This window comes from Streptomyces exfoliatus (genome assembly GCF_000725545.1).
GTDB lineage: Bacteria > Actinomycetota > Actinomycetes > Streptomycetales > Streptomycetaceae > Streptomyces > Streptomyces exfoliatus.
Genome location: NZ_JNZP01000013.1, coordinates 1 through 57,671 on the forward strand (window position 1 = coordinate 1; position 57,671 = coordinate 57,671).

Genomic DNA, 57,671 nt, shown 5'->3' on the forward strand with positions numbered 1-57,671 from the left:
GAAGGGGCGCGGCCGGGGGAACAGGGCCGAGCGCGCGGAGCCTCCCGAGGAACGAGGGAGGCGAGCACGGTCGGCCCTGTGAGCCCGGCTTGAGCGCCCGGGAGGCGAACCGAGCCCAAAAAAGGGGGAGCGCTCACAGCAGGCTCGCGCGCCGGGTGAGAGCAAGGTTCCGTTCCCGTCACCTCGCGGCACCGGGCTGAAACGAGGCCTCCCTAGCGTCTGTGGCAGGTGGACCGGGGCTGTGGACGCCCCAGGACCCGACACCCGCGGAGGTACGACATGGGCGGCGGCCGGTGGATCGAACAGTGGGAGCCGGAGGACGAGACCTTCTGGCGCGAGAAGGGAGAGCGGATCGCCCGGAGGAATCTGCTCTTCTCCGTGCTCTCCGAGCACATCGGCTTCTCGATCTGGAGCCTGTGGTCGGTCATGGTGCTCTTCATGGGGCCCCAGTACGGGGTCGACCCGGCCGGGAAGTTCTTCCTGATCGCGACCGCGACCTTCGTCGGCGCGCTGATCCGGATCCCGTACACCTTCTCCGTCGCCCGCTTCGGCGGCCGTAACTGGACGGTCTTCAGCGCCCTGCTGCTCCTGCTGCCCACCGGCCTCGCCTTCGCGGTCATGGAGCCCGGCACTTCCTATACGACCTTCGTGGTGGTGGCCGCGCTCACCGGTGTCGGCGGTGGCAACTTCGCCTCCTCGATGACCAACATCAACGCCTTCTTCCCGCTGCGGAAGAAGGGCTGGGCGCTCGGCCTGAACGCGGGCGGCGGCAACATCGGCGTCCCCGTCGTCCAGCTCGTCGGCCTTCTCGTCATCGGCACCGCCGGAGCCATGCACCCGAGGATCGTGCTCGGCGTCTACCTCCCCCTGATCGTGGTCGCCGCCGTGTGCTCCCTGTTCTTCATGGACAACCTCGCCCCCGTCAAGAACGACACCGGGGCCGCGAAGGAGGCCGTGCGGGCCCGCCACACCTGGATCATGGCCTTCCTGTACATCGGCTGCTTCGGCTCGTTCATCGGCTACAGCTTCGCCTTCGGCCTCGTGCTCCAGACCCAGTTCGGACGCACCCCGCTCCAGGCCGCGTCCCTCACCTTCATCGGACCGCTGCTCGGCTCGCTGATCCGGCCCATCGGCGGCTCCCTCGCCGACCGGCACGGCGGCGCCCGCATCACCCTGTGGACCTTCGTCGCGATGGCCGCGGCGACGGGCGTGGTGATCTACGCCTCCGTCGTCGAGTCGCTCGCCGTCTTCCTCGTCGGATTCATCGCCCTGTTCGCCCTCAGCGGCCTCGGCAACGGCTCCACGTTCAAGATGATCCCGGCGATCTTCCTCGCCCAGGGGCACCGCAAGGGGCTCGCGGGAGACGCCGCGGAGGCCTACGGCCGGCGCCTCTCGGGGGCCGCCATGGGCCTCATCGGAGCGGTCGGCGCGCTCGGCGGACTCGGCATCAACCTCGCCTTCCGCCAGTCCTTCCAGACCGCGGGCACCGGCACGGCGGCCTTCGTCGCCTTCCTCGCCTTCTACGCGGCCTGCATCGTCGTCACCTGGGCGGTATACCTTCGGCGCCCCACCGCCGTCCCCGCGACCGCCGAGGCCGTCACCTCGTCGGAGCCCCGGCCCGGCTACGCGAAGGTGTGATCCCCGGTGCCCGGCGCGGACCGTAACGACCAGGAAATACGGGCGAACCGAGTCTGTCACGCGTCCCCGTCAGGCTCTGGCCCCATGGACGAGCAAGAACACGGCCCCCTCGCCGGCTTCACCGTCGGCGTCACCGCGGCGCGGCGCGCGGACGAACTCATCGCGCTGCTGCGCCGGCGCGGCGCGGCCGTCGTCCACGGCCCCGCCCTGCGGATCGTGCCCCTCGCGGACGACACCGAGCTCCTCGCCGCCACCAAGGAACTCATCGGCCACGCCCCGGACGTCGTCGTCGCCACCACGGCGATCGGCTTCCGGGGCTGGGTCGAGGCGGCCGACGGCTGGGGGTACGGCGAGGAGCTCCTCGCCGTCCTGCGGGACGTCGAACTCCTCGCCCGCGGGCCCAAGGTCAAGGGAGCCGTACGGGCCGCAGGACTCACCGAGTCCTGGTCGCCCAGCTCGGAGTCCATGGCCGAGGTCCTCGACCGGCTCCTCGCCGAGGGCGTCGACGGCCGACGGATCGCGCTCCAGCTGCACGGGGAGCCGCTGCCCGGGTTCGTGGAGGCGCTCACCGCCGGCGGCGCCCAGGTCGTCGGCGTCCCCGTCTACCGCTGGATGCCCCCGGAGGACCTCGGGCCCCTCGACCGGCTCCTCGACGCGGTCATCGGCCGCGCCCTGGACGCCGTCACCTTCACCAGCGCCCCGGCCGCGGCCTCGCTGTTCTCGCGGGCCGGGGAGAGGGGCGTACGGACCGACCTCGTGAGCGCGCTGCGGCACGACGTGCTCGCGGTGTGCGTGGGGCCCGTGACGGCCCTGCCGCTGCAGGCGGAGGGCATCGACACGTACCAGCCGGAGCGCTTCCGGCTCGGCCCGCTCGTCCAGGTGCTCTGCAAGGAGCTGCCCGCCCGCACCCAGGTCCTGCCGGTGGCCGGCCACCGGGTGGAGGTCCGCGGCCACGCCGTCCTCGTCGACGGCGTGCTGCGGCCCGTCCCGCCCGCCGGGATGGCCCTCCTCGGGCTCCTGGCCCGCCGCCCGGGCTGGGTGGTGTCCCGGGCCGACCTGCTGCGGGCGCTGCCCGGCGCGGGCCGGGACGAGCACGCGGTGGAGACGGCGATGGCCCGCCTCCGGGCGGCCCTCGGCACACCGAAGCTGATCCAGACGGTGGTGAAGCGGGGGTACCGGCTGGCGCTCGACCCGTCGGCGGACGAGAAGTACGACGGGTAGCGGATATCGGATATCGGATACCGAGTACGGGAGCGCGACGGGACGTGCCAAGGGGGGCGCGGGCAGGGGCTGACGGCGCGTGGGAGTGCGCCGGTACCGTACGCGGATGATCAGCGAAGGACTCCGCATCCGCCCCGCCCTGCCCGAGGACGCGCACGCGCTCGCCGTCGCCCTGCTGAAGAACCGGTCCCACATGAAGCCCTGGGAGCCCTACCGGCCCGAGCGGTACTACACCGCGGAGGCGCAGGCCGAGCGTCTCGCCGACGGCGGGGTGCGGTGGTTCGCCGTCGAGGGGGACGCCATCGTGGGGGCCGTCATCCTCTCCGGGATCGTCCTCGGACCCTTCCGCAGCGCCTCCCTCGGCTACTGGGTCGACCGGGACCACACCGGCCGGGGTCTCGCCACCGCGCTCACCGCGGAAGCCTGCCGGGGCGCCCGCGAGGAGCTGGGGCTGCACCGCCTGGAGGCGGGCACCGTCCTGGACCACCACGTGTCCCAACGCGTCCTGGAGAAGAGCGGGTTCAGCCGCATCGGGACCGCCCCCCGCTACCTCCACATCGACGGGGAATGGCGCGACCACCACCTCTTCCAGCGCCTCCTGCACGACGACCCGCCGCCCGGCGTTCCGGCCGGTACTCCCTCGAACGGCGATCTCGCCTGACACGGCCCCTTCCGGTGGCGTACGCTCGACGGCTGCCCAGTGCACGTCAGAAGGGGGCCTTAGGTGGCCGCGCAGGAAGCCGTGGACACGGTCAGAGACCGTGAGATCGGTGTCGAGCAGGAACATCTGGATCACGTCTACCGCCGGCTGGAGGAGAAGATCCACGAGGCGGAGTTCCTGATGAACGACGCCGCCCAGCGGGGCCAGGTCGGCACGCCCGGCGCCCTCGCCGAGCGCGACGCCCAGGTCTTCCGTGCCGGCATCCACCTCAACCGGCTCAACAACGAGTTCGAGGACTTCCTCTTCGGCCGGATCGATCTCCTTTACGGGAAGGACGGGAAGAAGGGGCCCGACGGCGCCTACACCTCGATCGAGCCCGCCGAGGACGCCGTACGCCCCGACAACACGGCCGACATCGGAGAGACCCTCCACATCGGCCGGATCGGAGTCCTCGACTCCGACTACGCGCCGCTGGTCATCGACTGGCGCGCGCCCGCCGCCGCGCCCTTCTACCGGTCCACCCCGGTCGACCCCGGCCGGGTCGTGCGCCGTCGCGTCATCCGCTCCAAGGGCCGCCAGGTCCTCGGCGTCGAGGACGACCTGATGCGTCCGGAGCTGCGGGCCACCCTCGACGGGCGCGAGCTGCCCGTGATCGGCGACGGCGCCCTGATGGCCGCCCTCGGCCAGGCCCGCAGCCACACCATGCGGGACATCGTCTCCTCCATCCAGGCGGAGCAGGACATGGTCATCCGCGCGCCCGCCGCCTCCGTGACGTACGTGGAGGGCGGCCCCGGCACCGGCAAGACGGCCGTGGCCCTGCACCGGGCCGCGTACCTGCTCTACCAGGACCGGCGGCGGTACGCGGGCGGCATCCTGATCGTCTCGCCGACCCCGCTCCTCGTCTCGTACACCGAGGGCGTGCTGCCCTCGCTCGGCGAGGAGGGCCAGGTCGCCATCCGGGCCGTCGGCAGCCTCGTCGACGGCGTCGAGGCCACCGCCTACGACGATCCGGCCGTCGCCCGGATCAAGGGCTCCTCCCGGATGCTCCACGTGCTGCGCAAGGCCGCCCGCGGCGCCCTGGAGACCCCGGCGCCCAGGACCAGCCAGCCCGAGCTGGGAGACGACGACGAGGCCCCGGTGCGCGCGGGCACGCCCACGCGCCTGCGGGTCGTCGCCTTCGGGCGCCGCCTGGAGCTGGAGGCGGACGAGCTGCGGCGCATCCGCCACAACGTCCTCGGCGGCACCGCACCCGTCAACCTGCTCCGGCCGCGCGCCCGCCGGCTGCTCCTCGACGCGCTGTACTCCAAGTCGGGCGCGGTCGGCCGGCACAGCGACCCGGAGCTTGCCGCCGAGCTGCGCTCCTCCTTCGACGAGGACGTCTCCACCGAGGACTCCTTCCTCGCCTTCCTCGACGCCTGGTGGCCCGAGCTCACCCCCCGCCGGGTGCTCGACGCGATGGCCGACGAGCGGCGGCTCGGCCGCTGGGCCCGCCGCATCCTCAACCCGGGCGAGGTGCGGCGGCTCGCCCGCTCCTTGCGCCGCAAGGAGCTGTCGGTCCACGACGTGGCCCTCCTCGACGAGCTGAACACCCTCGTCGGGGCCCCGGCGCGGCCGAGGAAGCGCCGGGAGTACGACCCGCTGGACCAGCTCACGGGCCTGGAAGAGCTCATGCCCGTACGGGAGGAGACCCAGCGCGAGCGGGCCGAGCGGCTCGCCGCCGAGCGCACCGAGTACGCGCACGTGATCGTCGACGAGGCCCAGGACCTGACGCCCATGCAGTGGCGGATGGTCGGGCGACGCGGCCGGCACGCCACCTGGACGGTGGTGGGCGACCCCGCGCAGTCCTCCTGGTCGGATCCGGACGAGGCCGCCGAGGCCCGCGACGAGGCCCTCGGCTCCCGGCCGCGGCGCCGCTTCGAGCTGACCGTGAACTACCGGAACCCGGCGGAGATCGCCGAGCTCGCCGCCAAGGTGCTCGCCCTCGCCATGCCGGGCAAGGAGTCGCCGCGCGCGGTCCGCTCGACGGGCGTCGAGCCCCGCTTCGTGGCCGTTCCCGACAAGACCGCTGACACCGGTCTGGCCGAAACCGTACGGTCCGAGGCGCGGCTGCTCCTGGAGCGGGTGGAGGGCACGGTCGGTGTCGTCGTCGCCATGAACCGGCGGACGGAGGCGGCCCGCTGGCTCGCCGACCTGGGCGACCGGGTGGTGGCGCTCGGCTCCCTGGAGGCCAAGGGCCTGGAGTACGACGCCACGGTGGTCGTCTCGCCCGCGGAGATCGCGGACGAGTCCCCGGCCGGTCTGCGGGTGCTCTACGTGGCCCTCACCCGGGCGACGCAGCAGCTCACCGTGGTGGCGGGGGCGGGCGACATGCCGGACGAGGCGGGGGTGCCGGACCTGCTGAGGGACTGAGCCGACAGAAGGCGCCCGGGGGCTGATTTCCGGTCAACCTGTGGCGCTGGAATCACCAAGCAGGGTGGTTTGTTAGCCTTGTCGTGGCACCGGCTCGATCCAAGCCCCCGGGCCCAACCTTCGTCCCTCTGAGGGACCACTTGCCGCGAGGCGAGCATGGCGGGTCGGTGCCACTTAGACGTTCTGTTGTGTGTAGCTACGAAGTCGAGGCTCCTGTCACCCCTGGTGGCGGGGGCCTCTTCTGTTTCCCGGAAGCTTCTCGTATGGTGGAAACTACTTTCCGAAAACAAAATGACCGCATTACCTGCTACCGGCAGGTAGGTGCGACCATCGGAGGGCGCCGCCGGGCAACCAGCCGGGGCGGCGTAGCAACGAAGCTCAGGGAAAGCAGAGGAACTCGGCCATGGCAACGGCGCCCAGCGTCTCGTATTCGATGACGGTCCGGCTGGAGGTTCCCGCGAGCGGAACCGCGGTCTCCCAGCTCACCACGGCGGTGGAGTCCCACGGCGGATCCGTCACCGGCCTCGACGTGACCGCCTCCGGCCACGAGAAGCTCCGCATCGACGTCACCATCGCCGCGACCTCCACGGCGCACGCCGACGAGATCGTCGAGCAGCTGCGGACCATCGAGGGCGTCACCCTCGGCAAGGTCTCCGACCGTACGTTCCTGATGCACCTCGGCGGCAAGATCGAGATGGCGTCCAAGCACCCCATCCGCAACCGTGACGACCTCTCGATGATCTACACCCCGGGCGTCGCCCGTGTGTGCATGGCCATCGCGGAGAACCCCGAGGACGCGCGCCGCCTCACCATCAAGCGCAACTCCGTCGCGGTCGTCACCGACGGCTCCGCCGTCCTCGGCCTCGGCAACATCGGCCCGATGGCCGCCCTGCCCGTCATGGAGGGCAAGGCCGCCCTCTTCAAGCGCTTCGCCGGCATCGACGCCTGGCCGATCTGCCTCGACACCCAGGACACCGACGAGATCGTCGCGATCGTCAAGGCCATCGCCCCCGGCTTCGCGGGCATCAACCTGGAGGACATCTCCGCGCCGCGCTGCTTCGAGATCGAGGCCCGGCTGCGCGAGGCCCTCGACATCCCGGTCTTCCACGACGACCAGCACGGCACCGCGATCGTCGTCCTCGCCGCCCTCACCAACGCGCTGCGCGTGGTGAACAAGGGCATCGGCGACGTGCGGGTCGTCATGTCCGGGGCCGGCGCGGCCGGTACGGCCATCCTCAAGCTGCTGATCGCGGCGGGCGTCAAGCACGCCGTCGTCGCCGACATCCAGGGCGTCGTCCACGCGGGCCGCGCGGACCTCGTGGAGGCCCCGGCCGACTCGCCGCTGCGCTGGATCGCCGACAACACCAACCCGGAGGGCGTCACCGGCACCCTCAAGGAGGCCGTCGTCGGCGCGGACGTCTTCATCGGCGTCTCGGCCCCGAACCTGCTGGGCGCCGAGGACGTCGCCGCCATGGCGGAGGACGCCATCGTCTTCGCGCTCGCGAACCCCGACCCGGAGGTCGACCCGGCCGCCGCCCGGCAGACCGCCGCGGTCGTCGCCACCGGTCGTTCCGACTTCCCGAACCAGATCAACAACGTGCTGGTCTTCCCGGGTGTCTTCCGCGGTCTGCTCGACGCCCAGTCCCGGACGGTCAACACCGAGATGATGCTCGCGGCGGCCACCGCCCTCGCCGACGTGGTCACCGACGACGAGCTGAACGCGAACTACATCATCCCGTCGGTCTTCAACGACAAGGTCGCCGGCGCGGTCGCCGGAGCGGTGCGCAACGCGGCGAAGGCGGCGGGCGCGGGCTCGGCGGCGACCGGGCGCTGACGGCGCGTCGCGATTCGCGGAGCCGTAAACCCGCCTTTAGGGTGGCTTTTCGGCTCCGCGTGGTTTTCGTGGAGTCGACAGGAGTCGACAGAACGTCACCACCACGGGGCTCCGGCGCTTTTCGTGTGACCCGAGGGGGTGCCGGATTGGCGTTCCCGCCGCTGGTGGGGGCAGGATGCGTGTTTGGGCGCGAGGGTCTGTCATTAGACCCGGGTCCGGGGACTGTCCGAAGGCCCTGGCAGCATCGGCTTCGCTGTACCCAATCACGCGGCTTCCGCCGCGTGGCACGCCTCACAGGCAAGAAGAACACGGGAGTAACAACATGAACCGCAGTGAGCTGGTGGCCGCCCTGGCCGACCGCGCCGAGGTGACCCGCAAGGACGCCGACGCCGTGCTGGCCGCTCTCGCCGAGACCGTCGGTGAGGTCGTCGCCAAGGGCGACGAGAAGGTCACCATCCCCGGCTTCCTGACCTTCGAGCGCACCCACCGTGCCGCTCGCACCGCTCGTAACCCGCAGACCGGCGACCCGATCGACATCCCGGCCGGCTACAGCGTGAAGGTCTCCGCGGGCTCGAAGCTCAAGGAAGCCGCCAAGGGCAAGTAGTGACACCCGCCGAGGCGAGCAGGGCAGCCGGAGCACGTAAGGCGGCCCGCCGAGGCACGTAAGGCAGCCTAGAGGCGCAGAAAGGGCGGCCACCCTGTCAGGGGGTGGCCGCCCTTTCGTATGGGCCTGTACGGGCCCACAGGGGCCCGTGACGGCTCAGAGCGACCGGCACCTGGGCGGCGGCGTCGCCCCCAGGTGCCGGGCGGTCTCACACCAGCGCGCTGCCCGGCAGTTCGACCTTGGCGCCGAGCTCGATGAGCTTCTCCATGAAGTTCTCGTAGCCGCGGTTGATCAGCTCGATGCCGTGCACCCGGGAGGTGCCCTGGGCCGCGAGGGCCGCGATCAGGTACGAGAAGCCGCCGCGCAGGTCGGGGATGACCAGATCGGCGCCCTGGAGCCGGGTGGGGCCCGACACGACCGCGGAGTGCAGGAAGTTGCGCTGGCCGAAGCGGCAGTCCGAGCCGCCGAGGCACTCGCGGTACAGCTGGATGTGCGCACCCATCTGGTTGAGCGCGGAGGTGAAGCCGAGCCGCGACTCGTAGACCGTCTCGTGGATGATCGACAGGCCGGAGGCCTGCGTCAGGGCCACGACCAGGGGCTGCTGCCAGTCCGTCTGGAAGCCGGGGTGCACGTCCGTCTCCAGGTGGATCGCGTTGAGCGAGCCGCCCGGGTGCCAGAAGCGGATGCCCTCGTCGTCGATCTCGAAGGCGCCACCCACCTTCCGGTACGTGTTGAGGAAGGTCATCATCGAGCGCTGCTGGGCGCCGCGCACGTAGATGTTGCCCTCGGTGGCGAGCGCCGCGGACGCCCAGGAGGCCGCCTCCAGGCGGTCCGGGAGCGCCCGGTGGGTGTAGCCGTCGAGACGGTCGACACCCGTGATCCGGATGGTCCGGTCGGTGTCCATGGAGATGATCGCGCCCATTTTCTGCAGGACGCAGATCAGGTCCTCGATCTCGGGCTCCACGGCGGCGTTCGACAGCTCGGTGACGCCCTCGGCGAGCACGGCCGTGAGCAGCACCTGCTCGGTCGATCCGACCGAGGGGTACGGCAGCCGGATCTTGCAACCGCGAAGGCGCTGCGGGGCCTCCAGGTACTGCCCGTCGTCCCGCTTCTCGATGGTGGCGCCGAACTGGCGCAGCACGTCGAAGTGGAAGTCGATGGGCCGGCCGCCGATGTCGCAGCCGCCGAGGCCCGGGATGAAGGCGTGGCCGAGGCGGTGCAGCAGCGGGCCGCAGAAGAGGATCGGGATGCGCGACGAGCCGGCATGGGCGTCGATGTCGGCGACGTTCGCGGACTCCACGTGCGTCGGGTCGAGGACGAGTTCGCCGGGCTCCTCGCCCGGACGGACCGTCACCCCGTGCAGCTGGAGCAGTCCGCGCACCACGCGGACGTCACGGATGTCGGGCACATTGCGCAGGCGGCTCGGGCCGCTGCCGAGCAGGGCGGCGACCATCGCCTTGGGCACGAGGTTCTTCGCGCCGCGAACGCGGATCTCGCCCTCCAGCGGGGTGCCGCCATGGACGAGCAGTACATCGTGACTGTCTGTGCCGGTCATGAATCTCGCGTTCCGGAGTGGGGTCGGTCGGGTGGCCAGTGAAAAGGGTAAGGGGCCATGAGACCTCTCTTGGATGCCTCACGGGGCCTGTCAGACGTAATGAATTCGGCACAACACCCTCTGTTCCCGTGATCTTGCGGAGCGTCACCGTCCGCTTCCTTCGGCGAGGGGCCGCCCGGGCCCCGTCCCTTCCCGTCTGAACTGCGGCTCCGGAACGCGACGGGCGCCGCCTTCCCCGTATCCGGCCCGACAACCCCCGCGAACGCCGAAGATGCGAGATCATGTGTCGCATGACCGAGGTGTCCTCGCTCACAGGACGACTGCTCGTCGCCACCCCCGCGCTCGCGGACCCGAATTTCGACCGCGCGGTGGTGCTCCTCCTCGACCACGACGACGAGGGCTCCCTCGGCGTGGTCCTCAACCGGCCGACCCCGGTCACCGTCGGCGACATCCTCGCGCCCTGGGCCGAACTCGCCGGCGAACCCGGCGTCGTCTTCCAGGGCGGCCCCGTCTCGCTCGACGCGGCCCTCGGCATCGCCGTCATCCCCGGCGACGAGGGCCCGCTCGGCTGGCGGCGGGTGTTCGGGGCGATCGGCCTGGTCGACCTGGAGGCCCCGCCCGAGCTGCTCGGCCCGGCCCTCGGCTCGCTGCGGATCTTCGCCGGGTACGCGGGCTGGGGCCCCGGCCAGCTGGAGACCGAGCTCGGCGACGGCGCCTGGTACGTGGTCGAATCGGAGCCCGGCGACGTGTCGTCGCCGCGGCCCGAGGACCTCTGGCGACAGGTCCTCAGACGGCAGCGCGGCGACCTCGCGATGATCGCGACCTACCCCGACGACCCGTCCCTCAACTGAGGCCCCCGGCTTTCAGTACCCTTGGCGGTTATGAGCACTCTCGAGCCCGAGCGCGGGGCAGGTACGGGAACCCTCGTCGAGCCGACGCCGCAGGTGTCCCACGGTGACGGCGACCACGAGCGCTACGCCCATTACGTCCAGAAGGACAAGATCATGGCGAGCGCCCTCGACGGCACGCCCGTCGTGGCACTGTGCGGAAAGGTCTGGGTGCCGGGGCGCGACCCCAAGAAGTACCCGGTCTGTCCGATGTGCAAGGAGATCTACGAATCCATGGGCGCCGGCGGTGGCGACAAGGACAAGGGCGGTAAGGGCGGCAAGGACAAGTAAGCGCGGCTCCTGACGTCGGGGACGGCCCCCGTCGTACGTACTTCGGTGCGTGCGGCGGGGGCCGTTCCGCGTTCCCGGGGCGCGGCGGGGTGCGGGCGGCGTGCAGGAGGGGCGCGGAAGCGGGCGCGGCCGTTGCGGAGGGTGCTTCCGGTGGTCACGGAGTGGTTGAGGTGGTCGAGACCTCTTGTCCGGCCGCCGGAGGCGCGCCTAACCTCACGGGTGTTGTGCAGAACGAAACGCTCGTTGCGCATGTTGCAACGCATGCTCGGAGGGGAACCGTTTCATGAAGCTTTCCGCCCTCCCCCAAGCTCTCGGCTTCGCTCGAGCAGGGGGGACCCCCATCACCGCCACCGTTGCCGCACTCCTGATCGCCGCGCTCACCGCCACCGCCTGCGCGCCCCAGACCTCCGGCGGGCAGGCCACGACCGACGAGAAGAGCGGAACCCTGCGCGTCTGGCTCTTCCAGGAGGTGAACAACAAGCCCAAGGAACAGGTCGTCGCGCAGGCCGTCGCCGCCTTCGAGAAGAACCACCCGGGCGCGAAGGCCGAGGTCGAGTACATCCCCGTCGAGACCCGCGCCCAGCGCGTCAAGGCCGCCTTCAACGACCCCGCCTCCGCGCCCGACCTCATCGAGTACGGCAACACCGACACCGCCGGATACGTCAAGGACGGCGGACTCGCCGACATCAGCGCCGAGTTCACGGCCTGGGACGACGCCAAGGACACCGACCCCACCGCGAAGCAGTCCGTCACCGTCGCGGGGAAGGTCTACGGCGCCCCGCTCTTCGTCGGCGTCCGCGCCCTCTACTACCGCACCGACGTCTTCCGGGAACTGGGCCTCACCGCCCCCAGGACCCAGGCCGAACTCGTCACCACCGCCAAGAAGATCCGCAAGGCGAAGCCCGAGCTCTACGGCATCGCCGTCGGCGGCGCCTACACCTACGGCGCCATGCCCTTCGTCTGGGCGGCCGGCGGCGAACTCGCCACCGCGCACGGCGACACGTACAAGGCCGCCGTCAACAGCGAGGCCGCCCGCACGGGCATCACCACGTACACCTCGCTCTTCGGCGACGACAACTGCCCCGCCGCCAAGTGCGCCCAGATGGGCGGCAACGCCACCGTCACCGCCTTCGCCGCGGGCAAGGCCGGCATGGCCATCGGCGGCGACTTCAGCCACGCCGCCGTCGAGGCGGGCGCCGTGAAGGGCAAGTACGCCGTCGTGCCGCTGCCCGGCACCGCCCCCGGCTCCATCGCCCCCGCCTTCGCGGGCGGCAACAACATCGGCGTGCTCAGGAGCACCTCCCACCGCACCCTCGCCGTCGACCTCCTCAAGTCCCTGACCGGCAAGGAGACCCAGGGAAGGCTCTTCGACGCGATGGGCTTCCTGCCCACGTACACCGACGTCCGCGCCTCTGCCGCCCAGCGGCAGCCCTTCGTGAAGCCCTTCATCGACACCCTCGGCGCGGGCACCAGGTTCGTCCCCGCGTCTCCCGGCTGGGGCGCCATCGACGCCTCCCTCGTCCTGCCCACGATGTTCCAGGAGGTCGTCAGCGGCCGTAAGGACGTCAAGGCGGCGGCCGACGACGCCGCGAAGAAGATGGACGCGGCGTTCGCCGCCGCGGGCTGACGAGCATGACCACGACCAGCCGTACGGGCACGGCCCGGACGACGAGCGGTGCGGACAAGGCCGGGGCGGCGAACGGTGCGGACAAGGCCGGGGCGCCGCACCGTGAGGGCCGGGCGGCGAACCGTTCGGGCCTGGCGCGTGGGCGCGGCTCCGGGTGGACGCCCTGGCTCTACCTCCTGCCCGCCCTCGCCGTCCTCGGCGCACTGCTCCTCTACCCGATCTACCAGCTCGGGCTCATCTCCTTCCTGGAGTACACCCAGGCCCAGGTCAGCGGCGGCGAACCCACCTCCTTCAAGGGCTTCGGCAACTACACGGCCCTCTTCGCCGACCCCCAGTTCCGGCAGGTCCTCCTCGCCACCGTCCTCTTCGCCGCCGCCTGCGTCGTCACCACGCTCGCCGTCGGCTGCGCCCTCGCCGTACTCCTCACGCGCGTGCGCGCCCTGCCCCGGCTCGTCCTGATGCTGGCCGCGCTCGGCGCCTGGGCCACCCCCGCGATCACCGGCTCCACCGTCTGGGTCTTCCTCTTCGACCCCGACTTCGGCCCCGTCAACCGACTCCTCGGGCTCGGCGACTTCTCCTGGACGTACGGGCGGTACAGCGCCTTCGCCCTCGTCCTCCTCGAAGTCGTCTGGTGCTCGTTCCCGTTCGTGATGGTCACCGTCTACGCGGGCATCAGGGCCATCCCGTCCGAGGTCCTGGAGGCCGCCGCCCTCGACGGCGCCTCGCAGTGGCGGATCTGGCGCTCGGTCATGGCCCCTGCCCTCCGGCCGATCCTGGTCGTCGTCACGATCCAGTCGGTCATCTGGGACTTCAAGATCTTCACCCAGATCTACGTGATGACGAACGGCGGCGGCATCGCCGGCCAGAACCTCGTCCTCAACGTGTACGCCTACCAGAAGGCCTTCGCCTCCTCCGAGTACAGCCTGGGCTCGGCCATCGGCGTCGTCACGCTGCTCATCCTGCTGGCCGTGACCCTCGTGTACCTGCGCCTGCTGCGACGCCGGGGAGAAGAACTGTGAGCCTGTTCAGCGCCCTCCGCCTCTTCCGCCCCCGCCGTCCAGGGCGCCTCGCCGCCGAGGCCGTCACCCTCCTCGTCGCCGCCGCCGTCGCCTTCCCGCTCTACTGGATGGTCCTCTCGGCCTTCAAGCCGGCCGGCGAGATCCAGTCCACGAACCCGCGGCCGTGGACGCTGTCCCCGTCCCTCGACTCGTTCCGGCGCGTCTTCGAACAGCAGGACTTCGGCCGCTACTTCCTCAACTCGCTGACCGTCGCCGTCACCGTCGTCCTCGCCTCCGCCCTCATCGCCTTCCTCGCGGCGACGGCGGTCACCCGGTTCCGCTTCCGGTTCCGGACGACGCTCCTGATCATGTTCCTGGTCGCCCAGATGGTGCCCGTCGAGGCCCTCACCATCCCGCTGTTCTTCCTCATGCGGGACGCCGGCCAGCTCAACACCCTCGGCTCGCTGATCCTGCCGCACATCGCCTTCTCGCTGCCCTTCGCGATCTGGATGCTGCGCGGCTTCGTCAAGGCGGTCCCGGAAGCCCTGGAGGAACAGGCCCAGATCGACGGCGCGAGCCGCAGCAGGTTCCTGTGGCAGATCCTCTTCCCGCTCGTCTTCCCCGGCCTCGTCGCGACGAGCGTCTTCTCGTTCATCTCGACCTGGAACGACTTCCTCTTCGCGAAGTCCTTCCTCATCAGCGACACCTCGCAGTCGACCCTCCCGATGGCGCTGCTCGTCTTCTTCAAGCCCGACGAGAACGACTGGGGAGGCATCATGGCCGGCTCGACCGTGATGACGGTCCCGGTGCTCGTCTTCTTCGTACTCGTACAGCGCCGCCTGGTCTCGGGGCTCGGCGGGGCGGTGAAGGACTGACACGATGCCCCAGACCCAGACCAAGGACGACGACCTGATCCCGGCGCCCTCGCGGGTCGAAGGGCCCTCCCGCCGCGCCTTCCTCCTCGACCGGCGGACGACCCTGGACGCCGCCCCCGGAACCGAGACCACCGCCCGCTGGCTGCGCACCACCCTCGGAGCCGCCTTCGGGCTCCCGCTGCCGGACACGGCCGACGAGAACGCCACCCACAGCATCCGGCTGCGCCTCGACGACACCCTCGCCCCCGAGGCGTACCGGCTCGACGTGCTGCCGGACCAGGTCGCCGAGATCACCGGCGGAGGCCCGGCCGGGGTCTTCTGGGGCGCCCAGACCCTGCGCCAGCTCCTCGGCCCCGACGCCTTCCGCAAGGCGCCGACGAAGGCGACGGCGAAGGAGGAGCCGGTCGCGGTGGTGACCACGCAGACGATCGAGGACGCCCCCCGCTTCGGCTGGCGCGGCCTCCTCCTCGACGTGGCCCGGCACTTCCTGCCCAAGGACGACGTCCTGCGGTACCTGGACCTCCTCGCCGCCCACAAGCTCAACGTCCTCCACCTCCACCTCACCGACGACCAGGGCTGGCGCATCGAGATCAGGCGCCACCCCCGGCTCACCGAGATCGGCTCCTGGCGGGCCCGCAGCAAGTGGGGACACCGGGCCTCGCCGCTCTGGGACGAGACCCCGCACGGCGGGTTCTACACCCAGGACGACATCCGCGAGATCGTCGCCTACGCGGCCGAGCGGCACATCACCGTCGTCCCCGAGATCGACCTCCCCGGCCACTCGCAGGCCGCCATCGCCGCGTACCCCGAACTCGGCAACACCGACGTCGTCGACACGACCGCCCTCACCGTCTGGGACACCTGGGGCGTCAACCCCAACGTCCTCGCCCCCACCGAGGCCGTCCTGCGCTTCTACGAGGGCGTCTTCGAGGAGGTCCTCGACCTCTTCCCCGCGGCCACGTCGCCCTTCGTCCACGTAGGCGGCGACGAGTGCCCCAAGGACCAGTGGAAGGCCTCCCCGGCCGCACAGGCCCGCATCGAGGAGCTGGGGGTGGGGGACGAGGACGGCCTCCAGTCCTGGTTCATCCGCCACTTCGACCGCTGGCTCACCGCCCGGGGCCGGCGCCTCATCGGCTGGGACGAGATCCTGGAGGGCGGCCTCGCCGAGGGCGCGGCCGTGTCGTCCTGGCGGGGGTACGCGGGCGGCGTCGCCGCCGCCGAGGCCGGCCACGACGTCGTCATGTGCCCCGAGCAGCAGGTCTACCTGGACCACCGTCAGGCGCCCGGCGAGGAGGAGCCGATGCCCATCGGGTACGTACGCACCCTGGAGGACGTCTACCGCTTCGAGCCCGTCCCACCGGGGCTCTCGCCGGAGGCCGCCGCCCACATCCTGGGCACCCAGGCCAACGTCTGGACCGAGGTCATGGAGAACCGCTCACGGATCGACTACCAGGTCTTCCCGCGCCTCGCCGCCTTCGCCGAGGTCGCCTGGTCCGCGCTGCCCGCGCCGGAGGCGCGCGACTACACCGGCTTCGAGCGCCGCATGCACACCCACTACCGGCGGCTCGACGCCCTCGGCGTCGACTACCGGCCACCCGCGGGACCCCACCCCCGGCAGCAGCGCCCAGGGGTCCTGGGCCGCCCCCTGGAAGGCACGCCCCCGATCGTGTGAGGGACCCGACGTCCCCCTTCACCCAAGAGCGGCGAAACGGAAGTTACCGTCGTTCTGCGGGGCGTCCCGGACGGAACAGTCCTTCGCGGACCCTCGCGCCGGACCGCTCGGAAGATGTGCCAGAGTTGCCACGTCCGGCCTGTGAGCACGTACCGTACGCCCACACGCAGGCGCGACCGCCGGGCACATTCGGGGACCACCGGGACACCGGGAAGGGGCAGCGGGTTGACCACGCACGCACCACAGACGGCGCAGTCCGTGACGCTGCCCGCCTCGCTCGACGAGGCCGTGGCGGCGCTCACGGCCATGCCGGCCGCCGTCCCCGTCGCCGGTGGCACCGACCTGATGGCCGCCGTCAACAAAGGCCAGCTCCGCCCCGCCGGACTCGTCGGCCTGAGCCGCATCAACGAGATCCGCGGCTGGCAGTACCAGGACGGACACGCCCTCCTCGGCGCGGGCCTCACCCACGCCCGGATGGGCCGCCCCGACTTCGCCGCCCTCATCCCGGCCCTCGCCGCCGCCTCCCGCGCCGCGGGACCGCCCCAGATCCGCAACGCGGGCACCCTCGGCGGCAACGTCGTCACCGCCGCGCCCAGCGGCGACTCGCTGCCCGTCCTCGCCGCCCTCGAAGCCGACCTGGTCGTCCTCGGGCCGCTCGGCAACCGCGAGATCCCCGTCTCCCACCTGCTCGCCGGCCGCGACCTGCTGGCCCCCGGCGAACTCGTCGCCTTCGTCCGCGTCCCGCTGCTTCACGCCCCCCAGGTCTTCCTCAAGGCCACCGGCCGCACCGGCCCGGCCCGCGCCACCGCCTCCGTCGCCGTCGTCCTCGACCCGGCCAGGCGCGGCGTGCGCTGCGCGGTCGGCGCCGTCGCCCCGATGCCGCTGCGCCCGCTGGAGGCCGAGCGATGGATCGCCTCGCTCGTGGACTGGGACAACGACCGGGGGCTCGCGCCGGAGGCGCTCACGGCGTTCGGCGAGTACGTCGCCGCCGCCTGCATCCCCGACCCGCCGGGCGACGAACAGTTGCCGCCCGCCGTACTGCACCTGCGGCGCACCGTCGCCGCACTCGCCCGACGGGCACTGGGGAGGGCACTGTCGTGAGCAGCAACGACCAGCAGCACCAGGACTCCGGCGGCTGGGAGCCGATCCCGCAGAGCGAGGGGTACGACGGGGACGCGACCGCGTTCGTCCAGCTGCCGCCCGACTTCATGCTGGACGGCGTCCCCCTGGAGGCGCCCGGCCACGGCTACGTACCGCCCATGATCACGCCGCTCCAGCCGCTCAACCCGGGGACGGACCCGGCGGCGACGGGCACGTGGACGGTGCACGTGCCGACGCAGGCGGAGCAGACGCAGTACTTCGACGGAGCCGGCGCCGGAGCCGGAGCCGGGGCCGGGTACGCCGAGTACGCGGGACCCGAGTACCCCGAGTACCCCGAGTGCCCCGGGTACACGGAGCAGCGGCCCGAGTCCTTCGGACGGCCGGGTCAGGCCGGTCAGAGCGGATACTCCGAGCAGATCGAGCAGATCGAGCACCTGGGGTACGTCCAGCAGGACCCGCACGCGACGGCCGAGTGGCGATTCACGGAGCCGGCGGCGCCCGCAGGACCCGGCGCCACGGGCCAGTGGCAGATCCCGGCACTGCCGGACACGGAGCAGGCGCCGGAGGCGACGGACGAGTTCGCCGCGTCGGCCGTCAGGCCGTACGCCGAGGCCCCGGCCACCCTGCCGGGCGGCGCACCCGCTCCGTGGGTGCTCGCGGAGGACGAGAGGGCCGGGGAGGCGGGGGCCGACGACGAGCCGGCCACCACCGCCGTGGAAACCGCCCCCGGCGGGACGCCGGCCGACGGCGCGGAGGCGGAGCCGGCCGCGGCCGGAGCGACCGCCGTGGCGCCCGGCCATGCCCCCGAACACGGGCCGGGCCTCGTACCGGACCGCGCGCCCGACTTCGTACCCGGTCCGAGGTCCGACTCCGCACCCGGTCATACCCCGGAACCCGGCGCCGACCTCACGCCTGACCCCACGGCCGACGACCTCGCATCGGACCCGGAGGTCACGCCCGAGCCCACGGCCGACCTCGCGCCCGAGCTCGCGCCCGACCTCACGCCCAGCGCGAACGTCCACGCCTCCACCGACAGCGACGAGCACCCCCACACCTCGTACACCCTCCGCGTCAACGGCGTGGACCGTCCCGTCACCGGTTCCTGGATCGGCGAGTCCCTGCTCTACGTCCTGCGCGAGCGCCTCGGCCTCGCCGGTGCCAAGGACGGCTGCTCGCAGGGCGAGTGCGGCGCGTGCAACGTGCAGGTCGACGGCCGGCTCGTGGCGTCCTGCCTGGTTCCCGCGGCGACCGCCGCCGAGAGCGAGGTACGGACGGTCGAGGGCCTCGCGACCGACGGGGAGCCCTCGGACGTGCAGCGGGCCATGGCCAAGTGCGGCACCGTCCAGTGCGGCTTCTGCATCCCCGGCATGTGCATGACCGTGCACGACCTTCTCGAGGGCAACCACGCGCCCACCGAACTCGAGACCCGCCAGGCGCTCGCCGGCAACCTGTGCCGCTGCTCCGGCTACCGGGGCGTGCTCGAAGCAGTACGGGACGTCGTCGCCGAGCGCGAGGCGAGCGCGGCGGCCACCGCGGCCGACGGCGCCGACGGGCCCCGTGTCCCGCACCAGATCCCGCACCCGCACGACGGAGGCATGGCGTGAGCAGCGACGCGACCACCGCCGTTCCCACGGCCCCTGACCTCCCCGGCTCCCCGGGCCAGGAGCCGTCCGCGCCGCACGGCCTCGGGACCTCGCTCCCGCAGGCCGAGGCGCGGGCGAAGACCGAGGGCACCTTCCCTTACGCCTCCGACCTGTGGGCCGAGGGACTGCTCTGGGCCGCGATCCTGCGCTCCCCGCACCCGCACGCCCGCATCGTGTCCGTCGACACCAGCGCCGCGACCGCGATGCCGGGCGTACGGGCCGTGGTGACGGCCGCCGACGTGCCCGGCGCCGCGACGTACGGCCGGCAGGTCGCCGACCGGCCGGTGTTCGCCGCCGAGCTGGTCAGGCACCACGGCGAGGCGCTCGCCGCCGTCGCCGCCGACCACCCCGACACGGCCCGCCTCGCCGCCGCCGCGATCAGCGTCGAGTACGAACTCCTCGACCCGGTCACCGACCCGGAGAAGGCGTTCGCGGCGGAGGCGCTGCACCCCGACGGAAACCTGATCCGGCACATCCCGCTGCGCTTCGGCGACCCGGAGGCGACCGGCGAGGTCGTCGTCGAGGGCCTGTACCGGATCGGGCGCCAGGACCCGGCGCCGATCGGCGCGGAGGCGGGCCTCGCCGTACCGCGCCCCGACGGCGGCGTCGAGATCTACACCGCCTCCACCGACCCGCACACCGACCGGGACCTGGCCGCCGCCTGCTTCGGCCTGCCGTCCGAGCAGGTCAAGCTGGTCGTCACCGGCGTCCCCGGCGCCACCGGCGACCGTGAGGACCCGGGGTTCCAGATCCCGCTGGGCCTGCTCGCGCTGCGCACCGGCTGCCCGGTCAAGCTCACCGCCACCCGCGAGGAGTCCTTCCTCGGCCACGCCCACCGCCACCCCACCCTGCTGCGCTACCGCCACCACGCGGACGCGGAAGGGCGCCTGGTGAAGGTGGAGGCGCAGATCCTGCTCGACGCGGGCGCCTACGCCGACTCCTCCTCCGAGTCCCTCGCGGCGGCCGTGGCCTTCGCCTGCGGCCCGTACGTCGTCCCGCACGCCTTCGTCGAAGGCTGGGCGGTCCGTACGAACAACCCGCCGTCCGGCCATGTGCGGGGCGAGGGCGCGATGCAGGTCTGCGCGGCGTACGAGGCGCAGATGGACAAACTCGCGGCGAAACTGGGCGTGGACCCGGCCGAGCTGCGTATGCGGAACGTCATGGCGACCGGCGACATCCTGCCCACGGGCCAGACGGTCACCTGCCCGGCCCCGGTGGCCGAACTCCTCTCCGCCGTACGTGACTTCCCCCTCCCCGCCCTCCCCAAGGACACCCCGGAGGGCGAGTGGCTGCTGCCAGGCGGCCCCGAGGGCGCGGGCGAACCCGGCGCCGTGCGGCGGGGCGTGGGGTACGCGCTCGGCATGGTGCACATGCTGGGCGCGGAGGGCACCGACGAGGTGTCCACGGCGACCGTACGGGTCCAGGACGGCGTGGCCACGGTCATCTGCTCGGCCGTGGACACCGGTTCGGGCTTCTCGACGCTCGCCCGGCAGATCGTGCAGGACACCCTCGGGATCGACGAGGTCCACGTCGCGCCCGTCGACACCGACCAGCCGCCGGCCGGACCGGCCGCGCACGGCCGCCACACCTGGGTCTCGGGCGGGGCGGTGGAGCGGGCCGCGAAGATGGTGCGCACGCAGCTTCTCCAGCCGCTGGCCCACCAGTTCGGCATGTCGACGGAACTTCTCCAGATCACCGACGGCAAGATCACCTCGTACGACGGTGTCCTCTCGACCACGGTCACCGAGGCGATGGACGGCAAGGAACTCTGGGCAACCGCCCAGTGCCGCCCCCACCCCACAGAGCCGCTCGACGATTCGGGCCAGGGCGACGCGTTCGTCGGCCTCGCGTTCTGCGCGATCCGCGCGGTGGTCGACGTGGACATCGAACTCGGCGCCGTGCGCGTCGTGGAGATGGCCGTCGCCCAGGACGTCGGCCGGATCCTCAACCCGGCCCAGCTCACCGCCCGCATCGAGGCGGGCGTCACCCAGGGCGTCGGCGCGGCCCTCACGGAGAACCTCCGCACCGCCCGCGGTCTGGTCCGGCACCCCGACTTCACGGGCTACGCACTCCCGACATCCCTGGATGCCCCGGACATTCGCATCGTGAAACTCGTCGAGGAACGCGACGTGGTGGCCCCCTTCGGCGCCAAGGCGGCGAGCGCGATCCCCGTCGTCACCTCACCCGCCGCGGTGGCCTCAGCGGTACGCGCGGCGACCGGACGCCCGATCAACCGCCTCCCGATCCGCCCCCAGGCGGCCGTCGCCGTGCCCAATTCGTAACCATGTGATGTCCGTTGCTTGTGCAACCCCGGGGTGCGCACTGTCGTCGTTCCCAACTACAGTGAACTTCTAGACTTGGCAGTGCCGCACGGGTGTTCAACGGGGGAGGAGCGCGAGCGTGGAAGCCTATATGGACGGGGCAGGGATGCGCGCCATGAGCAGGGAGGCCGTGCTCTACAACACGGAATCCATGTCGGAGTTCAAGGCGGGCATCGACGGCCTGATCGAGATGCTCACCTCCTCGGAGGCCGGCCCGGGCAAGATGAAGAGCGACCCGTTGTCGCGCACCAAGTTCGGCGGCGGTGGTGCGGCCTGGGGCGAGGCGACGGGCATCTACACCTCGTACGAGACCGTCCTCAGGCAGTTGACGGAGCTCTCCGGACTGCTGCAGGACTGCCTGGAGGGCCTTGGCATCGCGGTCGTCGCGTCCAAGGACGGCTTCCAGCAGATGGACGACGACATCAAGCAGAAGATGATCGGCATTCACCAGCGGACCGAGGACGCCAAGGCGAAGGCGGACCGCGAGGCCGGCCGCATCCCGGAGACCGGCAAGGATCGGACGGGCGACGAAGGCGGCGGCTACCAGTAGGGCGGGCATGGACGGAATGTCGGGGACACGGGGAAGAGGCGAAGGATGAGGCCAGCAGAGGGCGGCGGAGGCGGCGGTACCACCGATTTCAGCTCCATGTCGCACCAGCAGATGCTGGATTGGCTGGACGAAGCCAGCGAATCCGGTGTGAGGATCGCGGCCGACCGCTTGCAGGCAGCGGCCGAACAGCTGGATGCCATCGCGGAGAAGCTCAAGAGCCGGTCACTTCGAGTGGACTGGAAGGGCGAAGCGGAGCAGGCCTTCAACAAGTGGGCTGACGGCGTGGTGAGTTCCACCAGGGCGCTCAGCGACTACAGCGGCAACGGGGCCGTGGAGATGCACAAGACGGCGTCGGCCATTGCCAGCGCCAAGAGCGCCATGCCTCGTTACACCTCCCACGAGTCGGCCAAGGCGAACCTGGCGGCCGCGCAGAAGTACCGCAACGACCCCGATTCGGCGAAGGTCGCCGGTGACGCCCAGCGGTCGATCTCCGCCAGCGAGGACCTCCAGGCGATTCTGGCCAAGGAGGCGGCGACCAAGCAGGCGGCGGAGACGGAGATGGTGAAGCTCTCGTCCGCGTACTACTGGTCCAGCTTCCACATGACGAGCGCCCAGCCGCCGACGTTCCCGCCGCCGCCGGGGGATTTCGTCCCGGCGAGCGCGAACGAGCGCCGAAGCGGAGGGTCTGTCGGCCCCTCGTCGAAGAGCGGAAGCTATTCGACAGGGACAGGCGCGGAAACGGGCGCGGGGGCGCGCACCACCATCTCGCAACCGGATACGCGCACCACGCCGGACACGCACACCGTCCCGCCCTCGCAGGACAAGAGCGGTCCGACGCACGTCATCCGCCCCGAAGTCAGGCCCGACGTCCCCGTGGACCTCGGCATCGACAGCGTCGAGACCCTGACGCCGCCGACCACACCCGGTCCGACGACGCAGACCCCAGGCACGACGCCGCCGATCACCAAGCCGGACGGCGGTACGCCTCCGTTCGTGACGACCACCGGCGTTCCGCCCTTCACGGGGAAGGGAGGTCAGGCCCCCGTACGTCCCACCGGCCCCGTCACCGGCGGCACGCGCAACCCGATGACCACCGGCCCGCGCGGCCTCCCGGGCATGCCCGGCCCGCTGGGCGGCCCCCGTGAGGGAATCAGCGGCGGCCGTCAGGTTCCCCAGACGGGCCGTCCCACGACGGGCATCCCGCGCAGCACCGTCATCGGCACCGAGCCTGGCGGGCGTAACGGCTCCGGCGTCGGCCGCGCCCCCATGGGCGGCGGCATGGGAGGCCCGATGGGCGGTGCCATGGGTGCAGGCCAGAGCGGCATCAGCGGCGGACGCCGTCTCGCCGGTGAGACCGGCGGAGTCGTCGGCGGCAAGGCGCAGCGCGCCGGAGCCGCGGGTGGCGCTGGTGGCACGCGACCGTTCACGCCGGGTGGCTCCGGCCTCGTGCGCGGCGGCTCCCCGCGGTCCGGTGACCGTGAGGAGCAGAACGGAGAGCGTCCCGACTACCTTGTCGAGGACGAGGAGACCTGGCAGCAGGGCAACCGCCGCGTGGCCCCGCCCGTCATCGACTGATCAGCGCGAGGAAGCGGAAGCAGATGCGTACCAGCAGTATTCGACGGAGTCGTGCCCGAGTCACCGCCTCGGCCGCCTTGGGGATGCTGCTGGTGGGCATCGCTTCCGCTCCGGCCCATGCGGAGGGCGTCCGCGACCGTCAGTGGCACCTGACCGCGATGGGCGCCGAGAAGATCTGGCAGCTCAGTACAGGCAAGGGCGTCACCGTCGCCGTGATCGACAGTGGTGTGGATCAAAGGAACCCGGACTTGAGGGGACAGATCCTCAAGGGCAAGGATCTCGCCCCGGACGAAGAGGGCGACGAGTTCACCGACTACACGGGTCACGGCACCGGCATGGCCGGTCTCATCGCGGGTACTGGCGAGGCTGACGGTGGCAACGGTGCTTTCGGGCTGGCTCCGGGAGCCAAGATCCTCCCCGTGCGTGTGCCGGGATCAGGCGGTGGGAACAAGAGCCAGGCCCAGGCCGACCGTGAGTTCAACAGGTACATGCCCGAGGCGATCCGCTTCGCCGCCGATGCCGGGGCGAAGGTCATCAACATCTCTCAGGGCGTCACCACTGGCTCGCAGCAGCTCACCGATGCCGTGAAGTACGCCCTCGACAAGGGTGCGTTGGTCTTCGCCGCTGTCGGCAACACCGGAGACAAGAGCAACAAGCTGGAATACCCGGGGGCGACTCCTGGTGTCGTCGGTGTCGGTGCCGTCGACCAGAAGGTGAAGCATGTTCCCATGTCCCAGATCGGTCCCCAGGTCGACATCGCGGCCCCTGGCAGTGACATGGTCGCCGCATGTGGCACCGGAATCTGCACGTCCACCGGCACCAGTGACGCATCCGCTCTCGCTTCCGCCGCGGCCGCGCTCGTGTGGTCGAAGCACCCCGACTGGACCAACAACCAGGTCCTGAAGGTCATGCTCAACACCATCTCCTCGCCGACCGAGGGTCCCAAGCGCAGTGACTTCATCGGCTACGGTGCCATCCGCCCGCTCCGTATGCTGAAGACGCCCGGTGACCCCGGCCCGGCCGATGTCCGGCCCATCGACGACCTCAAGGAGATCGCGGCCGGCACCCCGTCCGCGAGCACTTCTGCCACGGACCCTTCGTCGTCCTCCCCCGCCCCTTCGGAGTCTTCCGCCGCGCCGGCGCCGGCTCCGCAGGCCGCTGCCGAGGACAGCGGTAACACCGGCCTCTGGATCGGGCTGGGCATCGGAGTGGCCGTGCTGATCGGTGCCGCTGTCGCCGTGTTCGTACTGCGTTCGCGGCGGGGCTGACTTCCGCCCGTCGTCGACTGATCAGCGCGAGGAAGCGGAAGCAGATGCGTACCGGCAGTATTCGACGGAGTCGTGCCCGAGCTACCGCCTCGGCCGCCTTGGGGATGCTGCTGGTGGGCATCGCTTCCGTGCCCGCCCACGCGGAGGGCGTCCGGGACCGCCAATGGCACCTCGACGCCATGGGCGCCGAGGAGATCTGGCAGATCAGCACAGGCAAGGGCGTCACCGTCGCGGTGATCGACTCCGGCGTGAGCAAGAGCAACCCGGAACTCCGTGGTCAGGTGCTGGCCGGCAAGGACTTCGCCACGAATCTGTCGGGGGATCAGTTCACCGAGTACACCGGACACGGCACGGGCATGGCCGCTCTCATCGCGGGCACAGGGGCCGGAAGCGGAGCCTTTGGCCTGGCCACTGGTGCCAAGATCCTTCCGGTACGCGTTCCCAGGCTTGACGCGGGGAAGGGCACTCTGGCGCAGAGCGAGAAGGATTTCAACCGCGACGTTCCCCCCGCGATCAGGTACGCGGCTGATGCCGGCGCCAAGGTCATCAACGTCTCTCTCGGCTCGACAGCGGGTTCGCAGGCACTCACCGACTCGGTGAAGTACGCCCTGGACAAGGGCGCCCTGGTCTTCGCGGGCGTCGGCAACAGTGGTGACAAGGGAAACCGTCTCGAGTACCCGGCAGCGACCCTGGTGCGGTCGGCGTCGGTGCCGTCGACAAGAAGCTGACGCGCGTCCCGATGTCCCAGTACGGCCCCCAGGTCGACATGGCGGCACCGGGTAAGGACATGGTCGCCGCATGCGGCGACGGCACTGACATCTGCACGTCCACCGGTACCAGCGACGCCACCGCCCTGGCCTCCGCCGCCGCCGCGCTCATCTGGTCGAAGCACCCCGACTGGACCAACAACCAGGTCCTGAAGGTCATGCTCAACACGATCGCCGCGCCCAACGACGGCGGGAAGCGCAACGACTACATCGGCTACGGAGCCATCCGGCCCCTCCGTGCCCTGAAGACCCCTGGTGACCCCGGCCCGGCCGATGTGCGGCCCATCGACGACCTCAAGGAGGCGGTGACCGCCTCGCCGTCCGGTGACCTTCCCTCGTCGACCCCGTCTTCCGCACCCCCCGCACCGGCTCCGGCCCCGCAGGCGTCGACGGACGAGGGCGGCAACACCGGGCTGTGGATCGGCCTCGGAATCGGCGCGGCCGTGCTGATCGGTGCCGCCGTCGCCGTATCCGCACTCCGGTCCCGGCGAGGCTGAGTCCTCGTGCCGGGGTCCGTCCTGGCACGAGGCGGAGAAGCGAGCCGGGTGAGCCTGGTTCAGCGGCCGTAGACCGGCACGGCGTAGACCCGGCCGCCGCGGGCGATGAAGACGCGGTTGCCGGCGGTCGCCAGCTGGTAGGCGCCCTCGCGCGGGACCGTAGCGGTGAAGAGTTCCTCGTTGGTGGTCTTGTGGAGGACGTGGACCTTGCTGTTGTCGGGTGAGTGCAGCCACACCGTCGAGCCCGCCACGACAGGAGGGTTGAGGGTGCCGATACCCGAACCCAGTCCGTCCAGGGACGTGTTCCAGTCCAGAACCGGGCGGTGCATCTCCGGCATGGTGCCGTAGCGGTAGACGCTGTGGCCGACGGTGGCGATGACGTAGTCGCCGTCCGTCACCGGTGTGGCCCAGCTCTTGTCGCTCCACGCCTCGTCGTCCCACAGGTAGTCGCCGCGTTCGAGCCGACGGGTCATCAAGACGTGGCCGCTGAGGTAGGCGATGTTGTCGCCGAGGACCGGGATCTCCCCGTCGGTGCCCTGGTTCTTGACGTCCCAGTCCTCCTCGCCCGTCTCCGTGAAGAGCGCGGTCACATGGCCGTCCCTGCCGTGGATCACCAGCCGTTTCCTGCCCACCGCGGCCTTCGCCGGGCCGGTCGGGAAGCGGGGGGACGGCATCGGGCGTGTCCACGTCGTGGCGAGGGTCCAGGCGTCGAGCGCGCGGACTTCGTTCTTCGCGGTCACCAGGAAGACGTGGGTGTCGTCGGCCGCCAGGAGGTGGTCGACATCGTTCTGGCTCTGCCAGACGGGCTTCCCGGTGGAGGCGACGAAGGCGTGTGCGACGCCGTTCTTGTCCACGCCCACGACGAGCCGGTCGGCGACGGAGACGAAACCGGCGGCGGGGTCGATGCCCTTGGCCCGCCACCGCTCCTTGCCGTTCGTCACGGACAGCGCGAGCAGCCCGCCCTCCGCCGCCTCCATGATCACCACGTCCCTGACGGGGAGCGGAACGGGGCCGTTCGGTGCCGCGACCTGCCGGGGCCCCCACAGGGGTTTCGGAGCCGTGCCGTACGGGTTGTCGATGATCGACACGAAGGCCGCCTCCGGCGTCGGCACGGCGGGCGGCACGTGGGCGGTCGGCGACTCCTTCACCTCCTCGCGGTTCAGCCACCAGGCCCCCGCCCCACCGCCCGCGCCCAGGACCGCCACGCCCACGGCCGCGCCCGTGAGGAAGCGGCGCCGGGACGGCCTCGCGCCGGGCACGGCGGTCTCCTCGGGGGCCGCGAGGCGCTTCGTGGCCGTCTCGCGCCGCTTGATGTCCTCGGCGAGCGGCCCCTTGCGCCAGGCGCGGTCGGCGCCCTTCGGCGGGGCGAAGGCCTCGGCCACCTGCGGCGGCGACGGGCGGAACGCCGGGTCCTTCGCCAGGCACGGGCCGATGAGCTCCTGGAGCTCGGGCGGTACCAGGGTCAGGTCCGGGGCGCCGTGGACGACCTCGTACTGCACCGCCGCCACGTGGCCGGCGTCGAACGCGCGCCGGCCGCTCGCCGCGAACGCGAGGACCGCGCCGAGCGAGAACACGTCCGACGCCGGGCCGACGCGCTGCCCGAGGACCTGCTCCGGCGCCCCGTACCCCGGCGTGACCGGGATCTGGCCGGTCGTGGTGAGGGTGAGCCCGTGCTCGGGGCGGGCGATGCCGAAGTCGATGATCCGCGGGCCGGTCGAGGTGAGCACGATGTTCGCCGGCTTGAGGTCGCGGTGGACGAGCCCGGCGGCGTGGATGTCGTACAGGGTGCGGGCGAGGTGGGCGGCGAGGGCGCGGACCGTCGCCACGTCCATCGGCCCGTGCTCGCGGACGGCGATGTCCAGCGTCGGTCCCGCGAGGAACTCGGCGGCGATCCACGGCCGCCCGCCCTCCGTCTGGGCGTCGAGGACCCGGGCCACGCCACGGCTCGTCACGGCCCGCGCCATGTCCGCCTCGCGGACGAAGCGCTGGGCGAGGTGCTGGTCGTGGGCGAGCTCGGGGCGGAGGACCTTGACGGCGGCGGGGGCGCCGGAGCCGTCACGGCCGACGTACACCTTGCCCATGCCGCCCTCGCCGAGGACGCCGAGCAGGCGGTACGGGCCGAGCCGGAGCGGATCGCCGACGGCGAGGGGCTGCGTGGTCACGAGGAGATGCTTTCCGGTGAGGTGGGGACGGCGTTCGGGGACGGCGTTCGGGGATGGCGTTCGGGGATGGCGTTCGGGGATGGCGTTCTTCCAGGGGGAGGAGGGCGGGGCTCACTCGAACGGGATCGCCACCGCGGACGACTCCCCGGCCCCGATGATGCGGCTCCGCTCCTGGTCCACGACGTAGCGCGAGGCGTCCGTGGGGAAGACCCAGGCCGAGGTGCGGGTCGACAGGTCGACCGCGCTCAGCCCGCCGCGTACAGGGGCGTAGGCGTACTTCGTGCCGATCACCGGCTTGCTGAGGGTGTCGGGGGCCAGCGGGCGGCTTCCGACCTCCTCCTTCCAGCGCTCGATGCCGAAGGTGGTCTCGACGGCCACGAGACCCTGTCCGCTCACGTTCGTGTAGACGAGGCTCCCCGCGACGACGGGGATCCCGTAACGCAGCGGGGCGGTGCCGGTGCCGTACTCCCAGGCGACCGCCCCGTCCGACAGGCGCACCGCCCGGAGACGGTCGCCGCCCGTGTAGACGTGCCGGTCGTCGGTGGTGAGGTGGCCGGGGATGAACGAGTCGGAATCCACCAGCGGGAGCCGCCGCTTCCACAGCTGTCGGCCCGTGCGCGTGTCCCGCGCCTGGAGGAGGAAGGTCTCGAGGTCACCGCTGTTCTTGCCGAGGATCAGCTGGTCGCCGACGACCTGGGCGAGCCAGGGCCGCACGCCGTCCCACTCGTAGGGCTGCCGCCACGCCTCCTTGCCCGTCCGCAGGTCGACGGTGAGCAGGTGCCAGCCGACGTTCTCCGCGTCGAGGTCCCGCTTGCCCAGGCGCGAGGCGGTGAAGAGGAGTCCGCCGGTCGCGGTGAGGAGCTGCGTGGTCGTTCCGTCGATGCCCTTCAGCTGGATCGTCCGGGCGGCCTCCTTGCCGGTGCGCGGCGCGAGCGTACGGATCTTCAGGACGCCCGGTCCGTCGAAGTTCCCGTCGGAGAGGTAGTAGTTCGTGCCGTCGGTGGTGATCTGGTGCGGGTGCATGACCGCCGACTCGTTCCAGAGTTCGCTGCCGTCCTTCGTGTCGACGGCCCGGAAGGAGACGGTCTCGGCGAAGCCCACGACGTCGTCACCGGCGAGCAGCTGGGTGGTCCTCTCCTCGCGGTCGAGGACGGTGTGCTGCCACAGGGGCGCGGGCGCGCCGTCGGTGGCGGTCGTGGCGGGGACGGCGGTGGGGCCCGTCGGGGCCGGTGTGCCGCCGGTGGACCGGCCGGGGTCACGGGAGTTCAGCCACGCCCACCCTCCGGCGCCCGCTCCCGCGAGACCGAGCAGGGAACCTCCGCCCAGAGTGAGGGCGCGGCGGCGCGACAGGGGGGTGTTCGGGGCGGTCGCCGCCACCGCGGACTCCGCGGGGGCCGGGAGGCGGTGCGGTGCGTGCAGCCAGACGTCGGTCGCGCGGCGGGCGATGTCGGCGAGGAGCAGCGGGGGCAGGTGGTCGGCGAACTCGCCGTGGCCGTCGTGGAGATGGTCCACCAGGAAGCCCGTGGTGGGGCGGGCCGCGGGGTCCTTGGCGAGGCAGGCCGTCAGGAGCGGCAGCAGTGCCTCCGGTACGCCGGTGAGGTCGGGTTCGGCGTAGCGGACGCGGTAGAGGAGGTCGGCGGGGGAGCCCGTACCGAAGGGGCCGTGGCCGGTGGCGGCGAAGACGAGGACGCCGGCGAGCGCGAACACGTCGCCCGCGGGCGGGTGTTCCTGGCCGCTCGCCTGCTCCGGCGACATGAAGGCGGGAGTGCCGGCCGCCGCTCCCGTACGCGTGAGGTGGTCGTCGCCGGCCGCGCGGGCGATGCCGAAGTCGATGATCTTCGGGCCGTACGCGGTGACGAGGACGTTCGACGGCTTGAGGTCGCGGTGGACCACGTCCGAGGCGTGCAGCTGCGCGAGGGCCCCGGCGAGCGCGGCGCCGACGGCGCGGACGGTGGGCTCCGGCAGCGGGCCGCCGAGCGCGACGGCGTCGTCCAGCGGCGGGCCGAGGACGTACTCGGTGGCCAGCCACGGGGTCTCGGCCAGCGGATCGGCGTCGACGACGGCCGCGCCGTGGCGGGCGCCGATGATCCGCGCCGCGTCCGTCTCCAGGCGGAAACGGCTGCGGAAGGCGGGGTCGGTGGCGAGCCGCGCGTGCACGGTCTTCAGGGCGACGGTACGGCCGCCCGGGGTACGCGCCAGATAGACCGTGCCCATGCCGCCGGAGCCGAGGCGGGCGAGGAGACGGTACGTGGCGACGGTGGCCGGGTCGTCGTGGGTCAGGGGCGACAGCATGGGATGTGTGTGGTCCGTCAGTCCGGGAGGGGAGGGGGAGGAGCAGGGAGGTGGGGTGGCGTGTCGGCCTTCAGGCCCTTGTCGCTGCCACGGCCGGGAGTTCGGCGGCGAGGAGTTCGGAGGACTGGCGGGCGAGGGCGGCGACCACCCGGCCCGGCAGCCAGCCGGGGGCGAGGAGGCCGCCGGCCGGGTTCAGCGTCGTCGCGTGCCCCGTCGGCGAGGACGACGCGGTCGGCGGCGGGGCCGGCGCGAACGTCAGGGCGGCGGCCGTGGGCCGGTCGGCCGGGTCGCGGGCCAGGCAGGAGGCGATCAACGGGCGGAGGCCGGGCGGGATCTCGTCCCGCTCGGGCACGGTGTGCCCGGTGGCGGCGTACGCGAGGACGGCGCCGAGCGCGAAGACGTCACCCGGCGGGCGCGGCCGGCCACCCGACGCCTGCTCGGGCGCGAGCGACCCCGGGTCGATGCCGGGCAGGCCGGTGCGCGGCTCGCCGTCGGCCGAGGCGGCCCGTACCGCACCGAAGCAGGTCAGCCGGGGGCCGTCCGCGGTGAGCAGGACGGAGGCGGGGGACACCCCGGCGTGGGTGAGCCCCTGGGCGTGCGCGGCGGCCAGCGCCTCGGCGAGGGCGGCGCCGACGGCGCGGACGGTGGCCTCGGGCAGCGGGCCGCCGTGGACGGCCAGGGCGACGGGGAGCGGGAGCGCCGGGACGTACGGGCTCGCGTACCAGGGGGGTTCGCCGGGGCCGGCCACGCTCGTCACCGGAGCGACCCAGGGGCCGATGAGGTGGCGGGCGGCGTCGGCCTCCGCGGCGAACCGGGCGGGGTCGGTGCCGGGCAGTGGGGTGCTGAGCAGCACGGTCCGCTCGCCGTCCTCGGTGCGGGCCACGTAGCGGCGGCAGGGCGGTGAGGCGTGCGGCGGGTCGAGGCGGGTGATCAGCCGGTGGGGGCCGAACCGCCGTGCGGAGTCCTGCGCGGACTTCTGCGTGGACTCCTGCTCTGTGCGCGACCGTTCCACCGTTCCTGCCCCCCGTCGTCCCTGCACCCCGTGGCGACGGGGGCGCGTCGAGCCTATCGAGCGAGGGGCCGGGGGCCGTCCCCGGGAGGTGTTCCGGAGCGGCTGTCACCGCGCGTGGCGGAGGAACGTCCAGGCTGTCCGGATTGCGAAGGTGAAGCACGCATGCGGACGCCGTGAAGATCCCGGGGAAGCCGCTGATTCCCAGCGGGCAGCGCTCGGCTAGGTGTGCGGGAGGCTACGATCGCCCTGATTCCGTGGGCACGGAACTTGCTGGGGCGAAGCCGGAACGAACACCGTCGCGGGGGAGAACATGTCGTTCGAACAGGAGTGGGCGTCCGTACGGTCCACGTCGACGAGCACGGTGAGCACGAGGCTCAACCAGCTCGCCCCCGAGCCCGGCGGCGGTGGCGGCGGCAACGCCGATCTCAGCGTCGACCAGGACAAGCTCGGCGCCATCGGCAGCGCCGCGTACGCGCTGCACGGACGGCTGCTGAAGGACGGTGACCACGCGCGTACGAGCACGACGGAGGCGGCGACGGACATGTCCGGCCACGGCTTCCGCACCGGGTCCGCGATGTCGACCGTGCAGGAGCGGTGGGACTCGCAACTGAGGACGCTGCTCGACGCCTGCGCCAACATCTCCAACCACCTCGACTACAGCGCGGCCTCGCACGCCGAGGAAGAGGCGGACATCCAGGCGGCCCTCGCGGCCTCCAGGATCAACGAGTACTTCAAGTAGGCGGGGGACCTGCTGTGCTGACCTTCGACAACGTCTACCGGGCGCCCCTCGGCAAGATGAAGGCCGCGGCCGACGACTGGTCCGCGATGAAGGGCAAACTGGAGAAACTCGCCGACGACGCCCGTACGACGATGGCGGCGAAGGCGAAGGACGACTACTGGCGCGGGGTGAACGCCGAGGTCACGAAGCCGTTCGTGGACAAGACCGCGAAGGAGTTCGACGACGCGGCCAAGGCGGCCGACGGCATCCACAAGGTCCTGGAGGACGGTTACCACGCCTTCAAGAAGGCGAAGGACGACCTCACGGCGATCGTGGACACGGAGGCGCCGAAGCAACGCTTCCGGGTGACCTCCCGTGGCAAGGTCGAGGCCGTCGAGCCGCTGTCCTCGACCAAGGACCAGGGGATGCGGCACGACCCCGACTTCCAGGGCCTGGTCCGCCAGGAGCGCGCCGCGATCGAGGCGATGCAGCGGCGGATCGACGCGATCGTGGAGAGCTGCGACGACGCGGACGTGGCCTGCTCCAACGCGCTCAAGGCCAACATCACCGAGGACGGGCACGACTTCAGCGCGCCGAAGTACAAGAGCCTCGACGCCGAGGAGGCGCAGCGCGCGGTCGACCTGGCGAAGAAGGGCCGGGACATCTCCCACGAGGAGCTGATGCGCCTCAACGAACTGCTGAAGGACAACAGCGGCTCGAAGGAGTTCTCCCGTACGTTCTACAACGGCCTGGAGGCGAAGGGCGCGCTGGAGTTCTTCGGGCAGCTGTCCACGGACACGTACGACTACGCGAAGGTCGACAAGCAGCGCCTCGCCGACGTCCAGGAACTCCAGAAGAACCTGGGCCTCAACCTGGCGACGGCGACGCAGGGCGGCGACGCGTGGACCGAGAAGTGGTCCGCGGACATGCGCAGGCTCGGCACGGAACGCATCCCGCTCGCCAAGTACGACAACAACCCGGCCTTCGGCTACCAGTTGCTCGGCGGCATCATGCGCTACGGCGACTACGACAAGAAGTTCCTGGTCCCGATCGCCGAGCACGTCACCCAGCTCCACGCGAAGGACCCGTACCTCTTCGCCAACAGCAAGCCGATGATGGCGGGCGGCCTGCAGAACCAGTACAACCCGTCGGGCGTCAACGGGGCCGGCTTCGACCCGATGATCTCGATGCTGGAGGCGCTGGGGCACAGCCCGGAGGCGTCGAAGGAGTTCTTCTCGAAGGAACCGACCTCGTACAAGGAGGACGGCAGTGTCGGCGGGACGGTGGACCTGGACGCGAAGAAGGACGACAGTCAGACCAGTTACCTGGACTACTTCGCGAACAAGGACTACACGTTCTTCGCCGACATCGAAGGGCACAACCCGGACGACCTCACCAAGACCATGGGGTACATGCCGGACGCCCTGGGCCACGCCCTGGAGGCGGCGACGCTCGGGCACGCGTGGGACGACCCGACGCCGGAACTGAAGCGCGACGAGACCACTGGCAAGATCATGCAGGAGGTCGTCGCGACGTACGGTGGCGACGCCGAGCTGCTCAAGAAGTGGCAGCCCACGATGGCGGACAGCCTAGGCACCATGGGCGCCGGTTACATCGACGACCTCAACTGGGCGCTGGACGACAACCGCTCGGACCGGCCTTTCACCCCGACCAAGGGCCTGGAGGCGCACCCGGAGTTCGGGCGGAGCGCGGCCGTCGGCTTCCTGAGCACCCTCGGCCAGCACCCGGACGCCTACGCGACGCTGTCCACGGCCGAACGCCTGTACACCACCAGCGTCCTCGAAGCGCAGGTCGGCCCGAACGGCAAGATTGACGAGGGGAACGCACAGGCTGCTGTGTACACGGGGGCCACCTTCCAGGGCGTCCTCGACGAGTCACGGGCCAACCAGGTCGAGGCCGAAGGCATGAAGGCGCACGAGGACTACGAGAAGGAGCAGGCGAAGAAGGCCGGCTGGGTACAGCTCGGCGCCACGGTCGGCATCGCGGCCGGTGTCGCCTTCCTGCCCGCCACCGCGGCGGTGGGCGCGGCCGCAGTCCTCGTACCGCTCGCGGTCGACACCGGGTCGGGCGTCATGGAGCAGTTGGCCGGGCAGGTCGTCGGCGACTGGTCGGACAAGTCCGTAGAGGACCACAAGGACAAGACCGAGGAGCAGATCCACGAGGACAACAAGGCCATCTACGAGGCCGGCAGGTACAGCGCCACTTCCCCGATGGAGCGGTTCATGTTCGAGCACCGGGACCAGGTGAGCAGCGGCTTCCGGCAGGACATGATCGAGGCCGTGAACAACGGCTACGGACTTGGCAACGATCATGCGAACCAGACCGGCAACGCCCCTGAGACCGGCTGAACCCCCGCCACCGAATTCACGAGGAATCCTGATGAGAAGAGCGTCCGCCTTCGTCTCCGCCGTGCTGACCCTGGGGCTGCTTCTCACCGCGTGTGGGAGCGGTGAGGAGCCAGTCAGCGCCATGCGGCAGTGCGAGGACGCACTCTCGCCGACGGCGGCCCGTGCGCTTGAGTCGGTGCTCGGCACCAGGGAGTTGAGCCCGGACGGGACCAACGGGCTGGAGCCAACGGTGAAGAAGCTGATCGCAGACCAGGCCTTCGAGGGGCCGGGCAGGGCGCTTGGCTACACCAAGGCGTGCTCGGCCAGAAGCGAGACTACGCCGCGCTCCAGGATCCAGATCTTTTTCGACCTGTACGAGGACGCCAGCCTGTACGACGACGGCTACAAGTGGACGGCCGAAGGCCGGTATCTCTACGGGATGGGCCGGGAGGCGAACGCGGACAACGAGAACGCGCATCTCTTCATGGGCTGCACCAGCTCGCGGCTTGAGGGGTCGGAGGAGCAGCCGGCCCCCATTCACGGCTGGCTGGAGTTCGACAAGCCGGTCAAGGGCGCCTACCCCCCCAACACCCCCGCCACCCGCGAGGCCTACCTCACCGTCCTCCACTCCGTCACGCTGGCGGTCGTGAAGGAGCTGGGCTGCGAGAACAACGCGGGGCTGCCCGAGAAGCCCGTCTTCGAGGCGAAGAAGTGGCGCGGCGAGCAGTAGCCGCGCGGCATACCGCTCAGCCCTCCTTCGCGATCTCCACCGTCGACGTCAGCTGCGACAGCAGCAGGAACGTCCCGCGTGTGATCAGGGCCGCGAGGAGGATCGTTCCGATGCCCTCGACCCGTAGTTCCGAGACCTTCGGGCCCAGCCAGGACAGCAGCCACCAGATGAGGGCGTCCTGGAGGAAGCCGACCAGGCCGAGGGCGGCCAGGATGGGGAGCGGGACGCGGCCGGAGGGGCCGATGTGGATCAGTTGGGTGAGGACCACGAGCACCAGCGTGGCGGCGAGGACGGACAGGGCCGCCTCGACCGTCTCGGTGCCCAGGGTGATGCCGGGCAGCAGGCCTCCGGCGAGGCCGACGCCCACGAGGACCCCCAGCTTGCGTCTGCCTTGTTCGGTCATGGGCGGACTGTGGCACGGCCGGCGGGCAGCTGTGAAGATCCCGTGAGGGAGATCGTTTCAAGATTCCTGGAGACCGTGGCGGGATTCGAACCCACGTAACTCGCTTTGCAGGCGAGCCCCTGAACCACTCGGGCACACGGTCGTGTGTGGTGCAACGAGTACGACCGTAGGGGCGGGGCCGGAGGGGCTCAAGGGTTCCCGGGGCCGTGCCATGCGACTGACACATCCCGTTCACAGTCGTACGTCCAAGGGCTGAGGGAGGACCGGACTCCTGACAGGGGTCATTCAAAGCTTCACCTCTTACCCTGGGGGAATGAGCGCCCTCGAACCCCGCGACGCCGAAGCGGACACAGACACAGCCGGCGACGTCGCCGGAAGACCCGGGCCCCGTGCCGTGGCCGACGACACCAAGGGGTCCGTTCTCGACCCGGCCCACCGGGCGCTCAGCATCGGCATCGTCTCCGTCGTCCTGCTCATCGCCTTCGAGGCGACCGCAGTCGGCACCGCCATGCCCGTCGCCGCCCGCGAGCTGAACGGCGTCTCCCTCTACGCCTTCGCCTTCTCCGCCTACTTCACCACCAGCCTCTTCGCCATGGTCCTGGCCGGGCAGTGGTCCGACCGGAGGGGGCCGCTCGCGCCCCTGACCGCCGGTATCAGCGCCTTCGCCGCCGGGCTGCTCCTCTCCGGGACCGCCGGCGCCATGTGGCTGTTCATCCTCGGCCGGGCCGTCCAGGGCCTCGGCGGCGGCCTCGTCATCGTCGCCCTGTACGTGATCGTCGGCCGCGCCTACGCGGAGCACCTCAGGCCCGCGATCATGGCGGCGTTCGCCGCCAGCTGGGTCGTCCCCTCCGTCGTCGGTCCGCTCGCCGCCGGCACGGTCACCGAGCACCTCGGCTGGCGCTGGGTCTTCGTCGGCATCCCCGTCCTCGTCGTCTTCCCGCTGGCCCTCGCCCTCCCCGCGATCCGCCGCACCGCCTCGGGCCCCGCCGACCCGGCCGTGCCCGTCGCCCCGTGGGACCGGCGCCGGATCCGGCTGGCGCTCGGCCTCTCGGCCGGTGCCGCACTCCTCCAGTACGGCGGTCAGGAGCTGCGCTGGCTCTCCCTGCTCCCGGCCGTCGCGGGCGTCGCGCTCCTCGTGCCGACCGCCCGCGGGCTGCTGCCGCGCGGCACCTGGCGGGCGGCCCGCGGGCTGCCGTCCGTCATCCTGCTGCGGGGCATCGCCGCCGGCGCCTTCATCGCGGCCGAGTCGTTCGTACCGCTGATGCTGGTCACCCAGCGGGGCCTGAGCCCCACCCTGGCCGGCCTCTCGCTCGCCCTGGGCGGCCTCACCTGGGCCCTCGGCTCCTGGATCCAGGCCCGGCCGTGGACGGAGCCGTACCGGGAACGGCTCGTCGTCCTCGGCATGGTCCTCGTGGCCCTCGCCATCGCCGTGGCCCCGAGCGTGCTGATCACCGCGGTGCCGGTGTGGGTGGTCGCGGCGGCCTGGGGCGTCGGCTGCCTCGGCATGGGGGCCGTCATCTCCTCGACGAGCGTCCTGCTCATGAAGCTCTCCGCGCCCGCGGAGGTCGGCGCGAACTCGGCCGCCCTGCAGATCTCCGACGGCCTCTCCAACGTCCTCCTCCTCGCCGCGGGCGGCGCGGCCTTCGCGGCCCTCGGCGGCGGCGCGGTCGGCCACGCGGTCGGCTCCCACGCGTCCACGGGCTCCCACCCGGCGGCCTTCGCGGCGGTCTTCCTGCCGATGGCGGGGGTGGCGGCGGTGGGGGCGTGGGTCGCTACGCGGTTGCACGCGGAGGGGCGGCCCGGCATCTCGGAAAGCCGCTGACACCGCGTGGTACCGCGCGGTACCGTGGCGTCATGGCCGGTCTGAATGTCAGGTTCACCGAGAAAGAGCTGGACGCGCTGCGCGAGCGCGCCGAGGCAGAGGGGCGCAGCATGCAGTCCTTTGCACACGACGCCGTGATGAGCGCGGTGGACGAGCACTCCCGCCTGTTCGACGAGGCGGCCGAGCACGTGCTGAAGGCCAGCGCGGAGCTCAACCGGCGGCTTGCGTGACGCGTTTCCTCGCGCTCCCGGAGCTCCTGAACCTCGCGGAGCGTCTCGGGGCGAGTGAGGTCCGGGACTACGGTCTGCTCGACTCCGCCCTGCTGCGCCCCCAGTCCAGTGTCTTCGGCCAGGACGCCTATCCCGGCCTCTGGGAGAAGGCCGCGGCACTGATGGAGTCGCTGGCCCGCAACCACGGCCTCGTCGACGGCAACAAGCGCATCGCCTGGTACGCGACCTGGGTTTTCCTGCACGTGAACGGGCATCCGCTCGACCCCGGATTCGACGTCGACGAAGCCGAGGCATTCGTGCTGGACGTCTGCCAGGGAGCCCTTGACGTCCCTAAGATCGCAGCGTCGCTGCCGAGGTTCGCACGCTGATCCGGCGGGTGTGAGACGCGCCGCACCGGGCGAGGTCACGGCCTCGTCCGGCCCGTCCCGAGGCGACCGCACCGGTAAGGTGGCCCGGTTGTCATATCTGGACGAGCGTCGAACCCGGAGATCGTGACTACTACCACCACCTCCTCCCATCACCTCTCTCCCGCCTTCCCCGGCCGGGCCCCCTGGGGTACCGCCGGCAAGCTGCGAGCCTGGCAGCAGGGCGCCATGGACAGGTACCTCCAGGAGCAGCCCCGAGACTTCCTCGCCGTCGCCACCCCCGGCGCCGGCAAGACGACCTTCGCCCTGACCCTGGCGTCCTGGCTGATGCACCACCACGTCGTGCAGCAGATCACCGTCGTCGCGCCCACCGAGCACCTGAAGAAGCAGTGGGCCGCCGCCGCCGCGCGCATAGGGATCAAGCTGGACCCGGACTACAGCGCCGGACCTCTCAGCAAGGAGTACGACGGCGTCGCCATCACCTACGCCGGTGTCGGAGTCCGGCCCATGCTCCACCGCAACCGCTGTGAACAGCGCAAGACCCTCGTCATCCTCGACGAGATCCACCACGCCGGAGACTCCAAGTCCTGGGGCGAGGCCTGCCTGGAGGCGTTCGAGCCCGCCACCCGGCGCCTCGCGCTGACCGGTACGCCCTTCCGGTCGGACACGAACCCGATCCCCTTCGTCACGTACGAGGAGGGGAACGACGGCATCCGGCGGTCCTCCGCCGACTACACCTACGGCTACGGCAACGCCCTCGGCGACGGCGTCGTCCGGCCGGTCATCTTCCTCTCCTACAGCGGCAACATGCGCTGGCGCACCAAGGCCGGCGACGAGATCGCCGCCCGCCTCGGCGAACCGATGACCAAGGACGCCGTCTCGCAGGCCTGGCGCACCGCGCTCGACGCCAAGGGCGACTGGATGCCGAACGTCCTGCGCGCCGCCGACCAGCGCCTGACCGAGGTCCGGAAGTCGATTCCCGACGCGGGCGGCCTCGTCATCGCCTCCGACCAGGACTCGGCCCGCTCGTACGCCAAGCTGATCCGCGAGATCACCGGCACCCGGCCCACCGTCGTCCTCTCGGACGACACCGGCGCCTCGAAGCGGATCGACGAGTTCAGCGAGAACACCGACCGCTGGATGGTCGCCGTCCGCATGGTGTCCGAGGGCGTCGACGTCCCCCGCCTCTCCGTCGGCGTGTACGCGACGACGATCTCGACCCCGCTCTTCTTCGCGCAGGCCGTCGGCCGTTTCGTGCGTTCCCGCAGGCGCGGCGAGACCGCCTCCGTGTTCCTTCCCACCATCCCCAGCCTCCTCGGCTTCGCCAACGAGATGGAGGTCGAGCGCGACCACGTCCTCGACAAGCCCAAGAAGCAGGGCGAGGAGGACCCGTACGCCGAATCCGAGAAGGAGATGGCGGAGGCGGAGAAGCAGCAGGACGAGGACACCGGCGAGCAGGACATGCTGCCGTTCGAGGCCCTGGAGTCCGACGCCGTCTTCGACCGGGTGCTCTACAACAGCGCCGAGTTCGGCATGCAGGCCCACCCCGGCAGCGCCGAGGAGCAGGACTACCTCGGCATCCCCGGCCTCCTCGAACCCGACCAGGTCCAGCTCCTGCTGCAGAAGCGCCAGGCCCGGCAGATCGCGCACAGCCGCAAGAAGCCGGACGACGAGGCGGACCTGCTCGAACTCCCCGCCGAGCGACGCCCTGTCGTCTCCCACAAGGAGCTGCTCGAACTGCGCAAGCAGCTCAACACCATGGTCGGCGCGTACGTCCACCAGACCGGCAAGCCCCACGGCGTGATCCACACGGAGCTGCGCCGGGTGTGCGGCGGCCCGCCGAGCGCGGAGGCCACCGCCGGCCAGATCCGGGAACGGATCAAGAAGGTGCAGGAGTGGGCCACCCGGATGCGATGACGCCGTCCCGGTGAGCCGCTGAGGCCCGTACGACCACGGTCGTACGGGCCTCAGCCGTCCCGCGGCGGCAGGGCCGGCGGCGGGACCGCGCCGGAGACCGGCCCCCACGGTCGGTCTCGGGCGGCTTCCACGCTACGGGCACGACAAAGCCGATCTTGTCCGCCAAAGTCCCGTGTCCGACCGACGAAGGTCCCGAACCGTCTCTATCCGGTCGCCGACGCCCGGATTCTGGACGAGGTCTTCCGCTGAGCGGAGCGGGTCGCTACTGTCCCGGCTCAAAAGCATTCGCCCCGTGGCAGCGCCGCCGCGGAGCGCAGCCGGTGTACCCCTTCCTGCCGGCGGCCTCTGACGTGCGTCGCCGACGGGACCGGCGACGCAGACCCCGTGAGAGTCCCGCCCACCACTCACTCCGAAGGAGAGGGCGTCGTGACCGCGGAGACCTCCCAGACGCTCGACCGGGGACTCAGAGTCCTCAAACTGCTCGCCGACACCGACCACGGCCTGACCGTCACCGAGTTGTCCAACAAACTCGGCGTCAACCGGACCGTGGTCTACCGACTGCTCGCCACCCTCGAACAGCACGCCCTCGTCCGCCGCGACCTCGGCGGCCGTGCCCGCGTCGGCCTCGGCGTGCTGCGCCTCGGCCGCCAGGTCCACCCCCTGGTGCGCGAGGCCGCGCTGCCCGCGCTGCGGTCGCTCGCCGAGGACATAGGGGCGACGGCCCACCTCACGCTGGTCGACGGGGCGGAAGCGCTCGCGGTCGCGGTCGTCGAACCGACCTGGACCGACTACCACGTCGCCTACCGGGCCGGCTTCCGGCACCCGCTGGACCGGGGCGCGGCCGGCCGCGCCATCCTCTCCGCCCGCCAGGGCGGTCTGACCGAACCGGGCTACACCCTCACCCACGGCGAACTGGAGGCCGGCGCGAGCGGCGCCGCGGCCCCGCTCGTCGGCGTGACCGGGGTCGAAGGCAGCGTCGGCGTCGTGATGCTCGCCGACGCGGTGCCGGAGCGGGTGGGACCGCGGGTGGTCGACGCGGCCCGGGAGGTCGCCGACGCGCTGCGCTAGGGCGCGCCGGTCAAGAGGCCGAAGCCACCGCTCTTCCAGGCGGGGGCGTCGCCGCCCGCGGGCGGGGTCGCGGTCAGGAGGAGCGAGGCCAGGGGCGTGCGGGTGTGGTGGACCGAGCGCCCCGTGCGTTCCGTCGTGATCAGGCCCGCCGCCCGGAGGGCGGACGCGTGGGCCGAGGCCGTCGCGTTGGAGACGTTCGTGCGCCGGGCCAGCTCCGTGGTCGTACGGGGCTCTGCCAGGGCCCGCAGCAGCGCCGTTCGGGTGTGGCCCAGGACCCCCGCGAGGGCGTCCTCCGGGGTGTCGGCGCCGTCCGCGGCGAGCGGCAGGCCCCGGCCGGCCGGGTAGGCGAGGACCACCGGCCGGTCCGGCAGGTCCTGGACGAGGGGCCCGCCGCGCCAGTGGAACGTCGGCAGGAGGACGAGGCCCCTTCCGCCCAGCCGGATCTCCCGCCCTATCGGCCCGCTCGCCGGCCACTCCCACACGCCGTCCCGCAGCCCCGAGCCCGGCGCCAGCGCGGTCAGGGCCGCGTCCAGGCCGTGCTCGGCGACGGCGAGCGCGTACCGCGTGAACTCCGCCCTGTGCAGGTCCTGGACCAGCGGCCACACCGGCGCGAGGACCGTCTCGTACGCCGCCCGCTGCGCCCGCTCAAGGGTCCGCCAGGCCGCGCCGTCCCCGTCGTGCAGAGCCCGCACCCGGGCCGGAACCCGCCGCCGTCCCGCGTACACCCGCCCGAGCTCGGCCCGTACGAGCGCCGGCCCGGCCGACCGGATCAGCGCGAAGCCCTCCTCCCGCGTGTCGCCGAGCACGTCCAGGAAGGACGGGGCCTCGCCGCCCGGCGCGAGTTCCGCGAGCGGCTCCGTCGCGGCCGGCAGGGCCCGCAGGAGTCTGCCCCGCCACCGCCCGAAGAGCAGTTCCTCGTGCGGGGCACCCAACATCAGCAGCGCCGCATGGAGTTCGGGCACCGGCGACGGCCGGGCCGCGAACCGCACCCGCGGGTAGTCGTCCGCCGTGAAGTGGACCCTCGTCATCGGCTGGTTCCCTCCCCGTCGCCGGCCTTCGTCGCCCGGCTTTGTCCGCCGGCCTTCGTCGCCTGGCCCTTGGCCGCCGGCCTTTCGTCGCAAGCCTTTCGGCTGGAGCCGCAAGCTTCGCCCGCGCCCCCCGCCCGCCTCCAGGATGCCGTGCATGACATCCCGTACCCCCGGCCGCCGTGCCGTCACCCAGGGCGCTCTCGCGGGCGCCGCCGCCCTGTTCCTCGGCGCCGCCGCCGTCGCCCCGGCCACCGCCCGCCCCGGAGCCCCGGTCCTCCGGCTGCCCGCGCCCACCGGCCCGTACCCGGTCGGTGCCACCGTCCGTCACCTCGTCGACCACACCCGCAACGACCCCTGGGTGCCCGGGATCGGCGTACGCGAGCTGATGATCACCGTCCTCACGCCCGCCGTCCCCGGGGGCGGCCGGGGCTTCCCGCGGATGCCGCAGCTCACGCCGGGGGCCGCAGCGCTGTTCACGCGGCTCGGTCCGCTGATCCGCCCGCACCTGCCGCGCGCCGGGGTCGACTGGGCGGCCACCCTCACGCACGCCCGCGTCGCCGCCCCGCCCCTGCCACTGCCCGGCCGGCGTCCCGTACTGCTGTACAGCCCCGGCGGCGGCGACTCCCGCGCCATGGGCAGCTCACTGGCGATCGACCTCGCCTCGTACGGCTGGACCGTCGTCACCGTCGACCACCCCGGCGACGCGAGCGAGGTGGAGTTCCCCACCGCGCGGCCCGGCCGCGACCGGGTGCGGGAGACCGCGCTGCGCCCCGACATCGACGCGGCGATCTACCGCACCATGGTCGACACCCGGGTCACCGACCTCCGCTTCGTCCTCGACGCCCTCGGACTCGACCGGGTCGGCCTGTACGGGCACTCCGCGGGCGGCACCGCCGTCGCCCAAGCCCTCCACGAGGACCGGCGGATCGCCGCCGCGGCCGTCCTCGAGGGATACCTCGACGGGATGGACGGCACGCTCCTGCCCGTGGCCCGCGACGGCGTGGACCGGCCCGTGCTGCTCGCCGGCACCGACGGCTTCCGCGACGACCGCCTCGACCGGTCCTGGTCGGCGCTGCTCGCGCACGGCGGCCCCGTCGTCCGGCGGCAGCTCGACGACAGCGACCACTGGGTCTTCACCGACTACGCGGCGCTGGTCCCGCAGCTCCAGGAGGCCGGTCTGATGACCGCCGAAGGCCGCGCCGACATGGTCGGCACGGCCGCTCCGCGGGTGTCCGTTCCGGCCGTACGCGGGCTCCTGCGGTCCTTCTTCACCCGCCACCTGCCCGTACCGGCGGCCGTGCCCCCGGGCCGGTGGCGGGCAGCGTCCCAGTAGATTGGGGGCGTGCTCTCCAGTCTCTCCCGCCCCCGCGCCCTCGCTGTCTGCGCCCTGCCCGTCGCCGCGCTCTTCGCCGTCGTCGGCCTCGCGCCGCTGCCGTACGCGATCGCCCAGCCCGGCTCCACCGCCGACGTGCTCGGCAAGGACAAGGGGCGGGAGGTCATCACGATCACCGGCGCGCCCGTTCGCGACACCGAGGGCCGGCTGCTGATGACGACGATCGTCGCGACCGGGCCGTCCACGGACGTGGACCTCGGGGACGTGACGGACGCCTGGTTCCGTGCCGACCGGGCCGTCCTGCCGCACGACTCCGTCTACCCGTCGGGGAAGTCGGACGCCGAGATCGAGAAGCACAACCTCGGCCAGATGAAGGAGTCGCAGGACGCGGCCACCCTCGCCGCCCTCGGCTACCTGAAGATGGACCCCGAGAAGGTGAAGGTGACCCTGCACCTCGCCGACATCGGCGGGCCCAGCGCCGGGCTGCTCTTCTCCCTCGGCATCGTCGACAAGCTGTCCGGCGACGGCGACGGCGGTGACCTCACCGGCGGCCGGACCGTCGCCGGTACGGGCACGATCGAGGCGGACGGCGAGGTCGGCGCCGTCGGCGGGGTCTCCCTCAAGACCCAGGCCGCCGCCCGTGACGGGGCCACCGTCTTCCTCGTGCCGAAGGACGAATGCTCGGACGCCGAGGCCGAACTGCCGAAGGGCCTGCGTCTCGTCCCCGTCACCGCGCTCAGCGACGCGGTGACGTCCCTCCGGGCCCTCGCCCAGGGCCAGGAGGCAAAGGTTCCGACCTGCTGACCTTCGGACCGTGCGCGCGGGCGGCCGAGGGAATGGCCCCCGGGGCGGCCCGAGGGGCGTCCATCCCCCGCCAGGCGGGGAACACCAGCGGTGAGACGCTGGCCAGGAAATACACCCCGCCGATGGTGAGGAGCGTCGCGGTGAGCCCCGTGCGTTCCACCAGGAATCCGGCGGCGAGCCCGCCGAGCGGGGCGGTGAGCAGCACGGAGGCCGTGCTGGCGCCGCCGACGCGACTGCGCAGTTCCTCCGGGACGGTCTCGTAGAAGACCGTGGTGAGGATCGGGTTGAGCACCCCCGCCCCGAGCCCGCCGACAGCCATCGCCACGAGCAGCGGCGCGGTGGTGTCGGTGAAGGCCGCGGTCAGGTACGCGGGGGCTCCGGTGAGCAGGAATCCGGCCGCGAAGACCGGACGCCGCGGGAAGCGGTGGCCGACGGCCCCGTAGACCAGCGCCCCGACGAGGGCGCAGCCCCCGGAGACGGCGACGAGCAGGCCGAGCGAGGCCGAACCGCCCAGGTCCTCGCGGGCGTGGAGCGGGAGGAGGACCGCGCTCCAGCTCAGGGCCAGGCCGTTGGTCATCATCACGGCGAAGTTGATGCCGAGGAGCAGCCGGGTGCGCAGCAGGAACGCGTAGCCCTCGCGCAGATCGGCCCGGTAGGCGGCGGGGGAGAGCGGCGGGGCCCCGCGCAGGGGTTCGGCGGAGGGTATGCCGCGCAGGCCGGCGAGCACGAGCAGCGCGGAGACGGCGAACGTGGCGGCGTCGACGTACAGGACGGTGTCGGCGCCGATGAACGCCACGAGGAGGCCGGCGAGGGCGGCGCCGGTCATCCGGGCGCCGCGCGAGACGGCGTCGTAGAGACTGGCGGCGCGGGAGAGCGGGGTGCCGGCGCGCCCCGCCAGGTCGGGGAGGAGGACGCTGCGGGCGGTCTCGCCGGGTGCGTGGAAGAGGCCGGTGACGGCCATCAGGGCGCACAGCATCCAGAACTGCAGCAGGCCGGCCCGGTTGAGCAACGGGATCGCGGCGAGAGCGACGGCGCAGACGAGGTCCGAGACGACGGAGACCCGCCGCCGCCCGAGCCGGTCGATGACCGGGCCGCCGGCGATGGCCGAGACGAGGACGGGCAGGGCCGCGCAGAAGGCGACGATCCCGGCCTTGCCGGGGCTTCCCGTGGTCTCGAGCGCGAACCACGGGACGCCGATGAGGGTGAGCGAATTGCCGGTGATCGATACGGCGTTGGCGGCCAGGACGGTCGCGAGCGGGACGCGGTCCCGCTGGCTCGGATCCCCCTTCGCCGTATCCGAGTGGTGTCCCCCCGGTGCGGTCATGCGGTCATGCCGCCAGGGTGACCGGGCGGTGCGCGGGCATGGCCATGCGCAGGCCCAACTCGACGAGCCGCCAGCCGAGTTGGACCCGGAGGGTGGTGCCGGAGGGGCGAGGGGCGGTGGCGGCGGCCTCGCGGCGGAGGTCGGCGGCGTGCAGCCGGTGGAGCTGGAGGTGGATGTCGGCGTTCATGACCGCGGGGTTCCTTCCGTCAGTTCTCGTGCTGCGGGAACGCGTGCAGATGGATCCGTACGCGCTCGGCGTCCGGCGCGTCGGCCTCCTCGATGTCCCGGTACGACTCGATGAGGGCGTGCATCTTCTCGTCGAGCTCGCGGAGCTTCTCGGGGGGCAGCCGCAGGGTGAAGTCGCTCATGTCGGAGGCGCTGAGCCAGGTCTGGTCCCAGTCGTGCCGGGTGCCGAGGTAGGTGCTCAGCTCCTGCGTGTGGATGGTCGCGATCTCGTGGACGTAGATGTCGAGGGCGCCGCGGACCTCCGGGTCCGGGTTCTCGTAGAGCGAGGCGTCGACCCTCGTGCCCTGCTGGCCGGCCTTCCACCACCGCTCGCGTCCTTTGCCCCGTGTCGGGTCGTCCTCGACGAAGCCGTGAGCCGCGAGCTGGCGCAGGTGGTAGCTGGTCGCTCCGCTGGACTCGCCCAGCTGTTCGGCCAGTTGGGAGGCCGTCGCCGGGCCGTGCCGGCGGAGGGCGCGCAGCAGCCGGATGCGGAGCGGGTGGGCGAGCCCGCGCAGGGAGCGCGGGTCCAGCTGGCGGCTCAGGTATTCCTCGGGCTCGGACATGCTCACAGCGTAGAGTTGCAAAGGAAGGGTTGCAAGGGTTTTTTTGCAACCTCTTCTTTGCAACCTGTACTTCGCGTCCGACGGCCCTAGAGCGGCTCCGTGCTCGCCGCCTGTTCCACCAGCGGGATGATCCGCAGCGGCACCGGGTTCTCCATCACGATCGCCGTCGACGCCCGCACGATCCCCTCGAAGGCGACCACCTTGTCGATCACCCGCTGGAGGTCCGCGTTCGAGCGGGCCACGAGCCGGCACAGCATGTCTCCGTGGCCCGTCGTCGTGTGCAGTTCCAGCACCTCCGGCACCGTCGCCAGGTGCTCCCGCACGTCCGCGCCCTGCCCCTGCTTGATCTCCAGCGTCGCGAACGCCGTCACCGGATAACCCAACGCCGCCGGATCCACCTGTGGACCGAAGCCCCGGATCACCCCGCTCGCCTGGAGCCGGTCCAGCCGCGCCTGCACGGTCCCGCGCGCCACCCCGAGCCGGCGCGAGGCCTCCAGCACCCCGATGCGCGGCTCCCGTGCCAGCAGCACGATCAGCCGGCCGTCCAAATGATCGATCGCCACGAGGGCCTCCCGGTGGTCACCATGTACAAGTCGCCCGCCGATGCTGCCGGATCGCTGTACACATTGACCAGCCTCACAGCAAACTATTGCGCACCTTGCCGGACGGCGCGACGCTGCTCCCATGACTGAGACCATCGATCACACCCCTTCCACCGCGCGTAAGGCCGATCCCTTCCCGGTCAAGGGAATGGACGCGGTCGTCTTCGCCGTCGGCAACGCCAAGCAGGCCGCGCACTACTACTCCACGGCCTTCGGCATGAAGCTCGTCGCCTACTCCGGACCGGAGAACGGCAGCCGCGAGACCGCCAGCTACGTCCTGACGAACGGCGCCGCCCGCTTCGTGTTCACCTCCGTCATCAAGGTCGCCACCGACCACGGCCGCTTCCTCGCCGACCACGTCGCCGAGCACGGCGACGGCGTCGTCGACCTCGCGATCGAGGTGCCGGACGCGCGCGCCGCGTACGCGTACGCCGTCGAGCACGGCGCCACCGGCCTCACCGAGCCGCACGAGGTGAAGGACGAGAACGGCACCGTCGTCCTCGCAGCCATCGCCACGTACGGCAAGACCCGCCACACCCTCGTCGAGCGCTCCGGCTACGACGGCCCGTACCTCCCGGGCTTCGTCGCCGCGAACCCGATCGTCGAGCCGCCGGCCAAGCGCACCTTCCAGGCCATCGACCACTGCGTCGGCAACGTCGAGCTCGGCAAGATGAACGACTGGGTCGGCTTCTACAACAACGTCATGGGCTTCACGAACATGAAGGAGTTCGTGGGCGACGACATCGCGACCGAGTACTCCGCCCTGATGTCGAAGGTCGTCGCGGACGGCACCCTCAAGGTGAAGTTCCCGATCAACGAGCCTGCGATCGCGAAGAAGAAGTCGCAGATCGACGAGTACCTGGAGTTCTACGGCGGCGCCGGCGTCCAGCACATCGCCCTCGCCACCAACGACATCGTCGCCACCGTGCGCGCGATGCGGGCCGCGGGCGTCGCTTTCCTCGACACCCCCGACTCGTACTACGACACCCTCGGCGAGTGGGCCGGCGAGACCCGGGTGCCCGTCGAGACCCTGCGCGAGCTGAAGATCCTCGTCGACCGCGACGAGGACGGCTACCTGCTGCAGATCTTCACCAAGCCGGTCCAGGACCGCCCGACCGTCTTCTTCGAGATGATCGAGCGCCACGGCTCGATGGGCTTCGGCAAGGGCAACTTCAAGGCCCTCTTCGAGGCGATCGAGCGCGAACAGGAGAAGCGCGGCAACCTGTAGCCGCCTGCGGCCGACCTGCGGCGGGCCATTGCGCCCGCCGCGGATCGCGCCCGTTGCGGACTGCGCCCCGCCCTTTCGTCACCCCCGCTGTGGGCAGTCGTCCCGCTGGGCGGGGACGGGTGGGCACAACGGGACGGCGCCCCCTGCCGGGCCCGGGCTTCTGGGCCTGGACCCGACCACAGGTGCGGCGCCGTCGTGGGTTGTGCCCACCCGTTCCGCCCCGCGGAACGCCTGCCCGCAACGGTTGGGTGCGGCGAAGGATCCCGTGGAGTGTGCCCACCCGTTCCGCCCCGCGGAACGCCTGCCCGCAACCGGCCGCATCAGGGAAGGGGTCGCGCCCGCGGCGTCTCCGGAGGCGTCGGCGTCTCCGGGGTCCGCGGCTTCGGCTCGGTCTCCGGGGGCCGTCGTAGTTCCCTCGGCAGTTCCTCCGGTGGTTCCCCCACCGCCGTCAGCGACTCCGTCGCCTTCGCGGCGAGCAGCGGCGAGAAGTGCGGGTTGATCCGCAGCGCCTCCGTCAGGTGCCGCCGGGCCGGCCCCGTCTGTTCCAGGGCGCGTTCGATCTCGCCCAGGTGGTACGTGAACAGCGCGCTCCGCAGCCCCTCGTCCGTGGCCCGCTTCGCGTACTCCAGCGCCTCCTTCGGCTGCCCCGACCGGTACAGCGCCCAGCCCAGCGCGTCCGCGACCCCCACCGACCGGTGCCCCCGCGCCCACTCCGCCCGCATCCGGGCCACCGCCGCCGCCGGGTCGCCGTGGTCCGCGTCGAGGAGGGCCAGGGCCACCTCCCCGCGCGCCCACGTCCCGGTCCGCAGCCGCTCGTACAGCGCCCGCGCGTCGCCGTCCAGGCCCAGCGACTCGGACAGCTCGCCGGCCTCCAGGACGTACTCCGGCAGCGGCAGTCTGGCGAGCGCCGCCCGCCAGTCGCGCAGCGCCTCCCCGGTGCGGCCGAGCGCCGCCAGGGCCCGGGCCCGGCCCGCGAGGGAGGGGCCGTGGTCCCGTACGAGCCGCAGCGCCGACCCGTACCGGGCGAGCGCCTCCTCCGGTTCGCCCCGCTCCCACGCCAGGTCCCCGAGCCGCGCGAGCGACGCCGCCTTCTCCGCGTCCGTCTCGGCGAGCGCCGCCGCGTCGAGGGCCGCCGCGTCGGCGTCCTCGCGCCAGCCCCGGTCGCGGTAGGTCTGCGCGGCCCGGGTGCGCACCACCGCGCCCGTGTGGAGCTCCTCCAGGGCCTCCATGGCCTTCCGGGCCGCCCCGTAGTCCCCCAGGCCGTTGTACGCGTCCATCAGGACCGGGTACGCGGGCCAGCGGCGCGGGTCCGCCTTCCGTACCCGCTCCCCCCACTCCTTCGCCGTCCTCCAGTCGCCGCGCGCCCCCGCGAGCGCCCCGAGCCCCAGTTGCGCCGTCAGGTTGCCGCGGGTGGCGGGCCGTTCGGCGAGGGAGCGGCGCAGGGCTTGTTCGGCCCGCGGATAGTCCCGTACGTCTCCGAGCCGGGTGCCCCGCTCCGTGTACGCCGCCCCGAGGTCCGCCCAGGACGCGTCGTCGTCCGGGTGGGCGCGCAGCCATTTCTCCCGGTCGGTGATCAGCGCGGCCAGGTCGGGCAGCGCGGCCTGCGCGCCCGCGTGGGCCGCCGTCGTCGCCCGCTCCGCCGGGCTCGGCGGGGGCGGCGGATCCTGGCCGACGAACTCGGGGACGTACAGCAGGGCCGTCGCCGCGAGCACCGCGCCCACTCCGGCCGCCAGGACCGTCCTCGACACGTTCTGCGTCTTCATGGCGCTCACTGTGCGCCCGCCCGCACCTGTACGAAGAGCACACGAAGCACCCGCTCCGGCGGGTTCACACCGATGGCCCCGGGTGCCACGCTGGACGCATGGACGATCTTCTGACGCGGCTGCGCGCCGGGCTCCCGGCCGAGGCGCTGCTCACCGACCCGGACGTGACCGCCTCCTACGCGAACGACATGGCGAGCTTCTGCGCGGCCGGCACCCCCGCGGTCGTCGTGCTGCCCCGCACCGTCGAACAGGTCCAACACGTCATGCGCACGGCGACCGAGCTCCGCGTCCCCGTCGTCCCCCAGGGGGCCCGTACCGGCCTGTCCGGCGGCGCCAACGCCTCCGAGGGCTGCATCGTGCTCTCCCTGGTCAAGATGGACCGCATCCTGGAGATCAACCCGGTCGACCGGATCGCCGTCGTCGAGCCGGGTGTCGTCAACGCGGTGCTGTCACGGGCCGTCGCCGATCAGGGTCTGTACTACCCTCCGGATCCCTCCAGCTGGGAGACGTGCACCATCGGCGGGAACATCGGCACGGCCTCCGGCGGCCTGTGCTGTGTGAAGTACGGGGTGACGGCCGAGTACGTCCTCGGTCTGGACGTGGTCCTCGCCGACGGCCGGCTCCTGAGCACCGGCCGCCGCACCGCCAAGGGTGTCGCCGGGTATGACCTGACCAGGCTCTTCGTCGGCTCCGAGGGCAGTCTCGGCATCGTCGTCAAGGCCGTGCTGTCCCTCCGGCCGCAGCCTCCGGCGCAGCTCGCGCTCGCCGCCGAGTTCCCCTCCGCCGCGGCGGCCTGCGCGGCCGTCTGCGCGGTCATGGAGGCCGGGCACACCCCGTCGCTGCTCGAACTCATGGACCGCACCACCGTCCAGGCGGTCAACAAGCTGGCGCGCATGGGCCTGCCCGACACCACGGAGGCGCTGCTCCTGTGCGCGTTCGACACCCCGGACCCGGCCGCCGACCTGGCCGCCGTCGGGGAGCTGTGCGCGGCGGCGGGCGCGACCGAGGTCGTGCCGGCCGCGGACGCCGCAGAGTCCGAACTCCTCCTCCAGGCACGCCGGCTCTCCCTCACCGCCCTGGAGACCATCAAGTCCGCGACGATGATCGACGACGTGTGCGTGCCGCGGACCCGGCTCGCCGAGATGCTCGACGGCACGGCCGCCGTCGCGGAGAAGTACGGGCTCACCATCGGCGTCTGCGCGCACGCCGGTGACGGCAACACCCATCCCGTCGTCTGCTTCGACCACACCGACGAGGACGAGTCGCGGCGGGCGCGGGAGTCCTTCGACGAGATCATGGCGCTCGGGCTCGCGCTCGGCGGCACGATCACCGGCGAGCACGGTGTGGGCGTCCTCAAGAAGGAGTGGCTGGCACGGGAGCTGGGCCCGGTGGGCCTCGAACTCCAGCGGGGGATCAAGGCGACCTTCGACCCGCTGGGGCTGCTCAACCCCGGAAAGCTGTTCTGAATCCAGGTCCACGCGCGCGCGTACGGGAATCACAGCTCGCCGTCCTGCGACTCCTCCGACGGCCACGGGTCGCGCAGCCACAGCTCGTCGGCGATCACGGTGGTCGCCAGGAGTTCGGTGAGTCCGTCGTCGATGCCGAGCCGCTCGGACTCGGTGCCCGGCGCCACCACGCGCAGGGTCCGCTCGAGCCAGGCGGACACCTGCGCGGACGGGGCTTCGAGCAGCGCGTCGCCGTCGGGGGAGGAGAGCGCCATCAGGATGACGCTGCGGCCGTCGACCTTGGTGGGCCAGATGCGGACGTCGCCGTGGCCGCAGGCCCGGAACACGCCCTCGACGAGGAGTTCACGCGCGAACGTCCAGTTGACGGGGTGATCCGTGCCGATGTGGAAGGTGATGTGGACGGCGTACGGGTCGTCGGTGCGGTAGGCGAGCCGGGCGGGGACGGGGACGGCGCGCTCGGGCGAGAGCACCAGGTTCAGCTCCAGCTCGCGCTCGACCGTGGTGTTGTCGGTGTTCTGCATGGTCGTACTCCCTCTCGCGTGGGCCCCGGACGGGCCTTCACCTGGAGAGAGCGGGGTGGACGCAGCTCATTACGCGACTTCGGGAAATTTCTTCCGGGAAGTTTTTCCGGCGGCCTTCCGGGCAGGATGCATCGGCCCGAACATCACCATGAGTGATCGATTCCGGTATGTGTCGCCCGAAGGCGGGGCTTTCTCGCGGGCTCCTTGTTCCCCCGGGGACGTTCTTCGTTACTGTCCTCCTTGGGCGCGGCACGCCCGGCACGCGGGCCGCGCGGATCAAAGGCGTTGTGACTGAACGGAGTCGGGGCAGTGGCTACTCCTCCTGGAGGCGGCGGAGAGGTACCGCAGGCGGGGTACTACCCGGACCCGTCCATTCCCGGGTACATCCGGTACTGGAACGGGGGCGCCTGGGTTCCCGGTACGAGCCGGCCCGCGCCCAAGGAGGACGAGGTTCCGCCGGGCCCCCCGGCCTCGGCGATCCCTGCGGGCCCCCTCCTGGCTTCGAGCCCGGCACCCGCGCCGGTTCCGGTACGGCAGGCCGAGCGTGAGCCGGAGCGCGAGCCCGAGCCCGAGCCGGTGCAGGTCCAGGCGCCCGTGCGCGTACCGGCCCAGGCGCCCGCGCCCGCCCCCGTACCCGCGGTGGAGGAGACCGGGCCCGTCTTCTTCGACGAGGAGCCGGCCGCCCAGGAACCCGCGTCCGCGTGGCAGGCGGACACCTCCCGTCAGACCGGCTTCGGCGGCGACCGCGACCAGAAGGTCTCCTGGGGCGCGCCCCGGACCGCCGACCCGCGCACCCCCGCGGACTGGCCGGTCGCCGGTGCGAGCGAGCCCGCCGACGCGCGGGCGCACGCCGCCCCGCAGACGGCCGATCCCCGGAAGGCCGAGCCCCGGAGTGCCGAGCCCCGGAATGTCGATCACCGGACGGCCGGGGGAGCCGCGCGACTCGGTGGGATGCCGGTCATGCCGATCCCCACGCCCACGCCCACGCCGGCTCCGGCTCCCACACCGACCCCCGTACAGCAGGCGCCCGCTCCCGCGCCCGTACAGCGGACCCCCGCTCCGGCCCCCGTACAGCAGACCCCCGCGCCCACCCCGGCCTCCGCGCCCGCCCCGGCCTCCGCGCCCACCCCCGTACAGCAGGCGCCCGCGCCCGCCCCGGCCACCCCCTCCTGGGCCCAGCAGCCGCAACAGCCCCAGCTCCAGCAGGTTCAGCCCCAGTCGTCGGAGCAGCAGCAGCCCGTCGTTCCCTGGAAGCCGCCCGTCGACGACCTGTTCGTCCAGGCGGCCCGCGAGCAGGCCTCCGCCCGCCCCGCCGGGCTCGGCAGGCGGCTGCTCGCCCGGCTGATCGACACCGTGGTCCTGGGCGCACTCGTCGGCGGTGCCTCCTTCCCCTTCGTGACCACGGCCCTCGACCACATCGACGGCAAGATCGAGGCGGCCAAGCAGTCCGGCGTGACCGTCCAGGTCTGGCTGCTCGACGGGACCACCTCCGTCCAGTTCGGCATCGCGCTGGCCGCGCTGTTCGTCATCGGCATCCTGTACGAGGTGGTGCCGACCTCCCGGTGGGGCCGCACCCTCGGCAAGAAGCTGTGCGGGATCGAGGTGCGGGACATCGAGGCGCACCAGCCGCCGAGGTTCGGGGCGTCGCTGCGCCGCTGGCTCGTCTACAGCGTCCTGGGGCTCCTGGCCATCGGCGTGTTCAACGTCCTGTGGTGTCTGTTCGACCGCCCCTGGCGTCAGTGCTGGCACGACAAGGCCGCGCGCACCTTCGTGGCGCGCTGAGCCGACCGGGGGCCCGCGTCCCCCGAACGGGCGGTGATGGAGTGCGGGGGCGCCGGGCCCGGGATGCACTGCCCCCATGAGCAACGATCAGCCGCCGCCCGGCCAGCCGCCCGAGGAGGACCCGTTCCTCAAGAGGCCGCAGGAGCCACCGCCGCCGTCCGCCGGCCAGCCGCCCCCGCCCCCGGGCGGCGGCCAGCCGCCCCCGGGAGGTCCCCCGCCGGGAAGTCCGTACGGTCCTTCGGGCGGGGATCCGTACGGTCCCTCGGGCGGGGATCCGTACGGTCCCTCGGGCGGGGATCCGTACGGCTCCTCGGGCGGGGATCCGTACGGGGGCGGCATGCCGCCCCCGCCTCCGTACGGCGGTTACGGCGGGGGATACGGCGGGACGGATCCGCTCTCCGGGATGCCGCCGCTCGCCGAGTCCGGCCGGCGCATCCTCGCGCGGCTCATCGACTGGTTGATCATCGCGATCCCGCTGGCGGTCATCGGCATCCCGTTCGACATCTACGCGCGGGCGACCGACAACGACAACGACTTCGGTGACACCGTCAACAGCCTGAACGGCGGGAGCCAGCTGGTCTTCCAGCTCATCACGATCGTCGCGTACGTCACGTACGACACGGTGATGACCGCCAGGAACGGCCAGACCATCGGCAAGAAGCTGATGAAGCTGCGGGTCGCGATGCTCAACGACGGCTCGACGCCCCCGATGAGCCAGTCGCTGTTGCGCGCGGTCGTCCTGTGGCTGCCGGCGCTGATCTGCTGCGCCTGCCTGTGGCCGCTGTTGATCCTGATCCTGATTCTGGTCGACAAGCCGTACAAGCAGGGTCTGCACGACAAGGCGGCGAAGACGGTGGTGGTCTCCGTCCCGCAGTAGGCCGTCAGGCTCGAAGGATCACGAACCGGTCCGGGTATCGGCCCCCGCGCCCACAGGCGCGGTCGGTACCCGGACCTCTTCGTTCCCGTGGGGTGCCGGAACCGCGTCGGCTGCCGGAACCGCGTCCAGGATCTTGACGGACGCCGGACGCACCGGCATCGTCACCGCCACGAGCAGTCCGAGCAGCAGTCCGGCGAGGCTGATCACCGTGATGCCGAGGGTGGTCGTCGTACGGGAGAGCAGCAGGAGGGCGACGGTCGCGAGGACGACGGTGGCCGAACCGTAGGCGAGCTGCGCGGCGTTCGGTCGCTGCATGACGGATACCGTCCCTCCGGGCATGGGGTCGACTCTACGACGCTCGATGCCCGAGAAGGGCGTGGGGTAAGCGTGACCTTACCCACGGTGCCGTTGCACGGGGGGCGCGCGGGGGCACGAAAGTCCCAACTGTCCCTGAGTGTGCGCCGCCCAACTGTCCGATAATCGGAACCCGCCTCCCACATAGTGCAGTTGGTCGGTGCAAGTCAAGATCTGTCTTTTCTTGTCTCTCTCCGGTCGAATGTCGTCACTTGTGACGCGCGACCCCGCCGGACGGACACCCCACCATCTGGTCCGAGGGCGGCGGGCGCCGGGGAGGACAACTTCAAGTGACCAACAGACGACGGGCGATCAGAGCGTCCGCAGTCGTCGTAGCGCTCGCGGCCACCGCCGCCACCGCCTCGACCTTCACCACCGCATGGGCCGACAACCACGGCAGCGCGCCGTCGGCGGCCGACGTCCGCCACGACCCGGCGCCCGGCGCCGGCGACGGCCACGGCCACGGCGTCGACAAGACGGCCGTCGACCACGACCTCGAAGGCCCCTTCAGCGAGCAGCAGGCGCAGCAGCGCAAGGCCGCCCTGGAGCAGGTGCTGAACGGCGACGCCAAGGTCGAGCGCCGCGGTGGCTCTCAGGTCGTCAAGCTCGACGACAAGAAGTACGTCGAGCTCGGCCGCGAGAAGACCGACAAGATCTTCACGATCCTGGTCGAGTTCGGCGACAAGGTGGACAACACCACCCTGGTCGACCGGGCCGACGACGACACGGCCGAGCTGAAGCCGAAGTTCGGCGGCACGCCCGGCCCGCTGCACAACCAGATAGCCCAGCCCGACCGTGCCAAGGACAACTCCACGGCCTGGCAGGCGGACTACGACCAGAAGCACTTCCAGGACCTGTACTTCGGCACCGGCAAGGACGCCAAGGGACAGCCCAAGCAGTCGCTGAAGACCTACTACGAGAAGACCTCGTCCGGCCGGTACTCGGTCGACGGCGGCGTCTCCGACTGGGTCAAGGTCGAGTACAACGAGGCCCGTTACGGCTCGAACTACTGCGGCAACAGCAACTGCGCCAACGTGTGGGACGCGGTCCGCGACGGCGTCACCGCCTTCGTCGCCGACCAGAAGGCCAAGGGCCGCACCGACGCCCAGATCAAGGCCGACATGGCCCAGTACGACCTCTGGGACCGGTACGACTTCGACGCCGACGGCAACTTCAACGAGCCCGACGGCTACATCGACCACTTCCAGATCGTCCACGCGGGCGAGGACGAGTCGGCGGGCGGCGGCGCCCAGGGCGGCGACGCCCTGTGGGCCCACCGCTGGTACGCGTACGGCACCAACGCCGGCAAGACCGGCCCGGCCAACAACAAGGCCGGCGGCACGCAGATCGGCGACTCCGGCATCTGGGTCGGCGACTACACGATGCAGCCCGAGAACGGCGGCCTCGGCGTCTTCGCGCACGAGTACGGCCACGACCTCGGCCTCCCGGACCTGTACGACACCTCGGGCCTCAAGGGCGCCGAGAACTCGACCGGCTTCTGGTCGCTCATGTCGTCCGGCTCCTGGCTCGGCCGCGGCAAGGACGCCATCGGCGACCTGCCCGGCGACATGAACGCCTGGGACAAGCTGCAGCTCGGCTGGCTCAACTACACCAAGGTGGCCGACGAGGCCCGCGCGTGGAAGTCCACGCACAAGCTGGGTGTCGCGGCGTACAACACCGACAACCCGCAGGCGCTCCTCGTCGAGCTGCCGAAGAAGGCCGTCACCACCGATGTCGTGGCCCCCGCCGAGGGTGCCACCCAGTGGTGGAGCAACATGGGTGACGACCTCAAGAACACCCTGACCCGCTCCGTCGACCTGACGGGCAAGACGTCCGCCTCCCTGGAGCTCCAGGGCTGGTACGACATCGAGCTCGACTACGACTACCTCTACACCGAGGTGTCGACCGACGGCGGCGCCAACTGGACGGCTCTCGACGGCACCGCCGACGGCAAGGCGCTCCCGCGCGACGCCAGCGGCGCCCCGGCGCTGACCGACGTCTCCGGCACCCACAAGAAGCTCGTCTACGGCCTCGACGCCTACGCGGGCAAGAAGTTCGACCTCCGCTTCCGCTACCAGACGGACGGCGGCGCGGGCGGCAAGGGCTTCACCGCCGACGCCATCACCCTGACCGCCGACGGTGCCGCCCTCTTCTCGGACAACGCCGAGAACGGTGACAACGGCTGGGTCGCGAAGGGCTTCTCGCGGGTGGGCAAGGGCTTCACCAAGGAGTACGAGCAGTACTACATCGCGGAGAACCGCCAGTACGTCTCGTACGACGCCACCCTCAAGGTCGGCCCGTACAACTTCGGTTTCACGGGTGAGAAGTCCAGCTGGGTCGAGCACTACCCGTACCAGAACGGTCTGCTCATCTGGAAGTGGGACCTCTCCCAGAAGGACAACAACACCGCCGTCCACCCGGGCAAGGGCCTGATCCTGCCGGTCGACGCGCACGCCACCCCGCTGAAGTTCACGGACGGCACCCTGATGCGCAACCGCGTCCAGGCGTACGACTCCACCTTCGGCACCTACCGGACCGACGGCCTCCTGCTCCACAAGGCCGACGTCCCGGCGTGGGTGAACTCGCAGCCGGGCAACCCGGTCTTCGACGACCGCAAGGGCACCTACTGGTACCCGGAGACCCAGCGCGCCGGTGTCCAGGTAACTGACACCAACACCAAGATCGAGGTCGTCAAGGAGCCGCTCAACGGCCAGACGATCACGGTCCGCGTGGGTCCCTC

General features: G+C 71.8%; 46 protein-coding genes, 1 tRNA gene and 1 pseudogene (1 of these 48 running past the window's edge). 34 read left to right on the top strand and 14 right to left on the bottom strand.

The annotated features are described in order from the left end of the window. Positions 1-279 precede the first annotated feature (279 nt). The 6 genes from IO20_RS0115740 (at position 280) to IO20_RS0115765 (ending at position 8,367) form a co-directional block, all read left to right on the top strand. On the top strand, positions 280-1,638 hold the full coding sequence (locus IO20_RS0115740; protein WP_030554609.1) for a nitrate/nitrite transporter: 1,359 nt from the start codon (positions 280-282) through the stop codon (positions 1,636-1,638). An 84-nt stretch (positions 1,639-1,722) separates the two neighbouring features. Then, positions 1,723-2,859 carry a uroporphyrinogen-III synthase gene (locus tag IO20_RS0115745; protein WP_030554611.1) on the top strand — a complete coding sequence of 379 codons (1,137 nt, stop codon included), beginning with the start codon at positions 1,723-1,725 and terminating at the stop codon, positions 2,857-2,859. A 106-nt stretch (positions 2,860-2,965) separates the two neighbouring features. Further along, positions 2,966-3,520 carry a GNAT family N-acetyltransferase gene (locus IO20_RS0115750; protein ID WP_037635610.1) on the top strand — a complete coding sequence of 185 codons (555 nt, stop codon included), beginning with the start codon at positions 2,966-2,968 and terminating at the stop codon, positions 3,518-3,520. 63 nt (positions 3,521-3,583) lie between these two features. Next, complete coding sequence (locus IO20_RS0115755) at positions 3,584-5,929, top strand: HelD family protein (protein ID WP_030554615.1); 2,346 nt, start codon at positions 3,584-3,586, stop codon at positions 5,927-5,929. 403 nt (positions 5,930-6,332) lie between these two features. After that, on the top strand, positions 6,333-7,763 hold the full coding sequence (locus tag IO20_RS0115760) for an NAD-dependent malic enzyme (RefSeq protein ID WP_030554617.1): 1,431 nt from the start codon (positions 6,333-6,335) through the stop codon (positions 7,761-7,763). Between the two features lie 322 nt (positions 7,764-8,085). After that, positions 8,086-8,367, top strand: coding sequence for an HU family DNA-binding protein (locus IO20_RS0115765; RefSeq protein ID WP_015033921.1), 282 nt, complete (start codon positions 8,086-8,088; stop codon positions 8,365-8,367). 208 nt (positions 8,368-8,575) lie between these two features. Here IO20_RS0115765 and murA read toward each other — a convergent pair whose 3' ends face one another. Continuing rightward, the gene (murA, locus tag IO20_RS0115770; RefSeq protein WP_030554619.1) at positions 8,576-9,922 is read right to left on the bottom strand and encodes a UDP-N-acetylglucosamine 1-carboxyvinyltransferase; all 1,347 of its coding nucleotides are present in this window, start codon (positions 9,920-9,922) and stop codon (positions 8,576-8,578) included. Positions 9,923-10,212: 290 nt separating this feature from the next. On the opposite strand from murA, the gene IO20_RS0115775 reads away from it, so the two are divergent. From IO20_RS0115775 to mycP (IO20_RS36630), 13 genes and pseudogenes are all read left to right on the top strand, one after another. Further along, positions 10,213-10,773: a YqgE/AlgH family protein gene (locus IO20_RS0115775; RefSeq protein WP_030554621.1), complete on the top strand. Its 561-nt coding sequence runs from the start codon at positions 10,213-10,215 to the stop codon at positions 10,771-10,773. A 30-nt stretch (positions 10,774-10,803) separates the two neighbouring features. Beyond that, complete coding sequence (locus IO20_RS0115780) at positions 10,804-11,100, top strand: DUF3039 domain-containing protein (protein ID WP_030223158.1); 297 nt, start codon at positions 10,804-10,806, stop codon at positions 11,098-11,100. A gap of 283 nt (positions 11,101-11,383) precedes the next feature. Next, the gene (locus IO20_RS0115785; protein ID WP_051874716.1) at positions 11,384-12,727 is read left to right on the top strand and encodes an extracellular solute-binding protein; all 1,344 of its coding nucleotides are present in this window, start codon (positions 11,384-11,386) and stop codon (positions 12,725-12,727) included. Positions 12,728-12,732: 5 nt separating this feature from the next. Then, positions 12,733-13,746, top strand: coding sequence for a carbohydrate ABC transporter permease (locus IO20_RS0115790; protein ID WP_030554629.1), 1,014 nt, complete (start codon positions 12,733-12,735; stop codon positions 13,744-13,746). Further along, positions 13,743-14,600: a carbohydrate ABC transporter permease gene (locus IO20_RS0115795; protein ID WP_030554631.1), complete on the top strand. Its 858-nt coding sequence runs from the start codon at positions 13,743-13,745 to the stop codon at positions 14,598-14,600. The genes IO20_RS0115790 and IO20_RS0115795 overlap by 4 nt, the downstream gene beginning before the upstream one ends. Before the next feature lie 4 nt (positions 14,601-14,604). Beyond that, positions 14,605-16,272, top strand: a complete 1,668-nt coding sequence (locus IO20_RS0115800) for a beta-N-acetylhexosaminidase (RefSeq protein ID WP_030554632.1) — start codon at positions 14,605-14,607, stop codon at positions 16,270-16,272. Positions 16,273-16,497: 225 nt separating this feature from the next. Beyond that, complete coding sequence (locus IO20_RS0115805; protein ID WP_030554633.1) at positions 16,498-17,373, top strand: FAD binding domain-containing protein; 876 nt, start codon at positions 16,498-16,500, stop codon at positions 17,371-17,373. Continuing rightward, the gene (locus IO20_RS0115810; RefSeq protein ID WP_030554634.1) at positions 17,370-18,977 is read left to right on the top strand and encodes a (2Fe-2S)-binding protein; all 1,608 of its coding nucleotides are present in this window, start codon (positions 17,370-17,372) and stop codon (positions 18,975-18,977) included. Before IO20_RS0115805 ends, IO20_RS0115810 begins: the two co-directional genes overlap by 4 nt. After that, on the top strand, positions 18,974-21,298 hold the full coding sequence (locus IO20_RS0115815; RefSeq protein WP_030554635.1) for a xanthine dehydrogenase family protein molybdopterin-binding subunit: 2,325 nt from the start codon (positions 18,974-18,976) through the stop codon (positions 21,296-21,298). The genes IO20_RS0115810 and IO20_RS0115815 overlap by 4 nt, the downstream gene beginning before the upstream one ends. A 154-nt stretch (positions 21,299-21,452) precedes the next feature. Then, complete coding sequence (locus IO20_RS0115820; RefSeq protein WP_030221798.1) at positions 21,453-21,887, top strand: DUF2563 family protein; 435 nt, start codon at positions 21,453-21,455, stop codon at positions 21,885-21,887. A gap of 45 nt (positions 21,888-21,932) precedes the next feature. Further along, positions 21,933-23,462, top strand: coding sequence for a WXG100 family type VII secretion target (locus IO20_RS0115825; RefSeq protein WP_030554639.1), 1,530 nt, complete (start codon positions 21,933-21,935; stop codon positions 23,460-23,462). Between the two features lie 23 nt (positions 23,463-23,485). Next, positions 23,486-24,730, top strand: a complete 1,245-nt coding sequence (gene mycP / locus IO20_RS0115830) for a type VII secretion-associated serine protease mycosin (protein WP_030554640.1) — start codon at positions 23,486-23,488, stop codon at positions 24,728-24,730. A 179-nt stretch (positions 24,731-24,909) separates the two neighbouring features. Then, a pseudogene (mycP, locus tag IO20_RS36630) lies at positions 24,910-25,994 on the top strand (type VII secretion-associated serine protease mycosin). Between the two features lie 59 nt (positions 25,995-26,053). Here the strand turns inward: mycP (IO20_RS36630) and IO20_RS0115840 are convergent. The 3 genes from IO20_RS0115840 to IO20_RS0115850 form a co-directional block, all read right to left on the bottom strand. Then, positions 26,054-28,156, bottom strand: coding sequence for a protein kinase domain-containing protein (locus tag IO20_RS0115840; protein ID WP_030554641.1), 2,103 nt, complete (start codon positions 28,154-28,156; stop codon positions 26,054-26,056). Positions 28,157-28,267: 111 nt separating this feature from the next. Further along, positions 28,268-30,448 (bottom strand): protein kinase domain-containing protein, encoded by a 2,181-nt coding sequence (locus IO20_RS0115845; protein ID WP_030554642.1) that lies wholly within the window; start codon positions 30,446-30,448, stop codon positions 28,268-28,270. A 70-nt stretch (positions 30,449-30,518) separates the two neighbouring features. Continuing rightward, positions 30,519-31,460: a serine/threonine protein kinase gene (locus tag IO20_RS0115850; protein ID WP_030554643.1), complete on the bottom strand. Its 942-nt coding sequence runs from the start codon at positions 31,458-31,460 to the stop codon at positions 30,519-30,521. 310 nt (positions 31,461-31,770) lie between these two features. Between IO20_RS0115850 and IO20_RS0115855 the strand changes: the two genes are divergently transcribed. The 3 genes from IO20_RS0115855 to IO20_RS37635 are packed head-to-tail and all read left to right on the top strand — an operon-like array spanning position 31,771 to position 35,256. Further along, the gene (locus IO20_RS0115855; protein ID WP_030554645.1) at positions 31,771-32,199 is read left to right on the top strand and encodes a hypothetical protein; all 429 of its coding nucleotides are present in this window, start codon (positions 31,771-31,773) and stop codon (positions 32,197-32,199) included. 14 nt (positions 32,200-32,213) lie between these two features. Continuing rightward, a complete protein-coding gene (locus IO20_RS0115860) occupies positions 32,214-34,547 on the top strand; it encodes a hypothetical protein (protein ID WP_030554647.1) in 2,334 nt (777 codons plus the stop codon). Between the two features lie 31 nt (positions 34,548-34,578). Continuing rightward, positions 34,579-35,256, top strand: coding sequence for a hypothetical protein (locus tag IO20_RS37635; RefSeq protein ID WP_051874717.1), 678 nt, complete (start codon positions 34,579-34,581; stop codon positions 35,254-35,256). A 16-nt stretch (positions 35,257-35,272) separates the two neighbouring features. On the opposite strand, the gene IO20_RS0115870 is transcribed toward IO20_RS37635, so the two are convergent. After that, the gene (locus IO20_RS0115870) at positions 35,273-35,659 is read right to left on the bottom strand and encodes a phage holin family protein (RefSeq protein WP_106978660.1); all 387 of its coding nucleotides are present in this window, start codon (positions 35,657-35,659) and stop codon (positions 35,273-35,275) included. A gap of 67 nt (positions 35,660-35,726) precedes the next feature. Further along, a tRNA-Cys gene (locus IO20_RS0115875) sits at positions 35,727-35,801 on the bottom strand. Positions 35,802-35,972: 171 nt separating this feature from the next. Here IO20_RS0115875 and IO20_RS0115880 point away from each other — a divergent pair. The 5 genes from IO20_RS0115880 to IO20_RS0115900 all read left to right on the top strand — a co-directional run bounded on the left by IO20_RS0115880 (position 35,973) and on the right by IO20_RS0115900 (position 41,061). Further along, positions 35,973-37,481 carry an MFS transporter gene (locus IO20_RS0115880; RefSeq protein ID WP_030554652.1) on the top strand — a complete coding sequence of 503 codons (1,509 nt, stop codon included), beginning with the start codon at positions 35,973-35,975 and terminating at the stop codon, positions 37,479-37,481. Between the two features lie 32 nt (positions 37,482-37,513). Then, entirely contained in the window at positions 37,514-37,711 is a 198-nt protein-coding gene (locus tag IO20_RS0115885) for an Arc family DNA-binding protein (protein WP_030554654.1), read from the top strand. Then, the gene (locus IO20_RS0115890; RefSeq protein ID WP_030554656.1) at positions 37,708-38,079 is read left to right on the top strand and encodes a type II toxin-antitoxin system death-on-curing family toxin; all 372 of its coding nucleotides are present in this window, start codon (positions 37,708-37,710) and stop codon (positions 38,077-38,079) included. Before IO20_RS0115885 ends, IO20_RS0115890 begins: the two co-directional genes overlap by 4 nt. Positions 38,080-38,202: 123 nt before the next feature. Next, the gene (locus IO20_RS0115895) at positions 38,203-39,993 is read left to right on the top strand and encodes a DEAD/DEAH box helicase (protein WP_470665796.1); all 1,791 of its coding nucleotides are present in this window, start codon (positions 38,203-38,205) and stop codon (positions 39,991-39,993) included. 426 nt (positions 39,994-40,419) lie between these two features. Next, on the top strand, positions 40,420-41,061 hold the full coding sequence (locus IO20_RS0115900; protein ID WP_030221755.1) for an IclR family transcriptional regulator: 642 nt from the start codon (positions 40,420-40,422) through the stop codon (positions 41,059-41,061). Here the strand turns inward: IO20_RS0115900 and IO20_RS0115905 are convergent. Then, positions 41,058-42,089, bottom strand: coding sequence for an ArsR/SmtB family transcription factor (locus IO20_RS0115905; RefSeq protein ID WP_051874718.1), 1,032 nt, complete (start codon positions 42,087-42,089; stop codon positions 41,058-41,060). The two genes, IO20_RS0115900 and IO20_RS0115905, sit on opposite strands and share 4 nt — an antisense overlap. A 154-nt stretch (positions 42,090-42,243) precedes the next feature. Between IO20_RS0115905 and IO20_RS0115910 the strand changes: the two genes are divergently transcribed. Beyond that, positions 42,244-43,422: an alpha/beta fold hydrolase gene (locus IO20_RS0115910; RefSeq protein WP_030554661.1), complete on the top strand. Its 1,179-nt coding sequence runs from the start codon at positions 42,244-42,246 to the stop codon at positions 43,420-43,422. A gap of 9 nt (positions 43,423-43,431) precedes the next feature. After that, positions 43,432-44,226 (top strand): S16 family serine protease, encoded by a 795-nt coding sequence (locus IO20_RS0115915; protein WP_030554662.1) that lies wholly within the window; start codon positions 43,432-43,434, stop codon positions 44,224-44,226. Here IO20_RS0115915 and IO20_RS0115920 read toward each other — a convergent pair. The 4 genes from IO20_RS0115920 to IO20_RS0115935 all read right to left on the bottom strand — a co-directional run bounded on the left by IO20_RS0115920 (position 44,159) and on the right by IO20_RS0115935 (position 46,901). Continuing rightward, on the bottom strand, positions 44,159-45,550 hold the full coding sequence (locus IO20_RS0115920; RefSeq protein ID WP_030554664.1) for an MFS transporter: 1,392 nt from the start codon (positions 45,548-45,550) through the stop codon (positions 44,159-44,161). The two genes, IO20_RS0115915 and IO20_RS0115920, sit on opposite strands and share 68 nt — an antisense overlap. A gap of 4 nt (positions 45,551-45,554) precedes the next feature. Further along, positions 45,555-45,737 carry a hypothetical protein gene (locus IO20_RS0115925; RefSeq protein ID WP_030554666.1) on the bottom strand — a complete coding sequence of 61 codons (183 nt, stop codon included), beginning with the start codon at positions 45,735-45,737 and terminating at the stop codon, positions 45,555-45,557. Positions 45,738-45,756: 19 nt separating this feature from the next. Then, positions 45,757-46,338, bottom strand: a complete 582-nt coding sequence (locus tag IO20_RS0115930) for a winged helix-turn-helix domain-containing protein (protein ID WP_030554667.1) — start codon at positions 46,336-46,338, stop codon at positions 45,757-45,759. A gap of 86 nt (positions 46,339-46,424) precedes the next feature. Next, complete coding sequence (locus tag IO20_RS0115935) at positions 46,425-46,901, bottom strand: Lrp/AsnC family transcriptional regulator (protein WP_030554669.1); 477 nt, start codon at positions 46,899-46,901, stop codon at positions 46,425-46,427. 121 nt (positions 46,902-47,022) lie between these two features. Here IO20_RS0115935 and hppD point away from each other — a divergent pair, with 121 nt between their 5' ends. Next, positions 47,023-48,168, top strand: a complete 1,146-nt coding sequence (gene hppD, locus IO20_RS0115940) for a 4-hydroxyphenylpyruvate dioxygenase (RefSeq protein ID WP_030554670.1) — start codon at positions 47,023-47,025, stop codon at positions 48,166-48,168. Between the two features lie 320 nt (positions 48,169-48,488). On the opposite strand, the gene IO20_RS0115945 is transcribed toward hppD, so the two are convergent. Then, positions 48,489-49,931: a tetratricopeptide repeat protein gene (locus IO20_RS0115945; protein ID WP_245684963.1), complete on the bottom strand. Its 1,443-nt coding sequence runs from the start codon at positions 49,929-49,931 to the stop codon at positions 48,489-48,491. A gap of 98 nt (positions 49,932-50,029) precedes the next feature. Here IO20_RS0115945 and IO20_RS0115950 point away from each other — a divergent pair, with 98 nt between their 5' ends. Then, positions 50,030-51,397 (top strand): FAD-binding oxidoreductase, encoded by a 1,368-nt coding sequence (locus IO20_RS0115950; RefSeq protein WP_030554674.1) that lies wholly within the window; start codon positions 50,030-50,032, stop codon positions 51,395-51,397. Positions 51,398-51,426: 29 nt separating this feature from the next. Here IO20_RS0115950 and IO20_RS0115955 read toward each other — a convergent pair whose 3' ends face one another. Further along, positions 51,427-51,918, bottom strand: coding sequence for an SsgA family sporulation/cell division regulator (locus IO20_RS0115955; protein ID WP_030554676.1), 492 nt, complete (start codon positions 51,916-51,918; stop codon positions 51,427-51,429). A 309-nt stretch (positions 51,919-52,227) separates the two neighbouring features. On the opposite strand from IO20_RS0115955, the gene IO20_RS0115960 reads away from it, so the two are divergent. Further along, positions 52,228-53,700, top strand: coding sequence for an RDD family protein (locus IO20_RS0115960; protein ID WP_031127331.1), 1,473 nt, complete (start codon positions 52,228-52,230; stop codon positions 53,698-53,700). A 76-nt stretch (positions 53,701-53,776) separates the two neighbouring features. After that, a complete protein-coding gene (locus IO20_RS38045) occupies positions 53,777-54,577 on the top strand; it encodes an RDD family protein (RefSeq protein ID WP_030554680.1) in 801 nt (266 codons plus the stop codon). An 18-nt stretch (positions 54,578-54,595) separates the two neighbouring features. On the opposite strand, the gene IO20_RS0115970 is transcribed toward IO20_RS38045, so the two are convergent. Beyond that, positions 54,596-54,892: a hypothetical protein gene (locus IO20_RS0115970; protein ID WP_030554681.1), complete on the bottom strand. Its 297-nt coding sequence runs from the start codon at positions 54,890-54,892 to the stop codon at positions 54,596-54,598. A 329-nt stretch (positions 54,893-55,221) separates the two neighbouring features. Between IO20_RS0115970 and IO20_RS0115975 the strand changes: the two genes are divergently transcribed. Then, a protein-coding gene (locus tag IO20_RS0115975; RefSeq protein WP_030554683.1) for an immune inhibitor A domain-containing protein crosses the window boundary here: on the top strand, positions 55,222-57,671 show its 5' portion. Its footprint extends 10 nt past the window's final position; 2,450 of the gene's 2,460 nt are visible here — the first part of the coding sequence; its start codon is at positions 55,222-55,224; its stop codon lies beyond the right edge, outside the window.

Excerpts from the sequence above, each read along its gene's own strand:
- IO20_RS0115740 (WP_030554609.1), top strand. The coding sequence starts at position 280 with ATGGGCGGCGGCCGGTGGATCGAACAGTGGGAGCCGGAGGACGAGACC.
- IO20_RS0115745 (WP_030554611.1), top strand. The coding sequence starts at position 1,723 with ATGGACGAGCAAGAACACGGCCCCCTCGCCGGCTTCACCGTCGGCGTC.
- IO20_RS0115750 (WP_037635610.1), top strand. The coding sequence starts at position 2,966 with ATGATCAGCGAAGGACTCCGCATCCGCCCCGCCCTGCCCGAGGACGCG.
- IO20_RS0115760 (WP_030554617.1), top strand. The coding sequence starts at position 6,333 with ATGGCAACGGCGCCCAGCGTCTCGTATTCGATGACGGTCCGGCTGGAG.
- IO20_RS0115765 (WP_015033921.1), top strand. The coding sequence starts at position 8,086 with ATGAACCGCAGTGAGCTGGTGGCCGCCCTGGCCGACCGCGCCGAGGTG.
- murA (WP_030554619.1), bottom strand. The coding sequence starts at position 9,922 with ATGACCGGCACAGACAGTCACGATGTACTGCTCGTCCATGGCGGCACC.
- IO20_RS0115775 (WP_030554621.1), top strand. The coding sequence starts at position 10,213 with ATGACCGAGGTGTCCTCGCTCACAGGACGACTGCTCGTCGCCACCCCC.
- IO20_RS0115780 (WP_030223158.1), top strand. The coding sequence starts at position 10,804 with ATGAGCACTCTCGAGCCCGAGCGCGGGGCAGGTACGGGAACCCTCGTC.
- IO20_RS0115785 (WP_051874716.1), top strand. The coding sequence starts at position 11,384 with ATGAAGCTTTCCGCCCTCCCCCAAGCTCTCGGCTTCGCTCGAGCAGGG.
- IO20_RS0115790 (WP_030554629.1), top strand. The coding sequence starts at position 12,733 with ATGACCACGACCAGCCGTACGGGCACGGCCCGGACGACGAGCGGTGCG.
- IO20_RS0115800 (WP_030554632.1), top strand. The coding sequence starts at position 14,605 with ATGCCCCAGACCCAGACCAAGGACGACGACCTGATCCCGGCGCCCTCG.
- IO20_RS0115820 (WP_030221798.1), top strand. The coding sequence starts at position 21,453 with ATGAGCAGGGAGGCCGTGCTCTACAACACGGAATCCATGTCGGAGTTC.
- IO20_RS0115825 (WP_030554639.1), top strand. The coding sequence starts at position 21,933 with ATGAGGCCAGCAGAGGGCGGCGGAGGCGGCGGTACCACCGATTTCAGC.
- mycP (WP_030554640.1), top strand. The coding sequence starts at position 23,486 with ATGCGTACCAGCAGTATTCGACGGAGTCGTGCCCGAGTCACCGCCTCG.
- IO20_RS0115845 (WP_030554642.1), bottom strand. The coding sequence starts at position 30,448 with ATGCTGTCGCCCCTGACCCACGACGACCCGGCCACCGTCGCCACGTAC.
- IO20_RS0115855 (WP_030554645.1), top strand. The coding sequence starts at position 31,771 with ATGTCGTTCGAACAGGAGTGGGCGTCCGTACGGTCCACGTCGACGAGC.
- IO20_RS37635 (WP_051874717.1), top strand. The coding sequence starts at position 34,579 with ATGAGAAGAGCGTCCGCCTTCGTCTCCGCCGTGCTGACCCTGGGGCTG.
- IO20_RS0115870 (WP_106978660.1), bottom strand. The coding sequence starts at position 35,659 with ATGACCGAACAAGGCAGACGCAAGCTGGGGGTCCTCGTGGGCGTCGGC.
- IO20_RS0115880 (WP_030554652.1), top strand. The coding sequence starts at position 35,973 with ATGAGCGCCCTCGAACCCCGCGACGCCGAAGCGGACACAGACACAGCC.
- IO20_RS0115885 (WP_030554654.1), top strand. The coding sequence starts at position 37,514 with ATGGCCGGTCTGAATGTCAGGTTCACCGAGAAAGAGCTGGACGCGCTG.
- IO20_RS0115905 (WP_051874718.1), bottom strand. The coding sequence starts at position 42,089 with ATGACGAGGGTCCACTTCACGGCGGACGACTACCCGCGGGTGCGGTTC.
- IO20_RS0115910 (WP_030554661.1), top strand. The coding sequence starts at position 42,244 with ATGACATCCCGTACCCCCGGCCGCCGTGCCGTCACCCAGGGCGCTCTC.
- IO20_RS0115920 (WP_030554664.1), bottom strand. The coding sequence starts at position 45,550 with ATGACCGCACCGGGGGGACACCACTCGGATACGGCGAAGGGGGATCCG.
- IO20_RS0115925 (WP_030554666.1), bottom strand. The coding sequence starts at position 45,737 with ATGAACGCCGACATCCACCTCCAGCTCCACCGGCTGCACGCCGCCGAC.
- IO20_RS0115930 (WP_030554667.1), bottom strand. The coding sequence starts at position 46,338 with ATGTCCGAGCCCGAGGAATACCTGAGCCGCCAGCTGGACCCGCGCTCC.
- hppD (WP_030554670.1), top strand. The coding sequence starts at position 47,023 with ATGACTGAGACCATCGATCACACCCCTTCCACCGCGCGTAAGGCCGAT.
- IO20_RS0115945 (WP_245684963.1), bottom strand. The coding sequence starts at position 49,931 with ATGAAGACGCAGAACGTGTCGAGGACGGTCCTGGCGGCCGGAGTGGGC.
- IO20_RS0115950 (WP_030554674.1), top strand. The coding sequence starts at position 50,030 with ATGGACGATCTTCTGACGCGGCTGCGCGCCGGGCTCCCGGCCGAGGCG.
- IO20_RS0115955 (WP_030554676.1), bottom strand. The coding sequence starts at position 51,918 with ATGCAGAACACCGACAACACCACGGTCGAGCGCGAGCTGGAGCTGAAC.
- IO20_RS38045 (WP_030554680.1), top strand. The coding sequence starts at position 53,777 with ATGAGCAACGATCAGCCGCCGCCCGGCCAGCCGCCCGAGGAGGACCCG.
- IO20_RS0115970 (WP_030554681.1), bottom strand. The coding sequence starts at position 54,892 with ATGCAGCGACCGAACGCCGCGCAGCTCGCCTACGGTTCGGCCACCGTC.